53 protein-coding genes and 2 tRNA genes (2 of these 55 running past the window's edge) are annotated in these 54730 nt (G+C 67.8%); 24 read left to right on the top strand and 31 right to left on the bottom strand.

The window, feature by feature from the left end:
• On the top strand, positions 1 to 970 hold the 3' portion of the coding sequence (locus tag IEX50_RS03570; protein WP_157175624.1) for a S9 family peptidase. 965 nt of this gene lie to the left of the window's left edge; only the last 970 of its 1935 coding nucleotides appear in the window; its start codon lies beyond the left edge, outside the window; the stop codon is at positions 968 to 970.
• A 122-nt stretch (positions 971 to 1092) separates the two neighbouring features.
• Here the strand turns inward: IEX50_RS03570 and IEX50_RS03565 are convergent, their stop codons facing one another.
• From IEX50_RS03565 to IEX50_RS03550, 4 genes are all read right to left on the bottom strand, one after another.
• Complete coding sequence (locus tag IEX50_RS03565) at positions 1093 to 1797, bottom strand: proteasome-type protease (RefSeq protein ID WP_229673622.1); 705 nt, start codon at positions 1795 to 1797, stop codon at positions 1093 to 1095.
• 107 nt (positions 1798 to 1904) lie between these two features.
• Entirely contained in the window at positions 1905 to 2726 is an 822-nt protein-coding gene (locus tag IEX50_RS03560; protein ID WP_157175626.1) for a transglutaminase family protein, read from the bottom strand.
• A complete protein-coding gene (locus tag IEX50_RS03555; RefSeq protein ID WP_157175627.1) occupies positions 2726 to 3658 on the bottom strand; it encodes an alpha-E domain-containing protein in 933 nt (310 codons plus the stop codon). Before IEX50_RS03555 ends, IEX50_RS03560 begins: the two co-directional genes overlap by 1 nt.
• On the bottom strand, positions 3658 to 5184 hold the full coding sequence (locus tag IEX50_RS03550) for a circularly permuted type 2 ATP-grasp protein (protein WP_157175628.1): 1527 nt from the start codon (positions 5182 to 5184) through the stop codon (positions 3658 to 3660). Before IEX50_RS03550 ends, IEX50_RS03555 begins: the two co-directional genes overlap by 1 nt.
• 219 nt (positions 5185 to 5403) lie before the next feature.
• Here IEX50_RS03550 and secA point away from each other — a divergent pair, with 219 nt between their 5' ends.
• Both secA and IEX50_RS03540 read left to right on the top strand, forming a co-directional pair.
• On the top strand, positions 5404 to 8142 hold the full coding sequence (secA, locus tag IEX50_RS03545) for a preprotein translocase subunit SecA (protein WP_157175629.1): 2739 nt from the start codon (positions 5404 to 5406) through the stop codon (positions 8140 to 8142).
• Positions 8142 to 8519 carry a DUF305 domain-containing protein gene (locus tag IEX50_RS03540; RefSeq protein ID WP_157175630.1) on the top strand — a complete coding sequence of 126 codons (378 nt, stop codon included), beginning with the start codon at positions 8142 to 8144 and terminating at the stop codon, positions 8517 to 8519. Before secA ends, IEX50_RS03540 begins: the two co-directional genes overlap by 1 nt.
• Before the next feature lie 158 nt (positions 8520 to 8677).
• Here IEX50_RS03540 and IEX50_RS03535 read toward each other — a convergent pair whose 3' ends face one another.
• The 4 genes from IEX50_RS03535 to moaA all read right to left on the bottom strand — a co-directional run bounded on the left by IEX50_RS03535 (position 8678) and on the right by moaA (position 12103).
• A complete protein-coding gene (locus IEX50_RS03535) occupies positions 8678 to 10021 on the bottom strand; it encodes an alginate O-acetyltransferase AlgX-related protein (RefSeq protein WP_157175631.1) in 1344 nt (447 codons plus the stop codon).
• A 154-nt stretch (positions 10022 to 10175) separates the two neighbouring features.
• Positions 10176 to 10250 (bottom strand) — tRNA-Asn (locus tag IEX50_RS03530).
• Positions 10251 to 10328: 78 nt separating this feature from the next.
• A complete protein-coding gene (locus IEX50_RS03525) occupies positions 10329 to 11102 on the bottom strand; it encodes an NAD kinase (protein ID WP_157175632.1) in 774 nt (257 codons plus the stop codon).
• On the bottom strand, positions 11102 to 12103 hold the full coding sequence (moaA, locus tag IEX50_RS03520; protein ID WP_157175633.1) for a GTP 3',8-cyclase MoaA: 1002 nt from the start codon (positions 12101 to 12103) through the stop codon (positions 11102 to 11104). Before moaA ends, IEX50_RS03525 begins: the two co-directional genes overlap by 1 nt.
• Before the next feature lie 138 nt (positions 12104 to 12241).
• Between moaA and IEX50_RS03515 the strand changes: the two genes are divergently transcribed.
• The 3 genes from IEX50_RS03515 to IEX50_RS03505 all read left to right on the top strand — a co-directional run bounded on the left by IEX50_RS03515 (position 12242) and on the right by IEX50_RS03505 (position 15625).
• Positions 12242 to 14308, top strand: a complete 2067-nt coding sequence (locus tag IEX50_RS03515; protein ID WP_229673620.1) for a putative bifunctional diguanylate cyclase/phosphodiesterase — start codon at positions 12242 to 12244, stop codon at positions 14306 to 14308.
• A gap of 61 nt (positions 14309 to 14369) precedes the next feature.
• Entirely contained in the window at positions 14370 to 15146 is a 777-nt protein-coding gene (locus IEX50_RS03510) for a fatty acid desaturase (RefSeq protein WP_157175634.1), read from the top strand.
• On the top strand, positions 15143 to 15625 hold the full coding sequence (locus IEX50_RS03505) for a sterol desaturase family protein (protein WP_157175635.1): 483 nt from the start codon (positions 15143 to 15145) through the stop codon (positions 15623 to 15625). The genes IEX50_RS03510 and IEX50_RS03505 overlap by 4 nt, the downstream gene beginning before the upstream one ends.
• A 322-nt stretch (positions 15626 to 15947) precedes the next feature.
• Here IEX50_RS03505 and IEX50_RS03500 read toward each other — a convergent pair whose 3' ends face one another.
• The 6 genes from IEX50_RS03500 to miaA all read right to left on the bottom strand — a co-directional run bounded on the left by IEX50_RS03500 (position 15948) and on the right by miaA (position 23085).
• Positions 15948 to 17495: a 2-isopropylmalate synthase gene (locus IEX50_RS03500; protein WP_157175636.1), complete on the bottom strand. Its 1548-nt coding sequence runs from the start codon at positions 17493 to 17495 to the stop codon at positions 15948 to 15950.
• Positions 17496 to 17725: 230 nt separating this feature from the next.
• Positions 17726 to 18328: a YceI family protein gene (locus tag IEX50_RS03495; RefSeq protein ID WP_157175637.1), complete on the bottom strand. Its 603-nt coding sequence runs from the start codon at positions 18326 to 18328 to the stop codon at positions 17726 to 17728.
• 234 nt (positions 18329 to 18562) lie between these two features.
• Positions 18563 to 19582: a ketol-acid reductoisomerase gene (ilvC, locus tag IEX50_RS03490; protein WP_157175638.1), complete on the bottom strand. Its 1020-nt coding sequence runs from the start codon at positions 19580 to 19582 to the stop codon at positions 18563 to 18565.
• A 108-nt stretch (positions 19583 to 19690) separates the two neighbouring features.
• Positions 19691 to 20206 (bottom strand): acetolactate synthase small subunit, encoded by a 516-nt coding sequence (gene ilvN / locus IEX50_RS03485; protein ID WP_157175639.1) that lies wholly within the window; start codon positions 20204 to 20206, stop codon positions 19691 to 19693.
• 113 nt (positions 20207 to 20319) lie between these two features.
• The gene (locus IEX50_RS03480; RefSeq protein WP_157175640.1) at positions 20320 to 22071 is read right to left on the bottom strand and encodes an acetolactate synthase 3 large subunit; all 1752 of its coding nucleotides are present in this window, start codon (positions 22069 to 22071) and stop codon (positions 20320 to 20322) included.
• 48 nt (positions 22072 to 22119) lie between these two features.
• The gene (gene miaA / locus IEX50_RS03475) at positions 22120 to 23085 is read right to left on the bottom strand and encodes a tRNA (adenosine(37)-N6)-dimethylallyltransferase MiaA (RefSeq protein ID WP_229673619.1); all 966 of its coding nucleotides are present in this window, start codon (positions 23083 to 23085) and stop codon (positions 22120 to 22122) included.
• On the opposite strand from miaA, the gene serB reads away from it, so the two are divergent.
• Entirely contained in the window at positions 23078 to 23962 is an 885-nt protein-coding gene (gene serB / locus IEX50_RS03470) for a phosphoserine phosphatase SerB (RefSeq protein ID WP_157175641.1), read from the top strand. The genes miaA and serB overlap by 8 nt on opposite strands.
• 93 nt (positions 23963 to 24055) lie before the next feature.
• Here the strand turns inward: serB and IEX50_RS03465 are convergent, their stop codons facing one another.
• Genes IEX50_RS03465 through IEX50_RS03455 form a run of 3 tightly spaced genes read right to left on the bottom strand, consistent with a single transcriptional unit; the run spans position 24056 to position 25957 of the window.
• Positions 24056 to 24214: a DUF2256 domain-containing protein gene (locus IEX50_RS03465; protein WP_157175642.1), complete on the bottom strand. Its 159-nt coding sequence runs from the start codon at positions 24212 to 24214 to the stop codon at positions 24056 to 24058.
• Between the two features lies 1 nt (position 24215).
• Positions 24216 to 25310, bottom strand: coding sequence for a 3-dehydroquinate synthase (aroB, locus tag IEX50_RS03460; RefSeq protein ID WP_157175643.1), 1095 nt, complete (start codon positions 25308 to 25310; stop codon positions 24216 to 24218).
• A complete protein-coding gene (locus IEX50_RS03455) occupies positions 25307 to 25957 on the bottom strand; it encodes a shikimate kinase (protein WP_157175644.1) in 651 nt (216 codons plus the stop codon). Before IEX50_RS03455 ends, aroB begins: the two co-directional genes overlap by 4 nt.
• An 86-nt stretch (positions 25958 to 26043) precedes the next feature.
• On the opposite strand from IEX50_RS03455, the gene IEX50_RS03450 reads away from it, so the two are divergent.
• From IEX50_RS03450 to IEX50_RS03430, 5 genes are all read left to right on the top strand, one after another.
• Positions 26044 to 26181, top strand: a complete 138-nt coding sequence (locus IEX50_RS03450; RefSeq protein ID WP_184075177.1) for a hypothetical protein — start codon at positions 26044 to 26046, stop codon at positions 26179 to 26181.
• Positions 26162 to 28039, top strand: coding sequence for a hypothetical protein (locus IEX50_RS03445; RefSeq protein ID WP_157175645.1), 1878 nt, complete (start codon positions 26162 to 26164; stop codon positions 28037 to 28039). The genes IEX50_RS03450 and IEX50_RS03445 overlap by 20 nt, the downstream gene beginning before the upstream one ends.
• Before the next feature lie 4 nt (positions 28040 to 28043).
• Complete coding sequence (locus tag IEX50_RS03440) at positions 28044 to 28946, top strand: tyrosine-type recombinase/integrase (RefSeq protein ID WP_157175646.1); 903 nt, start codon at positions 28044 to 28046, stop codon at positions 28944 to 28946.
• An 11-nt stretch (positions 28947 to 28957) separates the two neighbouring features.
• Positions 28958 to 29899, top strand: a complete 942-nt coding sequence (locus tag IEX50_RS03435; protein ID WP_157175647.1) for an acetyl-CoA carboxylase carboxyltransferase subunit alpha — start codon at positions 28958 to 28960, stop codon at positions 29897 to 29899.
• A 139-nt stretch (positions 29900 to 30038) separates the two neighbouring features.
• Entirely contained in the window at positions 30039 to 31508 is a 1470-nt protein-coding gene (locus IEX50_RS03430; protein ID WP_157175648.1) for a M48 family metalloprotease, read from the top strand.
• Positions 31509 to 31575: 67 nt separating this feature from the next.
• On the opposite strand, the gene IEX50_RS03425 is transcribed toward IEX50_RS03430, so the two are convergent.
• Both IEX50_RS03425 and IEX50_RS03420 read right to left on the bottom strand, forming a co-directional pair.
• Positions 31576 to 31749 carry a Flp family type IVb pilin gene (locus IEX50_RS03425; protein ID WP_157175649.1) on the bottom strand — a complete coding sequence of 58 codons (174 nt, stop codon included), beginning with the start codon at positions 31747 to 31749 and terminating at the stop codon, positions 31576 to 31578.
• A 139-nt stretch (positions 31750 to 31888) separates the two neighbouring features.
• Entirely contained in the window at positions 31889 to 32056 is a 168-nt protein-coding gene (locus IEX50_RS03420) for a Flp family type IVb pilin (RefSeq protein WP_157175650.1), read from the bottom strand.
• A gap of 85 nt (positions 32057 to 32141) precedes the next feature.
• Between IEX50_RS03420 and IEX50_RS03415 the strand changes: the two genes are divergently transcribed.
• Positions 32142 to 32543 carry a (deoxy)nucleoside triphosphate pyrophosphohydrolase gene (locus tag IEX50_RS03415; protein WP_157175651.1) on the top strand — a complete coding sequence of 134 codons (402 nt, stop codon included), beginning with the start codon at positions 32142 to 32144 and terminating at the stop codon, positions 32541 to 32543.
• Between the two features lie 192 nt (positions 32544 to 32735).
• Here IEX50_RS03415 and hslU read toward each other — a convergent pair whose 3' ends face one another.
• From hslU to IEX50_RS03400, 3 genes are all read right to left on the bottom strand, one after another.
• Complete coding sequence (gene hslU, locus IEX50_RS03410) at positions 32736 to 34037, bottom strand: ATP-dependent protease ATPase subunit HslU (RefSeq protein ID WP_157175652.1); 1302 nt, start codon at positions 34035 to 34037, stop codon at positions 32736 to 32738.
• Positions 34038 to 34113: 76 nt separating this feature from the next.
• The gene (hslV, locus tag IEX50_RS03405; protein WP_157175653.1) at positions 34114 to 34674 is read right to left on the bottom strand and encodes an ATP-dependent protease subunit HslV; all 561 of its coding nucleotides are present in this window, start codon (positions 34672 to 34674) and stop codon (positions 34114 to 34116) included.
• Between the two features lie 152 nt (positions 34675 to 34826).
• Positions 34827 to 34903, bottom strand: a tRNA-Pro gene (locus tag IEX50_RS03400).
• A 184-nt stretch (positions 34904 to 35087) separates the two neighbouring features.
• Here IEX50_RS03400 and yajC point away from each other — a divergent pair.
• Genes yajC through IEX50_RS03380 form a run of 4 tightly spaced genes read left to right on the top strand, consistent with a single transcriptional unit; the run spans position 35088 to position 38408 of the window.
• A complete protein-coding gene (gene yajC, locus IEX50_RS03395) occupies positions 35088 to 35435 on the top strand; it encodes a preprotein translocase subunit YajC (protein WP_157175654.1) in 348 nt (115 codons plus the stop codon).
• 7 nt (positions 35436 to 35442) lie between these two features.
• Positions 35443 to 37038: a protein translocase subunit SecD gene (gene secD, locus IEX50_RS03390; protein ID WP_157175655.1), complete on the top strand. Its 1596-nt coding sequence runs from the start codon at positions 35443 to 35445 to the stop codon at positions 37036 to 37038.
• A 13-nt stretch (positions 37039 to 37051) separates the two neighbouring features.
• Positions 37052 to 38026, top strand: coding sequence for a protein translocase subunit SecF (gene secF, locus IEX50_RS03385; protein ID WP_157175656.1), 975 nt, complete (start codon positions 37052 to 37054; stop codon positions 38024 to 38026).
• Positions 38027 to 38030: 4 nt separating this feature from the next.
• A complete protein-coding gene (locus IEX50_RS03380) occupies positions 38031 to 38408 on the top strand; it encodes an Mth938-like domain-containing protein (protein WP_157175657.1) in 378 nt (125 codons plus the stop codon).
• Between the two features lie 111 nt (positions 38409 to 38519).
• Here the strand turns inward: IEX50_RS03380 and IEX50_RS03375 are convergent, their stop codons facing one another.
• Positions 38520 to 39698: a glycosyltransferase gene (locus IEX50_RS03375; protein WP_157175658.1), complete on the bottom strand. Its 1179-nt coding sequence runs from the start codon at positions 39696 to 39698 to the stop codon at positions 38520 to 38522.
• Positions 39699 to 39815: 117 nt separating this feature from the next.
• On the opposite strand from IEX50_RS03375, the gene IEX50_RS03370 reads away from it, so the two are divergent.
• Entirely contained in the window at positions 39816 to 40598 is a 783-nt protein-coding gene (locus IEX50_RS03370; protein ID WP_157175659.1) for an outer membrane protein assembly factor BamD, read from the top strand.
• 80 nt (positions 40599 to 40678) lie between these two features.
• Positions 40679 to 42337 carry a DNA repair protein RecN gene (gene recN / locus IEX50_RS03365; RefSeq protein WP_157175660.1) on the top strand — a complete coding sequence of 553 codons (1659 nt, stop codon included), beginning with the start codon at positions 40679 to 40681 and terminating at the stop codon, positions 42335 to 42337.
• 186 nt (positions 42338 to 42523) lie between these two features.
• On the opposite strand, the gene IEX50_RS03360 is transcribed toward recN, so the two are convergent.
• Entirely contained in the window at positions 42524 to 43180 is a 657-nt protein-coding gene (locus IEX50_RS03360) for an RBBP9/YdeN family alpha/beta hydrolase (protein WP_157175661.1), read from the bottom strand.
• 128 nt (positions 43181 to 43308) lie between these two features.
• Between IEX50_RS03360 and ligA the strand changes: the two genes are divergently transcribed.
• Positions 43309 to 45414 (top strand): NAD-dependent DNA ligase LigA, encoded by a 2106-nt coding sequence (gene ligA / locus IEX50_RS03355; RefSeq protein WP_157175662.1) that lies wholly within the window; start codon positions 43309 to 43311, stop codon positions 45412 to 45414.
• 55 nt (positions 45415 to 45469) lie between these two features.
• Entirely contained in the window at positions 45470 to 46333 is an 864-nt protein-coding gene (gene phhA / locus IEX50_RS03350; RefSeq protein WP_157175663.1) for a phenylalanine 4-monooxygenase, read from the top strand.
• A gap of 81 nt (positions 46334 to 46414) precedes the next feature.
• Here phhA and IEX50_RS03345 read toward each other — a convergent pair whose 3' ends face one another.
• The 3 genes from IEX50_RS03345 to rimO form a co-directional block, all read right to left on the bottom strand.
• Positions 46415 to 47428, bottom strand: coding sequence for a 50S ribosomal protein L11 methyltransferase (locus IEX50_RS03345; protein ID WP_157175664.1), 1014 nt, complete (start codon positions 47426 to 47428; stop codon positions 46415 to 46417).
• Positions 47418 to 48128, bottom strand: coding sequence for an SDR family NAD(P)-dependent oxidoreductase (locus IEX50_RS03340; protein ID WP_157175665.1), 711 nt, complete (start codon positions 48126 to 48128; stop codon positions 47418 to 47420). The genes IEX50_RS03345 and IEX50_RS03340 overlap by 11 nt, the downstream gene beginning before the upstream one ends.
• Positions 48129 to 48227: 99 nt before the next feature.
• On the bottom strand, positions 48228 to 49562 hold the full coding sequence (gene rimO / locus IEX50_RS03335; protein WP_157175666.1) for a 30S ribosomal protein S12 methylthiotransferase RimO: 1335 nt from the start codon (positions 49560 to 49562) through the stop codon (positions 48228 to 48230).
• Positions 49563 to 49781: 219 nt separating this feature from the next.
• Between rimO and IEX50_RS03330 the strand changes: the two genes are divergently transcribed.
• From IEX50_RS03330 to IEX50_RS03320, 3 genes are read left to right on the top strand one after another with little or no spacing between them, the layout of a single operon-like run.
• Positions 49782 to 50300, top strand: a complete 519-nt coding sequence (locus tag IEX50_RS03330; RefSeq protein WP_157175667.1) for a DUF2975 domain-containing protein — start codon at positions 49782 to 49784, stop codon at positions 50298 to 50300.
• A complete protein-coding gene (locus IEX50_RS03325) occupies positions 50300 to 50518 on the top strand; it encodes a helix-turn-helix domain-containing protein (RefSeq protein ID WP_157175668.1) in 219 nt (72 codons plus the stop codon). Before IEX50_RS03330 ends, IEX50_RS03325 begins: the two co-directional genes overlap by 1 nt.
• Positions 50515 to 51309, top strand: coding sequence for a hypothetical protein (locus IEX50_RS03320; RefSeq protein WP_157175669.1), 795 nt, complete (start codon positions 50515 to 50517; stop codon positions 51307 to 51309). Before IEX50_RS03325 ends, IEX50_RS03320 begins: the two co-directional genes overlap by 4 nt.
• 4 nt (positions 51310 to 51313) lie before the next feature.
• On the opposite strand, the gene IEX50_RS03315 is transcribed toward IEX50_RS03320, so the two are convergent.
• From IEX50_RS03315 to serS, 4 genes are all read right to left on the bottom strand, one after another.
• The gene (locus tag IEX50_RS03315; RefSeq protein WP_157175670.1) at positions 51314 to 52300 is read right to left on the bottom strand and encodes a potassium channel family protein; all 987 of its coding nucleotides are present in this window, start codon (positions 52298 to 52300) and stop codon (positions 51314 to 51316) included.
• A gap of 38 nt (positions 52301 to 52338) precedes the next feature.
• Positions 52339 to 53493 (bottom strand): M23 family metallopeptidase, encoded by a 1155-nt coding sequence (locus IEX50_RS03310; protein ID WP_157175671.1) that lies wholly within the window; start codon positions 53491 to 53493, stop codon positions 52339 to 52341.
• Between the two features lie 76 nt (positions 53494 to 53569).
• The gene (surE, locus tag IEX50_RS03305) at positions 53570 to 54331 is read right to left on the bottom strand and encodes a 5'/3'-nucleotidase SurE (protein ID WP_157175672.1); all 762 of its coding nucleotides are present in this window, start codon (positions 54329 to 54331) and stop codon (positions 53570 to 53572) included.
• Positions 54331 to 54730 carry the 3' portion of a serine--tRNA ligase gene (gene serS, locus IEX50_RS03300; protein WP_157175673.1) on the bottom strand. The gene runs 875 nt beyond the window's last position, so only the last 400 of its 1275 coding nucleotides appear in the window; its start codon lies beyond the right edge, outside the window — the gene reads right to left on this strand; it ends in the stop codon at positions 54331 to 54333. The genes surE and serS overlap by 1 nt, the downstream gene beginning before the upstream one ends.

Raw genomic sequence — 54730 nt, 5'->3', positions numbered from 1 at the left:
GACACTGCCGCGCGGGGTGCTGACGGGGCTGAGGTTCACGCCTGACGGACGACGGCTGGCGATCGGCCTGTCGACCGCGACGTCGGCGGGCGACGTCTGGGCGTGGGACGTGACGGCGGGGCAGCTGGTGCGCTGGACAGAGAGCGAGCTGGGCGGGCTCGACCCCGCGGCGCTGGCCGAGCCGACGCTCGTGCGGTTCAAGTCGTTCGACGGACTGTCGGTGCCGGCGTTCGTCTATCGGCCGAAGGGGATCGCGGCGGGGGTGCGGACGCCGGTGATCATCGATATCCACGGCGGGCCGGAGGCGCAGACGCGGCCGAACTGGAATTACGGGGCGCAGTACTTCGCGGACGTGCTGGGCGCGACCGTCATCCTGCCCAATGTCCGCGGGTCGGACGGCTATGGGACGAAGTATCTGAATCTCGACAACGGGCCGAAGCGCGAGGACAGCGTGAAGGATATCGGCGCGCTGCTCGACTGGATCGGGACGCAGCCGGGGTTGGATGCGAAGCGGGTCGCGGTCTACGGCCAGTCCTATGGCGGGTACATGTCGCTGGCGGTGTCGGAGCATTATGCCGACCGGCTGGTAGGGAGTGTCGAGCGGTACGGGATCAGCGACTTCAACTCGTTCATGGCCAATACCGAGGCGTATCGCCGCGACAACCGCCGGGCGGAATATGGCGATGAGCGCGATCCGACGATGAAGGCGGTGTTCGACCGGATCTCGCCGCTGCGCAACGTAGCCAAGATCCGCAAGCCGATGCTGGTGATGCAGGGCGCGAACGACCCGCGCGTGCCGCAGTCGGAGAGCGAACAGGTGGTGGCGGGGATCCGCGCGAACGGGGTGTCAGTGTCCTACGTGCTGTTCGCGGACGAGGGGCACGGGTTTTTGAAGAAGGGGAACAACGACCTGCGGCGCGCCGTGGAGACCGTGTTTCTGGGGAAGTTGTTTGGGGTTGGGGTGGAGTGATTGCTTAGCCCTCTCCCCTCGGGGAGAGGGTTGGGAGAGGGGGGCTACTCCTGTTTTAAGTGCTGCGTTTGTGGTGGCGTTGCTCCCCTCTCCCCGGAGGGGAGAGGGGGAAGAAGACGACGTCACCCCATCCGCATGAACGGCGGGTCGGGGATCGTGGCGCGGGCTTCGTTGAGCATCATGGACCAGCGGACGGAGAGGTTCTGGAAATAGGGGTCGTCGGCCTCGATGCGGCGGCGGATGACGGGGCGGGACGCGTTGGCCGGGATGACGACGATGTCGATTGGCAGGCCGACCGAGAGGTTGGAGCGGATCGTCGAGTCGAACGAGAGGAGGCCGACCTTGACCGCTTCCTCGAGTTCGGTGTCGTAGTTCATCGTGCGGTCGAGGATCGGCTTGCCGTATTTGCGTTCCCCGATCTGGAGGAACGGGCTTTCGGGCAGGCATTCGATGAAATTGCCCGCGTCGTAGACCAGGAACAGCCGGATCGGCCCGCCGCCGATGCGCCCGCCGACGAGCAGCGAGACGCCACCGTTGATCTCGGCCGCGCGCAGGCCGGCGCCGATTTCGGCATCGGCATGGGTGACCGCTTCGCCGACAAGCTGGACCGCGCGGAACATCGACGGCTGGTCCGCGATCATGCGGCGATGGTCGCCGGCCGCCTTGGGTTCCAGGCCCTCGGCAAGCTGGCCCAGCACATGCTGCGTCATCGAGAGGTTGCCGGCCGACAGGCACATGATCAGCCGGTCCGGGCCGTCCGCCAGCACGTGCATCTTGCGATAGGACGAGATGTTGTCGATGCCCGCGTTGGTGCGGGTGTCCGACATCATGATGAGCCCGTCGCGGACGTTGATACCGATACAATAGGTCATCGGACGCAGACTATGCCCCGGAAATGGCCGTGGGAAGCGGTCATGTTAAGATCGCCCGCCCGTCATCCCTGCGACTGGATCTGCGACAGCGCGACGCGCACGCCGACGTCGAGCGTCTCCATCCCGCCGCCGGTGCGGGCGCCGGACACGGGTGCGGCCTCCCGGTAATCCAGCCCGACCGCGACGCGGACATAGGCGTCGTCGGGGCAGATCGCGTTGGCGGGATCGAACCCGATCCAGCCGATGCCGTCGACATAGGCCTCCGCCCAGGCGTGTGCCGCGGGCTGGTCCGATGCGCCGTCGCGGCGGAACAGGTGGCCGGAGACATAGCGCGCCGGCAGCCCCAGCACGCGTGCGCCGGCGATGAAGACATGCGCCATGTCCTGGCAGACGCCGTGGCCGGCAGCGAAGGCGGTGGCGGCGGCGCGTTCGACGTCCATCGTGCCGGTGTCGAACCGCATCCGTTCGCCGATGCCGCGGTTGAGCGCATGGGCGCGGTCGAGCGGCGACGCGTCGGGCGCAAGATCGCGCGCGAAGCTGGCAAGCCCCTCGTCCAGTTCGGTGAGCGGCGTGGCGCGCAGGTAGACGAGCGGCGGGAGCGGCTCGTTCGCGGCCTGCACGATGCCGGCGGTGTCCTCGGTCAGGATCTCGCCCGCGACGGTCAGCGTGATCGTATCGACCGGCCCGTCGACATAGAGCATCGCGGTTTCGTTGCCGAACCCGTCGCGGCGGTAGCGGAGCCGCGCGTCGCGATCGATGTCGATATGCCAGTCAACGACATGCTGGCCGATGTGGCTGGACGGCGTCATGCGCAGCAACTGCATCAGCCGCGTCTGCGGCTGCGAGTAGGTGTAGGTGGTGCGGTGGAGGATGGAGAGGCGCATCAGGCGAACCGGAACTGCGTGCTGACCAGACGGTCGATGCGCGCGTTTTCAACGATGTAGCAGCCCAGCCATTCGTGCAGGCCGCCGGCGAAGATCGTACTGATCGTACTGTTGGCGAGCGTCGCCTGGCGGGTGCGGGCGGCGCGGTCGGCCTCGCCCTGCAACCCGCGCAGCTTGGCGAGCGCGGTGAGCAGCCCCACGACCTCGTCCGCCGAAGCGAGCAGCGAGCGCGGCATCTGGCGGCGCAGGATCAGCAGATCGGCGACGCGCCACGGCTTGGGCTGATCGCGGTAGAGCCAGCGATAAGCTGTGTTGGCGGACACGGTGTGGAGGATGGTCGTCCACTGGTCGCGATCGACCGCGCCGCCGACCTCTTCGCCCTCCGGCAGCAGGAGGTGGTATTTGACGTCGATCAGCCGCGCGGTGTTGTCCGCCCGTTCGATCGCGGCGCCCAGGCCAAGGAAAAAATAGGCCTCGTTGCGGAGCATGCGGTGGAGCGCGCCCTCGAACCCGCGGGCCTCCGCACGGAGCGTTTCGACCAAAGCGAGCGTGGCGTAGTTGCCGCCCGACGTCGCCTGACGGATGCCGAGCCAGGCGCGGTTGATCGCCTCCCACGCGTCGCGGCTGAGCGCGGTGCGGACCGACTTGGAATTGGAGCGCGCCGCATCGAGGCAGGAGCGGATCGAACCGGGGTTGGCGGGGTCGAGCGTCAGATAGCGGCTGACGTTCGCGGCGGTGCGGTCCGCGCCGGTGGCGTCGAAGCCCTGGTCTGCGGCGGCGACGGCAAGCGCGCTGTCCCACGCGGCCTCACCCGCCGGGCGGGAGGAGAGCGCGTCGAACCGGATCGTCGCCTCGAGCAGGCGCGAGGTGAACTCGGCGCGCTCGACATAGCGGCCGATCCAGTAGAGCGAGGCGGCGGTACGGGCGAGCATCAGCGCCGACCCATCGACTGCATGGGTTTCATTCCGCGTCCCATCGTCTGGCTCATCTTTCCGAGCGTCTGGTGCATCCCGTCCGGGTCGATCGTCTGGCGGCTGGGGGCGAGGATCAGGCTGTCCTTCGTGCCGCCGCCCTGGCTGCTGTTGACGACGAGCGAGCCTTCCTTGAGCGCCACGCGGGTGAGGCCGCCGGGAACGATGCTGACGCCGTCCGCGCCGGTCAGGCAGAAGGGGCGGAAGTCGACATGGCGTGGGGCGATACCGTCCTTGACCAGCGTCGGGACCGTCGAGAGCGCCAGCGTCGGCTGCGCGATGTAGCGGTGCGGTTCGGCGATCAGCGCGGCGCGGAACGCCTCGATCTCCGCGCTGCTGGCGGTCGGGCCGACGAGCATGCCGTAGCCGCCCGATCCGTCGACCAGCTTCACCACCAGGTCGGCGAGGTTGTCGAGCGTATATTGCAGCGCCTGCGGTTCGCGGCAGCGATAGGTTTCGACGTTGGGCAGTTTCGCCTCGCCGCCCGAATAGTAGCGGACGATGTCGGGCATGTAGCTGTAGATCGCCTTGTCGTCGGCAATGCCGGTGCCGGGCGCGTTCACGAGAGTGACGTTGCCGGCGAGATAGGCGGCGAGCAGGCCGGGGACGCCGAGCATCGAATCCGGGCGGAAGAACAGCGGATCGAGATAGTCGTCGTCGATCCGGCGGTAGATGACGTCGACGCGGACGCGGCCGTCGATGGTGCGCATCCAGACGATGTCGTCGTCGACCTCGAGATCCGCCGCCTCGACCAGTTCGATGCCCATCGAATCGGCGAGGAAGCTGTGTTCGTAGAAGGCGGAGTTGAAGTGGCCCGGGGTCAGAAGCACGCAGACCGGGTGATCGGAGCGCGGCGACACGGACTCGAGAGTTTCCCGAAGACGATCGGGGTAGGTATCGACCGGCAGCACGTCATAGGTCTGGAACAGTTCGGGGCAGAGCCGGAGCATCGCCTCGCGGTTTTCCAGCATGTAGGAGACGCCGGACGGGGTGCGGGCGTTATCCTCCAGCACGAAGAAGTCGGTCGGGCCGGTGCGGACCAGATCGATGCCGCAGATATGCGCATAGATGCCGTGCGGCGGGCGCGCCCCCATCAGCAGCGGGCGGAATTGCGCGTTGGCAAGCACGAGTTCGGCCGGGACGACGCCGTCCTTCAGGATGCGTTGCGCGCCGTAGAGGTCGTCGAGGAACGCGTTGATCGCCTCGACCCGCTGGACCAGGCCGGTCGACAGCTGTTCCCATTCGGGCGCGGTGAACACGCGCGGCACGATATCGAACGGGATGATCCGTTCGCCGGCTTCCTCCTGCCCATAGACCGCGAAGGTGATGCCGAGCTGTCGGAACGCCGCCTCGGCCGCGGCCTGGCGCCGGTCGAACTCGACCGTGTCGGTATCGCGGATCCAGTCGGCGAGATGCTTGAATTCCGGCCGGCCTTCGCGGCTGCCGGATGCGCCCCAGATTTCGTCGTAAGCACCGGACCTAGGCATGAACCTCCTGGCGTCCGCCATCTGGTGAGCGAACGCGGTTAAGACTGCATGGGATCGGCGCATCGCACAAGGGGGCAGGGCCGGGGGGCGGGGGGACGCGCCGCGGGGCCGGGTCGCCCCGTCGATTGACGCGATCCCCTCCGCCACCTATCTCGCCCCTGATATCATCGCGGGATGGCTGCACGCCGCGACCCCGCGCATTCTTTCCAAGGAACGTCCATGTTCGGCGGCATTGCCAAGGCCATTTTCGGTTCGTCCAACGACCGATACGTCAAATCCCTGCAGCCGACGGTCGACAAGATCGGATCGTTCGAGCCGGCGATGCAGGCGCTGGACGACGAGGGCCTGCGCAACCAGACGGTGCTGTTCCGCGAGCGGCTGGCCGCGGGCGAGACGCTGGACCAGATCCTGCCCGAAGCGTTCGCGACGGTGCGGGAGGCCGCGCGGCGTGTGCTGGGGCAGCGCCATTACGATGTGCAGCTGGTCGGCGGCATCGTGCTCCACCGCGGCGAGATCGCGGAGATGCGGACCGGCGAGGGCAAGACGCAGATGGCGACGCTGGCCGTCTACCTGAACGCGTTGCCGGGCGAGGGCGTCCACGTCGTCACGGTCAACGACTATCTGGCGGCGCGCGACAGCAGCTGGATGGCGGAGATTTACAGCTTCCTGGGGCTGACCACCGGCGTGATCGTGCCGAACCTGTCGGACCAGCAGCGCCGCGACGCCTATGCGTGCGACATCACATACGGCACGAACAACGAGTTCGGGTTCGATTATCTGCGTGACAACATGAAGTATGACCGCGGCATGATGGTGCAGCGGCCGTTCAAGTTCGGCGTGGTCGACGAGGTCGATTCGGTGCTGATCGACGAGGCGCGGACGCCGCTGATCATCTCCGGTCCGACCGACGACAAGTCCGAGCTGTATATGCAGGTCGACGCGATCGTGAAGCAGATCGCGCCGGACGATTACGAGCTGGACGAGAAGCAGAAGTCGGTGATCCTGACCGAGGACGGCACCGAGCGGATGGAGCGGATGCTGGAGGCGGCGGGGCTGCTGGCCGGCGACAATCTGTATGATTTCGAAAATACGCAGGTCGTCCACCACCTGAACCAGGCGATGCGCGCCAACGTCGTGTTCAAGCGCGACGTCGATTATCTGGTGAAGGACGGCAAGGTCGTCATCATCGACGAATTCACCGGGCGCATGATGGACGGGCGGCGCTGGTCCGACGGGCTGCATCAGGCGGTGGAGGCCAAAGAGGGCGTCGAGATCGAGCCAGAGAACCAGACGCTGGCATCAATCACGTTCCAGAATTATTTCCGGATGTACCCGAAGCTGGGCGGCATGACCGGCACGGCGGCGACCGAGGCGGCCGAATTCTACCAGATCTACAAGATGAACGTCGTCACCATCCCGACGAACGTGCCGGTCCTGCGGATCGACGAGGAAGACGAGTTCTACAAGAATATCGGCGACAAGTTCGCCGCGATTGCCAAGACGATCCGCGAGAAGGCGGAGGGTGGCCAGCCGATCCTGGTCGGCACCGTGTCGATTGAGAAATCGGAGATGCTGTCCGAATTCCTGACGCGCGACGGGGTGAAGCACGAGGTGCTAAACGCAAGGTTCCACGAGCGTGAGGCGCATATCGTGGCGCAGGCGGGGCGGCTGCGTGCCGTCACCATCGCGACGAACATGGCCGGGCGCGGGACCGACATCAAGCTGGGCGGCAACCTGGAATTCCGGATGCTGGACGAGCATCCCGACCTGGTCGAGGGGACGCCGGAATATGCGGAAGTCGCCGAGCGGATCGCCAAGGAGATCGAGGCGGAGAAGGCCGCGGTGCTGGCCGCGGGCGGGCTGTTCGTGCTGGGGACCGAGCGGCATGAGAGCCGGCGGATCGACAACCAGCTGCGTGGTCGTTCGGGGCGCCAGGGCGATCCGGGGCTGAGCCGCTTCTACCTGTCGCTGGACGACGATCTGCTGCGCATCTTCGGGCCGCAGACGATGTTCGCGAAGATGCTCAACAAGAATCTGGAGGATGGCGAGGCGATCGTCAGCCCCTGGATCAGCAAGGCGATCCAGACCGCGCAGGGCAAGGTCGAGGCGCGCAACTACGACGTGCGCAAGCAGGTCGTGGAATATGACGACGTCATGAACGATCAGCGCAAGGTGGTGTACGAGCAGCGCTCCGACATCATGGATGCCGAGACGGTGGACGACATCGTCGCCGACATGCGGGCCGAGACGGTCAACGCGCTGGTCGCCGACGCATGCCCGCCGAACAGCTACCCCGAGCAATGGGATGCGGAGTCGCTCCGCACGCGTGCGCAGGACATGCTGGGCGTCGACGTGCCGATCGCGGAGTGGTTCGCCGAGGAGGGCATCGAGCCCGACATGGTGACCGAGCGGTTGCAGGCCGCTACCGACGCGGCGATGGCGGAGAAGGTCGCCTCCATGCCGGTCGAGAACTGGCGCGGCGTCGAGAAGAGCGTGATGCTGCAGTCGCTCGACCATCACTGGAAGGAGCATCTGTCGACGCTCGACGCGTTGCGCCAGGTCATTCACCTGCGCGCCTATGCTCAGAAGACGCCGATCAACGAGTATAAGCAGGAAGCGTTCGCGCTGTTCGAGAAGATGCTGGTCGAGATCCGCGAGGACGTGACCAAGGTGCTGGGTAATGCGCGGTTCGACCAGGCCCCCGAACTGCCGGAGATGCCCGATTTCCTGACGAGCCATTTCGACCCGCTGACCGGCATGGACGACACGTTCGACATGGACGCGGGGGCGAAGGGGTACATTACGACGACGCTGCCGCCGATGCAGAGCATGCAGCCGGATATGGTCGAGGAACTGGGCGACGATCCGTCCGAGTGGGAAGGTCGCGTCAGCCGTAACGCGCCGTGCCCGTGCGGGTCGGGGCGCAAGTACAAGCATTGCCACGGGGCCTTTGCCTGATGCGCGTGCGGGCGGGTGTTCTGGTCGCGGCGTGCCTGAGCGTCGCGGCGTGCGGCAAGGGCGATGCGCCCAAGTCGACGCCGCATGCGGACGGGATGGCGATGGACGCCGCACCGGGCGACAGCGCGGCGACGCGGGGTTACCGGGAATCGATGGCGGGGATGATGAAGGCGTCGCCGGCGTATAGTGGCGATGCGGACGTCGACTTCAACCGCCAGATGCTGGTCCACCATCAAGCTGCTGTCGCGATGGCTGAGGTCGAACTGGCCCACGGGCGCGACCCGGAATCGCTGGCGCTGGCCCGCGCGGTGATCAAGGCACAGCGGGCGGAGATCGAAGCCATCACGGCCTGGCTGGCGAAGCATCCGGTCAGGTAACCGAATGTCCGCATCCGGGGGAACTGGAGCGTTAGTGCACTCACCGCGAGGACAATCTCGGCTGAGGCCAATCTGAGGCCACGCCGCGGATGAGGATGACCGCGAGCGAGAAGTGGGCGGTAAGGTCGGTTTCGGGTCGTAGTGTCGTTGAACGTCAATCAGCGCGACGGGACCCTGTCCAGGAACCGCTCGATTGTCTGGCCGATAACAACGTCAGGACGGATCCGATCAATATAGGCATCGTCAAATGCCGGATCCCAGATGAAATGGAATTCGGAGAAGATGCGAGCCGCCCACCATGTTAGCGCCTGAGGCAAGTCGCCGGCCTCGAACTGGGAATTACCGAAGCATACGACCTTTAACGGAGACAGGGCGGCGGCATTCCGAAACAAGTAATGTCGGCCGATGTGGCGGCCGTCGTCGGGGAGGTGGATGGTTGTCCGCGCGGGCATGATCGTTCCTGGAATTTCGAGCGGTTCATCTACCGTCTCCCAGATTTCCGGGTTGAATTTTCCGCCGAGATCGCCTTCGCGGACTGCCAGTTTCGTAAGGGTCGGAATCGGGATAGTGACATTGACTGCAGTTGCTATCGCCTGAGCGACATGCTGAGCTCCGAAAGGTCCGAGATGCGTGTCATTGCGGCGATAAGTGCGTTTCGTCTGTTCCGCATTGAGTAGAAGACCAAAGGTGGACAGATAGGCGGGATCGGCGTTGCGCTCAATCGCTTCAAGCAGCGGTGTGGCGCCTGCCAGGGGCGGTTCCATTAGATGGCCTTGGATCGATTGCTTCTCCGGCACGATCAATTGCAAATACTGTGCGCCGAGATCGGCCATGCGTCGACGCCGCGCGGCGAACAGGTCGTTCCAACGACGGCCAATCAGATTGGCGCGAGCAAGATCATTTTCGCTTCGGTTGTATAGCGTAGCGACCGCATTGCTACCACCGGCGAGGAAGAGCGCACCGTCGCGCCCGACGAGCGTTCCGCCGTCCGGGGACATTGCACCGATTTCGAAGAAGATCGGTGCAAGGCAGGATAGATCGGCGGGCGGCGGCGACCAGGGACGGATCGGCGGCACGTCGGAAAGCGGGTCCAAAGCAGCGATTTCCCGTCCGAGAGCCGGAGGCATCGGCTTCGAAAGCGACGACAGGATGGAGTATGCTTGATGAATTTTCAACTGGTCAGCCGCGGTATGAAAGATCGGCAAGACGGTCGTCGTCGTACCGTCGTCGACGACGACTGCCGCGCGAGAGTCGAACTCGACATCTGCGTGTACGCCGTCCCCAATGTTGATCTCAAAACCGGTCGGCTGCTCGGTTAGATGCCGGAGGTCTTCTCGCACCGTAGCCGGATGACCCACAGCCAGAACGGCATTATCGCTTACTAGCCGGACGATGAGACGCCGGTTGTCGGTAAGCGAAGGCGAATATGCCCAACCAAGATAGGTTCGACCGTTAAGGATCAGATCCAGACTACCGACAACGCTCTTGTCGTTCGCGCCCATGTCATCACCGCCCCAGCCTGGTCCTTACGGACTATAGCCGTAGGCAAAACTGATGCTAGCAGATCATATGATACGTCAACTTCCACGCGAACGGAATTCGACGAAAACATGCCGAATAACGACGAAAGTGTCGGAATGCCGCTCCACGCAGCGATGGCTCCCCGGGCCGGATTCGAACCAGCGACCATTCGATTAACAGTCGAACGCTCTACCACTGAGCTACCGGGGAACAGCCCGTTTCGTTCGGGCGAGGCGCGCCTATGCTACACCGGACGGACGCTGGCAACCCCTGTTTCAGGCAGCGGCGTCAGAAGGCGAACTGTTCCATGGTGATACGGTCGTCGAGCGCATGTTCCGGGTCGAACAGGAGGGTGAGCGGATTGGTGCGGTCGATCGCGATGTCGACGGTCGCGACGTCGCGCACCTCGCGCTGATCGGCGACGGCGGAGACGGGGCGCTTGACCGGATCGAGCACGCGGAACGAGATGCGGGTGCGTTCGGGCAGAATCGCGCCGCGCCAGCGCCGCGGGCGGAACGGGCTGATCGGCGTCAGCGCGAGCTGCATGGAGTCGAGCGGCAGGATCGGGCCCTGCGCGGACAGGTTGTAGGCCGTGGAGCCTGCCGGGGTGGCCACAAGGATGCCGTCGCAGATCAGTTCGGGGAGGACAGTGCGGCCGTTGACGATGACCTCCAGCTTGGCGGTCTCACGCGTTTCGCGGAGAAGCGAGACTTCGTTGATCGCGGGGCTGGTGAAGCTCTGGCCGTCGATGGTTGTCGCGTCCATGCGGAGCGGGTTGACGGTGAACGGCTTGGTCCGGCCGATGCGGCCGAGCAGATCCTCCGCGCTCCATTCGTTCATGAGGAAGCCGACCGTGCCGAGGTTCATGCCGAACACCGGCAGAATGCGGTGGCGGTCGAGCATCAGGTGGAGCGTCTGGAGCAGGAAGCCGTCGCCGCCGAGCGCGACGATCGTGTCGGCCTCCTCGACCGGGACCCAGTCGTGACGGCGGCGCAGCTCGCGCTCCGCGTCCTGGGCCGCCTCGGTCGGCGATGCGGCGAGGGCGAGCCGGCGGTCGGGCATCAGCCGCCGGTGACGCTCATGTGTCGCGACGTCGCGGGTGCGGCCTCGCGATCGGCGATTTCGAATGCGTGGCGAAGCGGCTTCAGGCGCATCGCGCGATCGAGCAGCTCGTCGAGCGCGGCGCGGCCGCCGGTGCGGAGCGCGCCGCGCAGGTCGACCTTGTCTTCATGGCCGAGGCACATGAACAGGCTGCCCGATGCGGTCACGCGGACGCGGTTGCAGGTGGAACAGAAATTGTGGGTGAGCGGGGTGATGAGGCCGAGCTTCGCGCCGAGTTCCTCAACGATCGTGTAGCGCGCCGGTCCGCCGCTCGTCTCCGCGATGTCGCGCAGCGTGTAACGTTCGGCGAGGTCGGCGCGGACGCGGTCGAGCGGGAGGTAGCGATCGACGCGGTCCTCGTCGATCGAGCCGAGCGGCATCGTTTCGATCAGGGTCAGGTGGTGCCCCTCCGCGCCGCACCAGCGCAGCATGGGTTCGATTTCCTGGTCGTTGAAGCCGTTGAGCGCGACCATGTTGATCTTGACCTTCAACCCGGCCGCCTTGGCCGCGGCGATCCCGTCGAGCACGACCGCGACATCGCCCCAGCGGGTGACGTGGCGGAACTTGTCCGGATCGCGCGTGTCGAGGCTGACGTTCACGCGTCGGACGCCGGCGGCGACGAGGCCGCCGGCCTGTTTCGCCAGTTGCGTGCCGTTCGTGGTGAGCGTGAGTTCGTCGAGCCCGTGGCCGATGTGACGGCCGATCATGCGTGCCAGTTCGGGCACGCCGCGGCGGATGAGTGGTTCGCCGCCGGTCAGCCGGATCTTGCGCACGCCACGCGCGATGAACGCGTCAGAGAGCTGGGCGATTTCCTCGAGCGTCAGGACCTGCGAGCGCGGCAGGAACGTCATCGCTTCGGACATGCAGTAGCGGCAACGCAGGTCGCACCGATCCGTAACCGATATCCGCAGGTAGGTGATCGTCCGGCCGAAACCGTCGATCAACGGGGATGCATCAGGCATATCGCTCACGATCTGAACTTAAGCGCAGGGGGGACCGGGAACAAGCGGCGATCCCGAGACGGATGTCTCATTCGCACGTGCCGTATAACAACCGATTTTCCGGGACGTTCCGACTGCGTTGTGGCTATCATGACCGTGATGGGAACCGAAACCGCGACGAGGGCCGTGCGCCTGCCCGACGACATGCCCGGCACGGCCGCGAATTTTGCGCCCCCGGCCTTCATATTGTCGTTCGCGAACCGCGACGACCTGGCCGATGCCGTGATGCGCAGCGGGTGGCGGCCGATTGCGGCGAGGCGTGCGGACGGCGCGCCGGCGCGGTTCCTGGCCAGCGGCGCTAGCATCGCGGTGGTCGACGGGCGGCTGGATTTTCCGGAATCGATCGAGGCGATGCGGTCGCTGAACGGGCCCGCGCAGACGAACCATGCCGCCTTGCTGGCGCTGGTCCCCGATGCCGCGGCCGTGACGCTGGAGGCGGCGTATGACGCCGGGGCGACGCATGTGCTGGCCCCGCCGTTCGACCAGGATGTGCTGGGCATCCACCTGCGCTTCGCGGCGCGGCATGCGGACCGGCTGGCCGGATCGCGGCTGGCGGCGCACGCGGTGGAGGCGCCGCACGACAGCTGGCGCTGGCATCCGGGGGCGGGATATGGCGGGGGAACGGTGATCGTCGCGCCGGGGCCGAACCTGGCGTCCGATACGAGCCCACGCGCGATGCTGCGCCGGCTGGACGCGCCCGGGCGGCGGGCGGCGATCGAGGCGTTGCGGCGGATCCGGGCGACCGGGCGGCCGACGGCGTTCGCGCATGATGCGGCGGACGGACGGCGGCTGGTGCATCATCTGACCATCGCGGACGGGACCGACGTGGTGTTCGGGCAGATCGAGGAACTGACCAGCGGGCCGCGGGCGGAACCGCGCGGCGATGCGCTGACCGGGCTGGCGGACGGCACGGGCGCGCGAGCGTGGATCGCGGGACGGCTGGCGGATGCGGCGGAGCCGGGCTGCGTCGTGATGATCGTCGGGATCAACCGGTTCGACATGCTGAACGCGGCGTTCGGGCGGAGCGTGGGCGACAGCCTGTTGCAGGGCGTGGCGCGGCGGATCGAGCGGCTGGCGGCGAACGATCGGGCGGGTCAGCGGATGATCGCGCGGCTCGCGTCGTCCGAGTTCCTGGTGGGGATGGCGGCGCCAGCCGGGCCGGACGATGCGCGGTTCCTGGCGGGACAAATCGCAGAGTCGATTGCGCGACCGTTCGCGGCGGGCGAGCATGTCGTGACGCTGGGGTGCAGGATCGGGATCGCCGCATCGGCAGCGGGCGACCGTGCGTCGGCGGACCTGCTGCGCCGTGCCTCGGCTGCCCTGGCGGAGGCGATGGCGGCGGACGGCGACGCGATCCGCATGCTGGAGAGCGCAGGCGAGGCGGTGGCGGAGCGCGATGCGCGGCTGGAGATCGACCTGCGCCGTGCGCTGGCCCGCGACGAGATCGATATCCTGTTCCAGCCGCAGGTCGACATCACCAGCAATGCGGTGACCGGTGTCGAGGCGCTGGCGCGGTGGCATCACCCGGTGCTCGGCGAACTGGGTGCGGCGACGCTGTTCTCGGTGGCGGAGCGGTCCGATTATCTTGCCGCGCTGTCCGGGCATGTGCAGCGCAAGGCGCTGGCGATGGCGGCGGCCTGGCCGGAGCTGCTGGCCAAGCTGCGGCTGGCGGTGAACGTGACCGCGGCGGACATGGTGCGGCCGGATTTCGCGGCGACGTTGCTCGCGGCGGCGGACGAGGCGGGCTTCGCGCGATCGCGGCTGACGGTGGAGGTGACCGAGAGCGGGCTGATCGAGGATCTGCGCGCGGCGGCGGGGCTGCTGGCGGAACTGCGCGCCGGGGGCGTGCGGGTGGCGATCGACGATTTCGGGACGGGCTATTCCAGTCTTGCCTATCTGAAGTCGTTGCCGCTCGATTACCTCAAGATCGACCGGCGGATGAGCCAGGACATTACCGGCACGACGCGCGACCGGGTGGTGGTGCAGAGTGTGATCGGGATGGCCAAGTCGCTCGGCCTGTCTGTGATCGCCGAAGGGGTGGAGACCGCGAGGCAGTTGGAGTTGCTCGCCGCGCAGGGGTGCAACAGTTATCAGGGGTTCCTGTGTGCGCCGCCGCTCGACATGGCCGCGCTGACCCGGCTGGTGACGCGTTGGCAGAGGCGTTGATCTCGGAGGTGGGACAAGACGGCCCTTTGTAAAGCGCCGCGAACGCTCTACATTCCGCTATATGGCGCTTTCTCGAACAGTCCCGCATCAGGCGCAGATCGGCCTTGGTCTGACCGCGGCGATCGTGGGCGGCTGGACTGCGGTGCATGTCTGGTCGGTGTTCTTCTTCCGGATCGACGGCGCGAATTGGCCGATCGTGCCGTTCGTGATGCTGCTGCAATGCTGGTTGTCGGTGGGGATGTTCATTGCGGCGCATGATGCGATGCACGGGTCGCTGGCGCCCGGGCATAAGCGGACCAATGCGGTCGTAGGTGGCGGCGTGCTGGCGCTCTATGCGGGGTTCGGTTGGCGGCGAATGCGCGCCGCGCATATGGACCATCACAAGCACAGCGGGACCGAGGGTGACCCGGATTTCGATGCGGCACACCCGTCCGCGTTCTGGGCGTGGTACGGGACGTTCCTGCGGCGCTATTTCGGTTGGAAGTCGATGCTGTATGTCGTGACGGTGGTGACGGTGTATGCGGTCGTGTTCCGAGTGCCGCCGGCGAACATCCTGCTGTTCTACGGGATTCCGGCGATCGGGTCTTCGCTACAGCTATTTTACTTCGGGACGTACCGGCCGCATCGTCATGACGAGGAGGGGTTCGCGGACGATCATTTCGCGCGGACGAGCGGGTTCGGGCCGCTGCTGTCGCTGATGACCTGCTTCCATTTCGGCTATCATCACGAGCATCACTTGAGTCCGCATGTGCCGTGGTGGCGACTGCCGACGCGCTATCGTGCGGGGCTGGCGGCCGACAGGGCTTTGGGCGACGTTGCAACGGGGTTGCGGGCATGAACTGGTACGAGAAGCTGGGCATCGTCGTGGCGATGGTCGTGTTCATGGAAGTGTTCGCCTGGGCCACGCATAAATATGTGATGCACGGGTTCGGCTGGGGCTGGCACGCATCGCACCATGAGGAAACGCACGGGTGGTTCGAGAAGAACGACCTGTATGCGATCAGCTTCGCGTTCATCGTGATGGGGCTGTTTACGGCGGGCGCGATCTGGTCGGCGCCGTTGTGGTGGGCGGCGATGGGGATCACCGTTTACGGCGGGATCTATGCGTTCGTGCACGACATGCTGGTGCACCAGCGCGGGGGTTTCCGCTGGGTGCCACGCAAGGGGTATTTCAAGCGGCTGCATCAGGCGCACAAGCTGCATCATGCGGTAAGGGGGAAGAAGGGGACCGTGTCGCATGGGTTCCTGATCGCGGAAGATCCTGCGCGGTTGAAGGCGAAGATCAAGGCGCGGGCGCGGGATAAGACTTCGGCTTGAGCTTGGGTTGGGCGCGGGTCGTTGGACCGTTGCCAAGAAGGACTGAGGCTGACGCCGCTGAACTTTCAGTCCGTGGTCTTTACGCGACCTTTGCCGCAGTAGGTTAGGCTCATGCCTCCACCCCGTTTGGTTCGAGCTTGTCGATAACTTCGCGCCGAGTTCTCGACAGGCTCGAACCAAACGGGGTTGGCTGGGATGGGATATTGCCGCCACGCTTTGCGGCTGTGGCGGCTTCTCGACAAGCTCGAAGCGAACGGGTTGGGGTGGAGGTTCGCTACTGGGGCTGCTCGCCCACGGACCTCGCCATGGCGTGTGTCGCGACCTACCCCGCCGCGACTGCGTCCACGGGCGCGCGGCCGCGTTTCACGATCAGCTTGTTCAGCGCGTTCGCGTAGGCGCGGGCGGAGGCGACGAGGGTGTCGTGGTGGGCGCCGCGGCCGCGGGTGGTGCGGCCGTCTTCGGACAGGAGCACCGAGACCTCGGCCTGCGCGTCGGTGCCGCCGGTGACAGCGTGGACTTCGTAACGTTCGAGGACCGCGCCGGCGTGAGGCACGAGCGCGCGGACCGCGTTGAACAGTGCGTCGACAGGGCCGTTGCCGCGCGTGGCTGCGGTGTGTTCGACGCCGTCGACCAGCAGGGTCAAGATCGCGCGGGCGGGGCCGGTGCCGCAGTGGATCTCGACCTCGCGCACTTGGATGCCGTCATGGCCGCGCAGGACCTCGTCGTCGACCAGTGCCAGGATATCCTCGTCGAACACGGACTTCTTCGCATCGGCGAGCGCCTTGAACCGGTCGAACGCGTCCTGGAACGCGTTGTCGCCCAGTTCGTAGCCCATCTCCTCCAGCTTCTGGCGGAAGGCGGCGCGGCCGGAGTGCTTGCCCATGACGAGGTTGCTGTGCGTCAGGCCGACCGATTCGGGGGTCATGATCTCGTAGGTCGAGGCGTCCTTGATCATGCCGTCCTGATGGATGCCGCTTTCGTGCGCGAAGGCGTTGGCGCCGACGATCGCCTTGTTCGGCTGGACCTGGAACCCGGTGATGCCGGAGACGAGGCGCGAGGCGCGGGTGATCTCCGTCGCGACGATGCCGGTGCGGAACGGCAGCACGTCGGCGCGGACCTTCATGGCCATCGCGATCTCTTCGATTGCGGCGTTGCCAGCCCGTTCGCCGATGCCGTTGATCGTCGATTCGACCTGCCGCGCGCCGGCCGCGACCGCCGCCAGCGTGTTGGCGACGCCGAGGCCAAGATCGTTGTGGCAGTGCGTCGAGAAGATCGCGCGGTCGGCATTCGGGACGCGTGCGATCATGTCGCGGAACATCGCGCCATAGGTTTCGGGCGTGGCGTAGCCTACCGTGTCGGGCAGGTTGATCGTCGTCGCGCCCTCGCGGATCGCGGTTTCGATGCAGCGCGCTAGGAAGTCCGGTTCGGACCGCGTCGCGTCCTCCGCTGACCATTCGACATCGTCGCACAGCTTGCGCGCCAGCCGGACGCTGCGCTCGACGGCCTCCAGCACCTCGTCCGACGACTTGTTCAGCTTCACCCGCATGTGGAGCGGGGAGGTGGCGATAAAGGTGTGGATGCGCGGGCGCTTGGCGTGGCGTACGGCATCCCACGCGCGTTCGATGTCCTTGGCGCCGGCGCGCGCCAGACTGGCGACAATGGCGCGGGTGCAGTGTTTGGCCACCGCACTGGTCGCGTCGAAATCGCCCTGGCTGGCGATCGCGAAGCCGGCTTCGATGATGTCGACGCCCATAGCCTCGAGTTGGGCTGCGACCTGCAGCTTTTCCTCAATGTTCATGGAACAGCCGGGTGATTGCTCGCCGTCGCGCAGGGTGGTGTCGAAGATCAGGATCTGGGTCTGGTCGGTCACGGGTCCGCTCCTTAAAGTCTGGCGGAGATTAGCCTTGGGGTGAAAGTCCCTCAGGCGCCGTGGCTCTGGTGGCCCGTATGGGGGCCGAGCGACATCGCACGCCTAAGGGCGTGTAAGTCGTGCGAGCAAGGGGCGGACCGCGAACATGTATCGTCAATAACGGAGGTTCGTTGCCAAAGTCCAGCCGCCGCGACGCGGAAAGTTGCGTCGCGGTGGCCGAGGGCAGACGCTTACTTCTTTTCGAAGGCGACGGTGATGCGCAGGTCGACCGCGTCGGCGACGCCCGGAACGTAGGTGGTGATGCCGAACTGGCTGCGCTGGATCTGCGTCGTGGCTTCGAACCCGACGGTCTGCGCCTTGCTCATCGGATTGGCGCCGGTGCCGATGAAGCGCGCGTCGAGCGTGACCGGGCGGGTGACGCCGTGGAGCGTCAGGTTGCCGGTGATCTTGGCGCGCGTGCCCTGCGGCACGACCGAGGTCGACTCGAAATGCGCGGTCGGGAACTTGGCGGTGTCGAAGAAGTCGGCGGTCTTGAGATGCTCGTTCAGCTTGGCGCTGGTGGTGACGACCTCCGCGACGGGCACGTCGATGACGACCTTTGCCGCCTTCGACGCCTTCGGATCGAGCGTCAGCGTACCGGTGATGTTGCCGAACAGGCCATTGTAAACGTTGAAGCCGAAGTGGTTGATCGCGAACGCGACCTGGCTGTGGTTCGGATCGGTGGCGTAGCTACCGGCCTGGACGGCGGCGGCGTTGGGCTGGCCCGGGACCTGCGCCAGGGCAGGAGTCGAGGCGGCGAGGGCGAGGGCGAGCGGGGCGATGAACGTGCGCATGGTCGGGTCTCCTGTTTGGTCGCGACAGGAGGTGTGGCTCGCGCGCGGTTTAGTCAAATGCGAAGCTGGAAAGGGTGGGTTTCCGCTTTTGGTTGAGGCTGCCACCATCGTCATCCCGGCGGAGGCCGGGATCTCCCTTGGGCTGGCGGTGAGTTCTTCACCGAAGGGAGATCCCGGCTTTCGCCGGGATGACGGTTTGGAGTGGGGGCGGGGTTTGTTTCCGCCCCCGGATCGTCAGTTCTTGGCCTTGTCGACCAGCGCGTTCTTGCCGATCCAGGGCATCATCGCGCGCAGTTCGGAGCCGACCTTTTCGATCGGGTGGGCGGCGGCGAGCTTGCGGCTGGCCTTGAGTTCGGGCTGACCGGCGCGGTTGTCGAGGACGAAGCGGCTGACGAAGCGGCCGGACTGAATGTCCTCCAGCACGCGCTTCATCTCGGCCTTCGTTTCCGACGTGATGATGCGCGGGCCGGTGTGGATGTCGCCATATTCGGCGGTGTTGCTGATCGAATAGCGCATGTTGGCGATGCCGCCCTCATACATCAGGTCGACGATCAGCTTCACTTCGTGGAGGCATTCGAAATAGGCCATTTCGGGCGCGTAGCCCGCCTCGGTCAGCGTTTCGAACCCGGCCTGGATCAGGTGGGTCAGGCCGCCGCAGAGCACGGCCTGTTCGCCGAACAGATCGGTTTCGCACTCTTCCTTGAACGTCGTTTCGATGACGCCCGAACGGCCGCCGCCGACCGCGGAGGCATAGGACAAGGCGACGTCATGCGCGTTGCCCGACGCGTCCTGGTGGATCGCGATGAGGCAGGGGACGCCGCCGCCGCGCTGATACTCCGAACGGACGGTGTGGCCGGGGCCCTTGGGCGCGATCATGAACACGTCGATGTCGGCGCGCGGTTCGATCAGGCCGAAATGGACGTTGAGGCCGTGCGCGAAGGCGAGTGCCGAGCCGGGCTTCATGTTCGCGTGCAGATCGTCGGCGTAGAGCGCGGCCTGGAGCTCGTCGGGGGCGAGGACCATGACGATGTCGGCCCAGGCGGCGGCTTCGGCGTTGGTCAGCACCTTGAAGCCAGCGTCGGTCACCTTGGACGCGGTCGCCGAACCGGGGCGGAGTGCGATCGCGACTTCGGACACGCCGCTGTCGCGCAGGTTCTGGGCGTGGGCGTGGCCCTGGCTGCCGTAGCCGACGATCGCAACCTTCTTGCCCTTGATGAGACCGATGTCGGCATCGCTGTCATAGTAAACGCGCATGGTGGTTTCCTTTCTGAATTCGTGTCGGTGCGGCGGCGGGCGGGATCTGCCGAGGACGAGGTCTTGCTTCGTCTGAGGGACATCCCAGGGTTCGCCGGATGAAACTGGTTAGACGGCTTCGCGCCCTCGGGTGATCGCGACGACGCCGGTGCGGGCGACTTCGACGAGGCCGACTTCGCGCATCAGTTCGGTGAACTTGTCGATCTTCTCCGGGGCGCCGGTGACTTCGAACACGAAGCTGCCGATCGTCGCATCGACGACGCGGGCGCGGTAGACTTCGGCCAGCCGCATCGCTTCGATCCGGTGATCGCCGACGCCGGCGACCTTCACCAGCGCCAGTTCGCGCGTGACGTGCGGGCCCCATGCGGTGAGGTCGGTCACGCGGTGGACGGGCACGAGCCGGTCGAGCTGGGCGATGATCTGTTCGATCACAGCGGGCGGCCCGGATGTGACGACGGTGATGCGGCTGATCGCGGCATCCTCCGTCACGTCGGCCACGGTCAGGCTTTCGATATTGTAGCCGCGCGCGGAGAACATGCCGGCGATGCGCGCCAGGATGCCAGCCTCGTTATCGACGATGACCGACAACGTGTGTCGTTCGCCGGTCTGGGGGGGGATCTGCATTCTATCACTTCCGTCCATGTCGGGCGCAGTCGAGACATGCTCTTCTGCGTCGAGCGAAGTCGAGATGTCGGGACGTCTCGACTTCGCTTGGTATCAGCACTTGCTGGGAAAAATCAGACCAGCGCGCGGGCTGCGTCGTCCATTTCGCCGGAGACTTCTTCCGCCTGCATCAGCATTTCGGTGTGGGCGGCACCGCTCGGGATCATCGGGAAGCAGTTGGTCATCTTCGACACGCGGCAGTCGACCATGACCGGGCCCTTGACCGCTAGCATCTGCGCGATGCCGTCGTCGAGCTCGTCGGGCTTCTCGATGCGCAGACCGGTCCAGCCATAAGCCTCGGCCAGCTTGACGAAGTCGGGCAGCGCCTCCGAATAGCTGTGCGAATGGCGGCCGGCATAGGTCAGGTCCTGCCACTGGCGGACCATGCCCATATATTCGTTGTTGAGGATGAAGACCTTCACCGGCAACTCGTACTGCAGCGCGGTCGCCATCTCCTGGATGTTCATCTGGATCGAGGCTTCGCCGGCGATGTCGATCACCAGCGCGTCGGGGAAGCCGATCTGCGCGCCGATCGCGGCGGGCAGGCCGTAGCCCATCGTGCCGAGACCGCCGGAGGTCAGCCACCTGTTCGGCCGTTCGAAATCGAAATGCTGCGCGGCCCACATCTGATGCTGGCCGACCTCGGTCGAAATGATCGGCGACAGGTGATGCGTCGCCGCCCACAGCCGCTTGATCGCGTGCTGCGGCATGATCTCCGCCACCGACGGCGGATAGGCGAGCGACTGCTTGGCGCGCCAGCCGTCGATGCGGGCGAACCACGGGGTCAGGTCCTGCCGCTCGTGCCCGCGAGCCTTCCACAGGGCGACCATGTCGGCCATCGCGACGCCGACATCGCCGACGATGCCCAAGTCGACGCGGACATTCTTGTTGATCGAGGAGCGGTCGATATCGACGTGGATCTTCTTCGACTTCGGGCTGAACGCGTCGAGCCGGCCGGTGACGCGGTCGTCGAACCGCGCGCCGAGGCAGAGGATCAGGTCCGCATCGTGCATCGAATGATTGGCCTCGTACGTGCCGTGCATGCCGAGCATGCCCAGGAACGCGGGGTGGCTGGCGGGGAAGCAGCCGAGGCCCATCAGTGTCGAGGTGACGGGTGCGCCGCACAGCGCCTGCAGCTGCTGGAGCATCAGGCTGGCGGTCGGGCCGGCGTTGATGATGCCGCCGCCGGTGTAGAGGATCGGGCGTTCGGCCGCGGCGAGCATTTCGACCGCCGCCTCGATTAGGCGGGCGTCGGGGTTCACCTGCGGCTTGTAGCTGCGATGCGCGACGGGCGCGTCGGGGCGGGTGTAGCCGGCGGTCGCGACCTGGACGTCCTTGGGCAGATCGATCACCACCGGGCCGGGGCGGCCGCTGGTGGCGATGTGGAACGCCTCGTGCACGACCTCGCCGATGCGGGCGGGGTCCTTCACCAGGTAATTATGTTTCGTGCAGTGACGGGTGATGCCGACCGTGTCGCATTCCTGGAACGCGTCGGTACCGATCAGCGCGGTCGGCACCTGGCCGGTGATGACCACCATCGGGATCGAATCCATCAGCGCGTCGGCGATGCCGGTGACCGCATTGGTGGCGCCGGGGCCGGAGGTGACGAGCACCACGCCGGGCTTGCCGGTGGCGCGGGCATAACCCTCCGCCGCGTGCGCCGCGCCGCCTTCCTGGCGGACCAGGATGTGGCGGATCTTGTCCTGCCGGAACAGCGCGTCGTAGATCGGGAGCACGGCGCCGCCCGGATAGCCGAACACGACCTCGACCCCGAGGTCGGTCAGTGCCTGGATCAGGATATCGGCGCCGGAGCGTTCGGCCGTCATGATTGCGTGTCCCGTTAGAATGTGTTGCGGCGCGGTAGGCGATAGATACTAATGCGTCAACAGCTTTTCACGTAATTTAGTTACAAGGTGATCGTGGTCGGTCCCGGTCTCGCGCGGCCATTCGGCCGGCGGCTGGTGGTTGAACCAGGTATATTGCCGCTTGGCGTAGCGCCGGGTTGCGGCGGTCGCGGCGGCGATCATTTCCGACCGGGTGATCTCCATGTCGAGGAAATCGGCGATGTCGCGGACGCCGATCGCACGCATGACGGGGAGTTCGGAATCGAGCTTGCGGGTGCGCAATGCCTCGACCTCCTGCACCGCGCCGGCGTTGAGCATGGCCTCGAACCGCGCGTCGCAGCGTGCGTAGAGCAGGTCGCGCGGGGGGAGCAGGATCATGGGCACGATCTCGACCCGGTCGCCGATGCCGCCGGTCTTGGTGGTCTGCCACTCCGCCAGCGTGCGGCCGGTGGAGCGCACGACCTCCAGCGCGCGCCAGATGCGGGCGGCGTCGTTGGCGTTCAGACGGACGGAGGCCTCCGGATCCTCGCGGCGGAGGGCGGCGGTCGCCTCGCCGGGGGAGAGCGCGCGGACGCGGTCGCGGATCGCGGGGTCGATATCGGGGACTGGGGCGATGCCGTCGAGCAATGTGCGGATGTAGAGGCCGGTGCCGCCGACGACGATCGGCACGCGCCCTTCGGCCAGGACTTCTTCGATCGCGTTTGCCGCGTCGTCTGCCCAGTCGGCGGCGGAGGCAGGGTCGGCCCCGTCGCGCGTGCCGAACAGGTGATGGGGGACCCGCGCCTCGTCCGCCGGGGTGGGGCGGGCGGACAGGATGCGGAGGTCGGCATAATATTGCGAGGCGTCGGCGTTGATCAGCGTGCCGCCGACCGCCTCGGCCAGGTCGAGCGCGAGTGCGGACTTGCCGCTGGCGGTGGGCCCTGCAATGAGCGCGACCTTGGGACGGACGCCGGCAGCGGTGGACGGATTTGCGGAAGGGTCTGGAATCATGGTCATCGCGACGCTGATAGCATCGGATCGGCTGGATGCGCGCACGATCGAACAGGCGTGCGATGCGATTGCGGGCGTGGGCGGCGTTCCGGGCGCGGTGGCGTGGATCGAACCGGGGGTCGCGGCGGACATAACGGTGATGCGCGCGGACGGCGTCGCGGCGCGTGCGGCCTTGGAGGGACTGTTCCCGGGTGTCGATGTGGTGGTGCAGCGGCCTGAGGGTCGGCGGAAGCGGATGATCATCGCGGACATGGATTCGACGATGATCACAGTCGAATGCATCGACGAGCTGGCCGACTATGCCGGGATCAAGGCGGAGGTCGCCGCGGTGACCGAGCGGGCGATGCGCGGCGAACTGGATTTCGAGGCCGCGCTCGATGCGCGGGTGGCATTGCTGCGCGGGCTGGACGTGGGGGTGATCGACCGCTGCTATGCCGAGCGGGTGCGGGTGATGCCGGGCGCGCGGGCGTTGGTGCGCACCATGAAGGCGGCGGGTGCGCGGGCGGTGCTGGTGTCGGGCGGGTTCACGGTGTTCGCGGACCGCGTCGCGGCGGAGATCGGATTCGATCTGGCGGTGTCCAACGTGCTGGAGATCGAGGGCGGCGTGCTCGCGGGGACGGTGCGGCGGCCGATCGTCGGTGCGGCGACGAAGCGGGCTTTGCTGCTGTCCGAGGCCGCGGCGGCGGGGCTTGAGCTGGGTGAGGTGCTGGCGGTCGGGGACGGGGCGAACGATATTCCGATGATCGAGGCGGCTGGGTTGGGGGTGGCCTATCATGCCAAGCCGAAGACTGCGGCTGCGGCGGGCGCGCGGATCGAGAGTGGGGATTTGAGTGCGTTGTTGTACGCGCAGGGCATCCCGCGGGCGGAGTGGGTTTTGGGGTGAGGCTTCGAAGCGTTGCGCGTTCCTCGGCACAGGCCGGGGCCTAGGTGCAGCCGTCTCATCTAGGCCCCGGCCTGCGCCGGGGAACTGACGGGGTCAGGTCGCGCTCTTCGCGGCGCCCTTCTTGCGGCAGGCGTCGGAGCAGAACTTCACGTTGTCCCAGTCGCGTTCCCACTTCTTGCGCCAGGTGAAGGGGCGGCCGCAGGCGAGGCAGTCCTTGGTGGGGAGGTTGGATTTGTGGACGCCATTGGGCATGTCAGCCGCGCTCCTCGTCCAGGAAGCGGGCGACGTCCGATAGGTCGACGTCCGCGGCAAGGAAGGTACGGCCGATGCCGCGGGTGAGGATGAAGGGGAGCTTGCCCGCCGCCATCTTCTTGTCGTGCGCCATGTGGTCGACGAGCGCCGCGCCGGATGCCGTGACACTGGCGTCGCTGAGCCCGGCGGGGAGGCCGACGCGGCGGAGGTGGTCCGTGACGCGCGCCGCGTCCGCCGCGGGGCAGAGGCCGGTGCGGACCGAGTAGCGGTAGGCAAGCGCCATGCCGGCGGCGACGGCCTCGCCGTGGAGCAGGCGGTCGGAGAAGCCGGTGTCCGCCTCCAGCGCGTGGCCGAAGGTGTGGCCGAGGTTGAGGAGCGCGCGGACGCCGGCGGTTTCGCGTTCGTCGGCGGCCACGATCCGCGCCTTGGCCGCGACGCTGTGCGCGATCGCATGGGTGCGGGCGGCGGGGTCCCCGGCGAGCAGGTCGGCGACATGTGCGTCGCACCAGGCGAAGAAGTCGGGATCGTCGATCAGGCCGTATTTGACGACCTCGGCATAGCCCGCGCGTGTCTGACGGGCGTCGAGCGAATCGAGGACGGTCGGGTCGATCAGGACGTGCGCCGGCTGATGGAATGCGCCGACCAGGTTCTTGCCGGCGGGCGTGTTGATCGCGGTCTTGCCGCCGACCGAGCTGTCGACCTGCGCCAGCAGCGAGGTCGGTATCTGGACGAAGCCGCAGCCGCGCTTGACGATGGCGGCGGCGAACCCAACGAGATCGCCGATCACGCCGCCGCCGAACGCGACGATATGGTCGCTGCGTTCGACCCCCGCGGCGAGCAGGCGGTCGCAGAGCAGCGCCAGTCCCTGCCAGCTCTTGGTCGCCTCGCCGGCCGGCAGCACGACAGTCTCGGCGGGGCGGCCGAGACCGGCGAGCAGGCGGGGGAGTTGAGCCGTGGCGACATTCTCGTCCGTCACGACGATGATCGGGCGGGTGCCGAGCCACTGAGCGAGGCGGGGGCCGGCGGTGTCGAGTGCGTCGTCGGCAATCGCGACGTCGTAGCTGCGGTCGCCGAGTGCGACGGATATGGTGGTCATCTGCGCATGGCCTTTAGGATGGCGGTGACGGTGGCTTCGTGCGGCAACGGTTCGCTGCGGACATGGACCGGGGCGAGCGCGTAGATCGGGTTGCGGACCGCCGCCAGCTCGCCCAGCACGGTGCGCGGGTCGGCACCGGTGAGCAGCGGGCGGGTGCCCTGGCGACGCGAGACGCGTTCGGCCAGCACGTCGAGATCGGCATCGAGCCAGACGGCGGTCGCGCGCGCCAGGATGAGCGCGCGCGTCTCCTCGTCCATGAACGCGCCGCCGCCGGTGGCGAGCACGACGCGCCGGCCCTGGAGCAGCCGGCGGATCACGCGGCGTTCGCCGTCGCGGAAGTGCGCCTCGCCGAACCGCGCGAAGATTTCCGGGATCGACATGCCGGAGGCGCGTTCGATCTCCCGATCCGTATCGACGAAGCCGAGCCGCAGCCGTGCGGCGAGCCGGCGGCCGATCGTGGTCTTGCCGACGCCCATCAGGCCGACGAGCACGATGGTGGGTTCGCGCGCGTTCTCGACGCGCGGCGGCAGGATGAGGTCGGGGCGCGGGGCGGCGCGATCGTTCGGGCGATCGACCGGGCGTTCGGTCGTTCGGCTGGCCGCCCGGCGGGGCGGACGCCGCCTTTTCGGCTGGGGGCTTTCGGACATGACGGCGGGGCTATACACAAGCACGCGACCGCCGGCAAAAAAGGCCGGAGCCGGGGTATTTTTGATCATTCGGGACGATCTCTGTCATGTCGCGTAGCCTTATTCTCCTCATCGTGGGCCTGCTGGTCGTCGTCGGCATCGCCGTCGCGCTGGGATCGATGGACACCAAAATCGCGCCGAAGACGGTCGAAAAGGACATGCTGAATGAAGCAGCGGCGCAATAGCGCCCTGCTGGTCGGCGCGGCGCTGCTCAGCGTCGGGATCGCGATCGGCCCGACGCTCAGCCCCGCCGGCGGGCAGTCCGCGCCTGAGTCGATCCTGCCGCCCGGGTTCGGCGATACGCCCGCGCCGACGCCGCCGGCGGAGCGTCCAGCGCCGCGTCCGCGGCCGACCCCGGCTGCGCCCGGAACGCCGCTGACGCTGTCGCCGGCGGACCTGAACTTGGCACCGACCCCTGCGGCTGCGCCGGCGGCGGGCACGACGACGGTCGCGCCGGACGAGGGGACGGGCGACGCGATCGAGGAGGTCGACCCCGATGCGCCGCCGGAAGAGACGTTCGACGTGCCGGAGACGGCGCGCCGGCCGGTCGACGGGATCGGGCCGCTTGGAACCGGGCCGGAGGGGCTTGGCGCCGGCGAGTTCGGGCGCGCGGACGGGCGGTTCCTGTCCACGCTGATGCGCCGCATGAACGCGCCGATCGCATCGCGGTGGGGGCATATGCTGCTGCGCCGCGCGCTGCTGACCGCGACCGAGACGCCGGCGCGGCTGAACGGGGCGGACTGGGTGGCGGAGCGGGCGTGGCTGCTACTGCGGATGGGCGAGGCGGATGCGGCGCGGATGCTGGTCGACAGTATCGATGTCGACCAGTTTACGCCCAAGCTGCTCGCGGTCGCTGCGCAAGTGGCGCTGGCCAATGCGGACCCGGCGGCGCTGTGTCCGTTGCAGCCGATCGCGGCCACGATGAGCAAGGAGCCGATCTGGCCGATGGCGCGCGCGATGTGCGCGGGGCTGTCGGGCGAGCCGTCGCTGGCCAGCGCGCTGATCGATCAGGCGCGGCGCGGGGGCAAGGCGCGCGGGATCGACGTGCTGCTGGCCGAAAAGGTCGTCGGGGCCGGTAATAACGGCCGCCGATCGATCACGATCGAGTGGGAGGGCGTCGACGCGCTCACCGCGTGGCGGTTCGGCGTGGCGAGCGCGCTGGCCGTCCCGATCCCGGACGGGCTCTATAATTCGGTCGGGCCGCATGTTCGCGCCTGGGCCGCGCGCGCGCCGATGCTGGCACCGGAAGCACGCGTCGCGGCGGCGCGGACGGCGGCGCGGCTGGGCGTGTTTTCCAGCGCGACGCTTGTCGATCTTTATGGTGCCGTCGCGGATCGGACCGATGTCGAGGATCTGGACGGCACCGACGCCGGACGGTTGCGCACCGCCTATATCGGCGACCGCGCGGCGCGGCTGGGAGCGCTCAGCCTGTTGTGGGGCAATAGTGCGATCGGGGACGATGCCTATGCCGCGGACATCCTGACCGCGCGGGCGGCGGCCGGCATCGCACCGGGCGAGACGCCCGAGGCGCAGACGCGGCGGCTGATCTCCGCGATGTTCTCGGCCGGGCTCGACATCCAGGCGAATCGGTGGGCGACGGTCGTGGCGGACGAGAGCGGGCTGGATGCCGATGCGGCGTGGGCGATGCTGGCGGTGGGCGCGCCGCAGCCGGAGGTGGACCTGAGCGCCGCGCGGATCGAGGCATTCGTGGAGAGCGGCGGCGGGGGTGGGCCGACCAAGTCGCGGCTGCTGATCGCGGCGCTGGCCGGGCTTGGCCGGATGCCGGCGGACGAGCGTGACCGGCTGGGCACCGCGGCGGGGATCGACTTTCGCGCACAGGACAGTTTCACGCGCGTGCTGGACGCCGCGGCGGCGCGGGGCGAGGCCGGGACGGTCGCGATCCTGGCCGCGACGGGCATGCAGACGCCGAACTGGCAGGGTGTGCCGCCAGCGCATTTCTACCGCATTCTGACCGCGCTGAACCGCGTCGGGCTGGACGGCGAGGCGCGGATGATGGCGGCCGAGGCGATGGCTCGGTTGTGATAGCATGACGGACCGCGCGGTGTCCGACGCGGCGGCGATCGACCGGTTCCTGGAAATGATGGCGGCCGAGGCCGGCGCGGCGCGCAACACGATCCTGGCGTACCGGACCGATCTGGACGGCGCGTCGACGCTGCTCGGGCGGGCGCTGGTGCGGGCGGATGCGGGCGATCTGGGCCGGCTGGGCGAGGCGTGGCTGCCGCTGGCGCGGACCAGCGTGGCACGCAAGGCGGCGGCGTTGCGGCGCTTCTACCGGTTCCTGGTGGACGACGGCATCCGCGCGGACGATCCGTCCGATGCGCTGCCGCGGCCTGTGGGGGCCCGGGGTTTGCCGAAGGTGCTGGCGCGCGGCGATGTCGAGGCGTTGTTCCGGGAGGTCGCGCGGCGGATCGAGGATGGCGAGTGCGCGGCGCTGCGGCTGTCGGCGATGCTGGAGCTGCTCTACGGATCGGGCCTGCGCGCGACGGAGCTGGTGTCGTTGCCGTTGCACGCGGTGCGGCCGGACCAGCCTTACCTGATCCTGTCGGGCAAGGGCGGGGCGGAGCGGTTGGTGCCGATTTCGGACCGGGCGCGCGCGGCGGTGGCGGCGTGGCGCGCGACGTTGCCGGGTGGCATGTACCTGTTCCCGTCGCGGACCGGGCATGTCAGCCGGGTGCGGCTGTTCCAGCTGGTGCGCGAAGTCGGTGCGGCGGTGGGGATCGCGCCGGACCGGATCAGCCCGCATGTCCTGCGCCATGCGTTCGCGACGCACCTGCTGGAAGGCGGGGCGGACCTGCGCGCGTTGCAGGCGATGCTGGGCCATGCGGACATCAGCACGACGCAGATCTATACGCATGTCGACGGCGCGCGGCTGGTCGCGCTGGTCAATGCGCGGCATCCGCTCGTTGACGCGACCCGCCGCGGCGCTTAACCGCGCGACCTATGGTTGCTTTCCTCGATTTCGAAAAACCCATCGCCGAATTGCAGGCGAAGATCGTCGAACTGCGCGAAAGCGCGGTGGCCGGGACGATCGACATTGCGCCGGAGATCGCCAAGCTGGAGGCGAAGTCTGATGCGTTGCTGCAGCAGACCTATGCCAAGCTGACGCCGTGGCAGAAGACGCAGGTCGCGCGCCATGCGGAGCGGCCGCACTTCAAGGATTATGTCGCGGGCTTCGTCGAGGACTATATGCCGCTCTGCGGCGACCGCGCGTTTGCCGACGACAAGGCGATCATCGGCGGGTTCGGGCGGATTGGCGGGCGGCGCGCGATGGTGATCGGCCACGAGAAGGGCGACGACACGACGAGCCGGCTGCGGCACAATTTCGGGATGGCCAAGCCGGAGGGGTATCGCAAGGCGATCCGCCTGATGGAACTGGCCGACCGGTTCGGCCTGCCGGTTGTCACCCTGGTTGATACGTCCGGCGCGTTTCCGGGCATCCAGGCGGAGGAGCGTGGGCAGGCCGAGGCGATCGCCCGGTCGACCGAGGCGTGCCTGGCGCTGGGCGTGCCGATGGTGACCGCGGTGGTGGGCGAGGGCGGATCCGGCGGGGCGATCGCGCTGGCCGCCGCCAACCGCGTGCTGATGTTCGAACATGCGGTCTATTCGGTGATCTCGCCCGAGGGCTGCGCGTCGATCCTGTGGCGGACGTCGGACCGCGCGCCCGATGCGGCGGAGGCGATGAAGATCACCGCGAACGACCTGCTGCGCCTCGGCGTGATCGACCGGATCGTGCCCGAACCGATGGGCGGCGCGCACCGCGACCGGCCGAAGGCGATCGCCGCGCTGGCCGGAGCGATCGGCGAGGAGCTCGACACGTTGGCCCCATTGCGGCCGGACCAGCTGCGCACGGAACGGCGCGAGAAGTTTTTGCGGATCGGTTGAACTGGAAGAAGCTCCTCTTCGTAACGGGGTGAGGGCACCAGCTCCTCGATTGCAGCACTGCAATATTGGAGATGTCGGCCACACCCCAACCCCTCCTCTGAAGGAGGGGGCCGAGAAGAATGAAGAGGGAGCGTTTGTCATGAAGCCGATTTTCGCCGTGGCGACGTTCGCCGCGTTGATCGCGACCGCCGGATACGGGGTCAGCCAGACGAGCAGCATTTCGGCGAGCGACAAGGCGACGGGGGCGAAGGCGAACCCGCAGCTTCTGGCCGAATATGGCGGGACCTATGCGGGGCCGCAGGCGGCGTATGTGACGCGCGTCGGGCGGCGGATCGCGGTGCAGTCGGGCCTGTCCAACTCGCAAGCGGATTTCAACATCGCGCTGCTCAATTCGCCCGTGAACAACGCGTTCGCGATCCCCGGCGGCTATGTCTACGTCACGCGTCAGCTGACCGGGCTGATGAACGACGAGGCGGAGCTGGCGTCGGTGCTGGGGCACGAGGTGGGCCATGTCGCGGCGCGGCATGCGCAGAAGCGGGAGTCGAAGAGCCGGCGCAATTCAATCCTGGGCGCGATCGGTCAGGTGCTGGTCGGTGCCGTCGCGGGTGATTCCGGGTTCGGCGATATCCTGTCGCGCGGCGTGGGCACGGGCGCGCAGCTGCTGACGCTGCGCTACAGCCGGTCGCAAGAGATCGAGGCGGACGATCTGGGCATCCGTTATCTGGTCGGGGCGGGGTACGACCCCTATGCCGCGTCCACCATGCTGGCGTCGTTGCAGGCGCAGACGAACCTGGATGCGGCAACGCAGGGCGGCGAGAACCGCGGCGTGCCGGCATGGGCGAGCACCCATCCCGACCCCGGCGCGCGTGTTGACAATGCCCGGAAGGTCGCGGCGCGGCTGGCGGGCGGGAAGCCCGAGGGGACGGGGGCGCGCGGGCGCGATGCGTTCCTGACGGCGATCAACGGGACGCTGTACGGCGACGATCCGGCGCAGGGCGTGGTGGAAGGCACGCGCTTCGTCCATCCGGCGCTGCGCATCGCGTTCACCGCGCCGCAGGGCTTCGCCGTTTCGAACGGGACGCAGGCGGTGACGGTGAGCGGCACCGGCGGCAAGGCGCAGTTTGCGGGCGGTGCGATGGGGGCGGGCGGACTGCCGGCCTATGTCGATACGGTGCTGCGCGGGGTGGGGGCGCAATCCGGGGCGCCGCGCGATGCGGTGCGCGCGACGACGATCAACGGGTTCGCCAGCAGCGTGTTTTCGACGACCGCACAGACGCAGAGCGGGTCGGTGGATGTCTCGGTCGTGGCGTATCAGGCGACCCCGACGTCGGCCTATCATTTCGTGACCATCACCCCGGCGGGGCAGGGGCTCGGGCCGTTTTCCTCGATGGTGCAGTCGATGACGCGGCTGACCGCGGCGCAGGCGGCGGCGGTGAAGGCGCGGCGGATCCGCGTGGTCACGGTGGCGGCGGGCGACACGATCGACACGCTGGCGCGGCGGATGGCCTATTCCGATCGGCAGCGCGAGCGGTTCCTGGTGCTGAACGCGCTTGAGGCGCAGGATCGCCTGACGCCGGGCAGCAAGGTCAAGCTGGTCGTCTACGGATAGCGGACACGAAAAAGGCGGCGGGATCGCTCCCGCCGCCTTTCGCGTCGTAACGATCAAAGACCGATTATTACTGGGTTTTGATCTTCACGTTGTCGGAGACGTTCGTGAACGTGTCGTTCAGGTTCGAGCCCAGGCTGCTCATCGCGGTGATGGCGGCGACGGCGATCAGCGCGGCGATCAGGCCGTATTCGATTGCGGTGGCGCCCTTGGAGTTCTTGAGAAGCTTGCGGATCATGATCATCGAGCGTTCCTTTCGTAGCAGTTTGAAAACTATGCCGTTTGCCCGCTGTCCCCCCGGTGTGCGGGTCAGCTAGCGACTCTCTAGCTGCGGGCGGTTGCGAAATGCTTAAGGACGTAATGGATTTTTCGGAGGGCGGGGATCAGCGCTTCAGGACCTCGGTGGTCACATAGTCCCACATCGTTGTGGTATTGCCCGCAAGCGCACCGATCGCGCCAATGACGATCAACATGACGAGCGCCAGGATCAGGCCATATTCAACCGCGGTGGCGCCGCGCCGGTCCCGCCATATCGTCCAGACGATTCGCATAATTGCCCCTCTTCGGCCGCCCGGGGGCGGTACCGCGCCAGAGTAACGCGGCCGGGTTAACAGTCCTTGCAAGGGTATCGAACACATGACGACGACAATGCAGGTGGCGGCGGCGGCGCTGATCGATCGCGACGGCCGCGTGCTGGTGCAGCAACGCCCGCCGGGTCGCGCGATGGCGGGCCTGTGGGAATTTCCGGGCGGCAAGATTGAACCGGGCGAGACGCCGGAGCAGGCGCTGATCCGCGAACTGCGCGAGGAACTGGCGATCGACGTGACGGCGGCGTGCCTGGCGCCGGCGTGTTTCGCCAGTGCGCCGCTGGGGGACCGGCATCTGTTGCTGCTGCTGTTCGTGTGTCGGAAGTGGTCTGGTGTGCCGGTGCCGCTGGAGGCGACCGCGTTGCAGTGGTTGCGGCCGGTGGCGCTGCACCGATTGGCGATGCCGCCGGCGGATCGGCCGTTGATCGGGTTGCTGGAGGCTTTGGTTTAGGGTTGCTGCCCAGACCCGTTTGGTTCGAGCTTGTCGAGAACTCAGTGCCAAGTTCTCGACAGGCTCGAACCAAACGGGGTGGGGGGCGACATTAACAGACGACGTTCCAGAGACGAGGTTGGCTTCACGGCTTCGCTCGACGGGTCCCTCGACTTCGCTCGGGATTGACGGTTCTTCTAGCTTCTGCCTGACTTACAGCACGTACTTGCTCAGGTCCGTGTCCCGCGCAACTTCCGCGAGCTGCGCTTCGACGTAGGCAGCGTCGACCACAACACTTTGTCCGATCCGGTTTTCGGCGTCGAAGCTGACCTCTTCGAGCAGCTTTTCCATGACCGTCGACAGGCGGCGGGCACCGATGTTCTCGATCTGGCCGTTCACTTCCGCGGCGATGCGGGCGATCGCGGCGATGCCGTCTTCGGTGAAGCTGACCTCGACGCCTTCGGTCGCGATCAGCGCGCGATATTGCTCGGTGAGCGAGGCGCGGGTCGAGGAGAGGATGCGGACGAAATCGGCCTCGGTCAGCGCCTTCAGTTCGACGCGGATCGGCAGGCGGCCCTGCAGCTCGGGCAGCAGGTCGGACGGCTTGGCAACGTGGAACGCGCCGCTGGCGATGAACAGGATGTGGTCGGTTTTCATCGGGCCGTATTTGGTGGCGACCGTCGTGCCCTCGATCAGCGGCAGCAGGTCGCGCTGGACGCCTTCGCGGCTGACGGAGCCGCCGCGGACGTCGCTGACCGCGATCTTGTCGATCTCGTCGAGGAAGACGATGCCGTTTTCCTGCGCGTCGTGCAGTGCGACGCGGCTGACCTCGTCCTGGTCGAGGCGCTTGTCGGCCTCCTCCTCGACCAGCTTGGTCCAGGCGTCGGCGACGGGCAGCTTGCGGCGCTTCAGCTTGGCACCGCCGAACGCCTTGCCCATCATGTCGGACAGGTTGATCATGCCCATCTGGCCGGGCATGCCGGGGATCTCCATCTGCGGGCCAGCGCTGTCCTCCAGCTCCAGTTCGATCTCCTTCTCGTTCAGATGACCGTCGCGGAAACGCTGCGTGAAGGAGGCGCGGGTGGCCTCGCTGGCGTCCTTGCCGACGAGTGCGTCGATCAGGCGGGCGAGGGCGGCTTCCTCGGCCTTGTCCTTGACCGCGAGGCGGCGGCGCTCCTTTTCGAGGCGCACGGCCTCCTCGACCAGGTCGCGGGCGATCTGTTCGACGTCGCGGCCGACATAGCCGACCTCGGTGAACTTGGTCGCCTCGACCTTTACGAACGGCGCGTCGGCGAGCTTGGCGAGGCGGCGGCTGATCTCGGTCTTGCCGCAGCCGGTGGGGCCGATCATCAGGATGTTCTTGGGCGTGACCTCGTCACGCAGGTCCGCGCCGAGCCGCTGGCGGCGCCAGCGGTTGCGGAGTGCGACCGCGACGGCGCGCTTGGCGGCGTCCTGACCCACGATGTGGGCGTCGAGTGCGGCCACAATGGCCTTCGGGGTGAGCGCGTCGTTCATTTCGATCTCCCCCCTCCCGCAGTAGGGAGGGGCAGGGGTGGTGGCGAGCGGGCCGGCATAAGGCGCGATGGCGGCGTCAGGCTGGCTGCGCGTCCTCGATGCTCTCGATGGTGAGGTTGCCGTTGGTGAAGACGCAGACCTCGGCGGCGATCGCCATGGCCTTGCGGGCGATCTTTTCGGCATCCTGTTCGTAGTCGATCAGCGCGCGGGCGGCGGCGAGCGCGAAGTTCCCGCCCGACCCGATCGCGGCGACGCCCATCTCGGGTTCCAGCACGTCGCCATTGCCGGTCAGGATCAGCGTCACGTCCTTGTCCGCGACGATCATCATCGCCTCGAGGTTGCGCAGGAACTTGTCGGTGCGCCAGTCCTTGGCGAGTTCGACCGCGGAGCGCAGCAGCTTGCCGTGATGCTGTTCCAGCTTGCGCTCCAGCCGTTCGAACAGCGTGAAGGCGTCCGCGGTGGCGCCGGCGAAACCGGCTATGACGGAGCCGTCGCCCAGCCGGCGGACCTTGCGGGCATTGGGTTTCATGACGGTGTTGCCCATCGAAACCTGTCCGTCGCCCGCCACGATCACCTTGCCGTCGCGGCGGACCGACAGGATCGTCGTTCCATGCCAGCCGATTTTGTCTTCGTGCATATCATCCGTCCGTTGTGTCGGCCGGATATGGGAAGGGTGAGGCCGACCGCAATGCGGACGTGTTGTCCACCGCGACGTGGCGCTGATGGACGGGGTGTGCTTCGGGATCGACCGCCATGCGGTGCCGGTCTTGCCGGTGCGGGGGAGAGTTCTGGTCGGGGCGACAGGATTCGAACCTGCGACCCTTAGACCCCCAGTCTAATGCGCTACCGGGCTGCGCCACGCCCCGACCTAGGCGGCGGGCATTAGGCGGGATGCGGGGGCGATGCAAGCACGATGCGCGGGGGCGGGGCACGACCAAGGTGGAAAGCCGCGCGGCATTGCGTGATCCGCCGCGAACATGATAGGCGCGCGCTTTCCCAAAGCGGGCGGCCGACCGGTCGCGCCCGCTGACCATGCCGGAACCCAGCTCCATGTTCGCATCCCCCGCATACGCCCAGGCAGCCGGCGCACCCGCAGCGGGTGGTGGTGGCCTGTCGGCCATCCTGCTCCAGGCGGCGCCGCTGCTGTTCATCTTCGTCATCTTCTACTTTTTGCTGATCCGTCCGCAGCAGACCCGGATGAAGGCGCATCGCGCACTGGTCGAAGGCGTGCGGCGCAACGACACGGTCGTCACCGCAGGCGGCCTGATCGGCAAGGTGACCAAGGTGGACGAAGCCGAGGTCGAGGTGGAGATCGCGCCGAACACGCGCGTCCGGGTGATCAAGGCCACGCTGACCGAGGTCCGCCAGGCCCCCGGTTCCAAGCCTGCCAACGACTGACCGACAGATGCTCGATTTCCCGCGCTGGAAGATCTGGTCGATCCTCCTGATCCTGGCCCTCGGCGTCGCGTTGGCGATCCCGAGCCTGATCGGCGAGGCCAATTCGCGCCGCGTCGGCTTGGGCGGCATGCCGCGCATCAACCTCGGGCTCGATCTGTCGGGCGGCAGTCACCTGTTGCTCGAAGCCGATACGACCGACGTGGTTCGCCAGCGGCTGGGCCTGAAGGAGGAGGAAGTGCGCAGCGAGATGCGGCGCGCGTCCCCCCGGATCGCGATCGGCGACATCTCGACGCAGGGCGGCAAGCTGGAATTCATGGTGCGCGACGTGGCGCAGCTCGACGCGGCTGTTGACCGGGTGCGCGGGCTGACCAATGCGGTCGGCGTGACCGGACAGCGCGACTGGGACGTGACGGTCGTCGATTCGACGCGGGTCGTGATGACGCCGACCGCGGCGGGCATCAAGGATGCGGTCGACAAGGCGATGGACACCGCGACCGACGTGGTGCGCCGCCGGATCGATTCGCTCGGCACGCGCGAACCTTCGATCGTGCGCGAAGGCGACGACCGGATCGTGGTGCAGGTGCCCGGTCTGCAGGATCCCGCCGCGTTGAAGGCATTGCTCGGCAAGACCGCCAAGCTGGAATTCAAGCTGGTCGACATCACCGCCAATCCGGTGGACGTCGCGCAGGGCCGCGCACCGGCGGGCAGCCAGGTGCTGCCCTATCCGGGTAGCCCGGGCGGGTTCATCGCAGTGCAGCGCCGCGCGATCATCACGGGCGACCAGCTGACCGATGCGCGCCAGGAATTCGACCAGACCGACAATCAGGCGGTCGTGGCGATCACGTTCAACGGCGACGGCGGCCGGCGTTTCGCCCGCGTGACGCAGGACAATGTCGGCAAGCCGTTCGCGATCATTCTGGACAACAGCGTGCTGTCCGCGCCGAACATCGAAACCGCCATCCTCGGCGGGCAGGCGCGGATCTCGGGCAGCTTCACGACCGAAACCGCGAACGCGCTGGCGATCTCGCTCCGTTCGGGTTCGCTGCCGGTGGACCTGAAGGTGATCGAGGAGCGGACCGTCGGGCCGCAGCTTGGCGCCGATTCGATCCGCGCGGGCATCATCGCATCGACGATCGCCGCGCTGGCGGTCATCATCTTCATGTTCGTGACCTATGGCCGGTTCGGGTTCTACGCGAACATCGCGGTGACGCTGAACATCTTCGTCATCCTGGGCGTCATGGCGTTGCTGAACGCGACGCTGACGCTGCCCGGGATCGCCGGGTTCGTGCTGACGATCGGCACCGCGGTCGACGCCAACGTGCTGATTAACGAGCGCATCCGTGAGGAACGGCGTCGTGGACGCAACGTCGCGCAGGCGGTCGAACTGGGGTACAAGGAAGCGAGCCGCACGATCTTCGAGGCGAACGTCACCCATGCGATCTCGGGGCTCATCATGCTGCTGCTCGGGTCGGGGCAGGTGAAGGGGTTCGCCGTCGTGCTGCTGCTCGGCATCGCGACGTCGGTGTTCACCGCGGTTACCTTCACCCGCATGCTCGTCGCGTTGTGGATCCGCCGCAACCGTCCGTGCGACATCAATATCTGATCGGGGCGTTGCCATGCGTTTGCTGAAACTCGTCCCCGACAACACCAATATCGGTTTCGTGCGCCTGCGTTACTGGGCGTTCGGGCTGACCGCTGCGCTGACGCTTGCCGCCTGCGCGCTGGTCGGGATCAAGGGGCTGAACCTGGGCGTCGATTTCGTCGGCGGCCTGATGATCGAGGCCAAGTTCGTCCAGCCGCCGGAAATGGACAAGGTGCGTGAATCGATCGATTCGCTGGGTGTCGGCGATGCCGCGCTTCAACAGTTCGGCGCGCCGAACGTCGTGTCGATCCGCCTGCCCCCGCCGCCGAGCGCTGACCCGGCCGCGAACAACGCGGTGGTGGCCAAGGTTAAGGCGGCGTTGCTGCGCGATTACCCGGGCATGGTGTTCACGCGCTACGACACGGTGTCGGGCAAGGTTTCGAACGAGCTGATCCGCAACGGCGTGCTGGCGGTCGTGCTGGCGGTGTTCGGGATCGCGCTGTTCGGTGCGTTCCGGTTCGAATGGCAGTTCGGTGCGGCGACGTTCGTGTCGATCGCGCACGACGTGTTGATGACGCTGGGCTTCTTCGCGCTGACGCAGATGGAGTTCGACCTGAACATCGTCGCGGCGGTGCTGACCATCATCGGCTATTCTATCAACGACAAGATCGTGATCGACGACCGCATCCGCGAGAATATGCGCAAGTATCGCAAGATGGACATGAAGGCGCTGATCGACCTGTCGGTGAACGAGACCCTGCCGCGGACCGTGATGACGTCGCTGACGATCATGCTGGCACTCGGCGCGCTGCTGATCTGGGGCGGGCAGGTGCTGCGCGGCTTCTCCGCGGCGATGCTGCTGGGGATCGTGGTCGGGACCTATTCGTCGATCTACGTCTCGTCCTCGCTTCTGATCACGCTGGGGGTGGGCAACCGCAACCGCGAGGATGATGTCGCCAAGCCGACCGGCCGCAACGCGAATGCCGAGCGGGTCGGGCCGCGGAGCTGACGCGATGCGGATGGAGCGCGACCCCGAGGCGACCGGCCCGCTGATCCGCGGCTTCTCCGGCCGGGGATACCGGGTGGACGACCGCGTGCATGACGGCGGGATGCTGCTGACCCCCGAGCGGGCGGTGGACTGGGTCGCGCCGGCGGTGGACCAGTTGACGATGGCGGACATGGCCGAGGCGCTGGCGCTGACGCCGCTGCCGGAGTTCATTTTGCTCGGCACCGGCGATACGTTGCAGCGGCCGCCGGTGGACCTCATCCTGGCGCTCGAGGCGCTGGGTGTAGGGATGGAGCCGATGGACAGCCGGGCGGCGGCGCGGGCCTGGGGGTTGCTGCGGGCGGAGCAGCGCTGGATTGCGGCTTTGCTGTATCCGCTGAACTGACGTCCTTTGCTTCCCCGTTTAGTTCGAGCCTGTCGAGAACCCTGCGCGGAGTTCTCGACAGGCTCGAACCAAACGGGCTGGGGGGCTTCGGGTAGATACGGGCGCAGCGTTTTAGGCGGTGTTCCCTTCGTGGGCATTCACCAGTCCGCGAAGATGCGCTTCGAGTTGTGTGGCGTTGCGCTCCCAGGAGAAGGGCTGGGCCGCTGCCCGCGTGTCTTCCCGCCGGGGTGGATCGGCGAGCAACGCGCGGATGGCGTCGGCGAAGGCGGCGGGTTCGCGAGCGACGAGGCGGCCGGCGGCGGGGCGGTCGATGACTTCGCGGGCGCCGCCGACGTCGGTGGTGACGACCGGGACTCCGCAGGCGAGCGATTCGACCCAGACGTTGGCGAGCCCTTCGGACGCGGTGGGCAGGACGAACAGGTCGGCGGCCGCGAACAAAGCAGGCAGGCTGGCGTGGGCGACGTTGCCGAGGAAGCGGACGCGCTCGGCGACGCCGGATTGCGCGGCGGCGCGTTCCAAGGCGGCGCGGTCGGGCCCTTCGCCGGCGAGCAGGAGGGTCGCGCCGGGGACCCAGGCGAGTGCGCCGATCGCGATTGCCTGCCCCTTGCGCGGGATGAGATGGCCGATCGAGAGCAGCACCAGGCCGGACAGGCCGAGTGCCGACTTTGCCGCGGCGCGGTCGGCGATGGTGAAGCGGTCCTGATCGACGCCGGTGTGGTGGACGGCGATCCGGTCGGCGGGCATGCCGGCGGCGATCATGTCGGCGCGGAGCGGGCCGCTGACCGCGAGCAGCCCGGCAGCGGCGCGACCGGCGGCGGCGACCTGGGTGCCGCAGCCGCGGCGGGTGCCCCAGTAGTGGATGTCGGCACCGCGGGCCTTGATCGAGACGGGTACGCCGAGGGACGCACCGAGCCGGACCGCGGCGGGACCGTCGGGCCAGAAAAATTCCGCGTCGATGATGTCGAAGGGGAACTCGGCGTACAGCCGCCGGAGGAGGGGGAGCAACCGCGTGGCGAGAAGCGTGGGGGCCAGAGCCGCGCCCGGGCCGGGGATGACCGGAAAGCGGGGACGGAGGATGTCGAGGCCGCCGCGGACCTCGCGCGTCGGCAGGGTGCGCAACGCGGCGTAGCGCGCGTGACGCGACAGCAGGGGCGGGATGCCGATCGGCGCGACGACGCGGACCGAGACGCCGGGGCGGGCGGCCAGGCCCTGCGTCTGGCGTTCGACGAAGCGGCCGAACGCCGGGCGGGTGTCGTCGGGGAACAGCGTGGAGAGGGTCAGGACGCGCATGATCCGACCGGTATGGCAGACGCATCCTACCAAAGCGAAAAGGCTGCGCGGCGAGCGGAAATGCGCGACCACGATGCCCTCTTTGCGGGGCGCGTCGGCTAAGCTACAGAAGAAGTCATGCGTTTCATGTCCCGCCCGCTCGCCATCGGTCTTGTCGCCGGTCTCTCCCTTGCCGTTACCGGCTGCGCATCGGGGGGGAAGGGCAAGGCGGACACCAGTTACGTCGCGCGCGACGTCGACACGCTGTACAACGCGGCGAAGATCCGGCTGGACCGGAAGCAATACAAGCAGGCCGCGATCCTGTTCGATGAGGTCGAGCGGCAACATCCCTATTCCGCCTGGGCGCGGCGAGCGCAGCTGATGAGCGCGTTCAGCTACTATTTGGCACGCAGCTATCCCGAATCGATCCAGTCGTCGCAGCGTTTCCTGTCGATCCATCCGGGTAACAAGGATGCGCCCTATGCGCTGTACCTGATCGCGATCGATTATTACGAGCAGATCCAGGACATCACGCGCGACCAGAAGATCACCAGCCAGGCGCTCGATGCGCTGGGCGAGCTGATCCGGCGTTATCCCGACACGCAATATGCGGCCGATGCGCGCTTGAAGATCGATCTGGTGCGCGACCATCTGGCGGGCAAGGAGATGGAGATCGGCCGGCTGTACCAGCGGCGTGCTGACTGGCTGGCGTCGGTGATCCGGTTCCGCAAGGTGATCGTCGATTACGACACGACCAGCCATGTGCCCGAGGCGCTGGAGCGATTGACCGAGAGCTATCTGGCGCTGGGCGTGCCGGAGGAGGCGCGCAAGTCCGCCGCCGTGCTGGGGGCCAACTACCCCGGTTCGGAATGGTATGAGCGCGCGTACAAGCTGATCCAGACCAAGACGCCGAAGGTCTGATCGGTCGCGCGGGGCCTGACGGCGGCACCGCGCGCGCGATGGGTTCAAATCGGGAACATTCGGCGCTACATGGGAGCGGCATGCTGTCGTCCCTCTCCATTCGTGACGTCGTCCTGATCGAGGCGCTGGACCTGGACTTCGAGTCCGGGCTGGGTGCGCTGACGGGTGAGACGGGCGCGGGCAAGTCGATCCTGCTCGATTCGCTTGGGCTGGCGCTGGGCAAGCGCGCCGAAAGCGGGCTGGTGCGGCAAGGCGCGACGCAGTCGGTGGTCACCGCGACGTTCGAGGTGCTGGCGTCGCACCCGGCGATGGTGGTGTTGGCGGAGAACGGGTTCGAGGCGGAGGCGGGCGAACCGCTGATGATCCGGCGGATCGTGAAGGCGGACGGCGGGAGCCGGGCGAGCATCAACGATCAGCCGGCTTCGGCGGGGCTGCTGCGCGAGATCGGCGCGATGCTGGTCGAGATTCACGGGCAGCATGACGACCGCGGGCTGCTGAACCCCAAGGGGCATCGCGATCTGCTCGACATGTTCGGGCGGGTCGATTCGCGGCCGCTGGGGGCGGCGTATCGCCGGTGGCGCGCGGCGGAGGAGACGCTGGCGTCCGCGCGGGCCGAGTTGGAGACGGCGGAGCGTGACCGCGAGTGGCTGGAGCATGCGGTCGGCGAGTTGACCAAGTTCGGCGCGGAGCCGGGCGAGGAAGAGGCGCTCGCCGAGGAGCGCGGCGCGATGCAGAAGGGCGCGCGGCTGGCGGACGACCTGGCGGCGGTGAACGATCATCTCGACGGGTCGCAGGGCGCGATCGCGAATCTCCGGCAGGCATCGCGGCGGCTCGACCGGTTGGCGCCCGAACATCCGATGCTGGCCGATGCGCTGGCGGCGATGGACCGCGCGGTGATCGAGGCATCGGAGGCGGAGGATCATCTGAACGCCGCGCTGGGCGACATGGCGTTCGACCCGAACCGGCTGGAACTGGTCGAGACGCGGCTGTTCGAGTTGCGTGCGCTGGCGCGAAAGCACCGCACGACGCCCGATGCGTTGGCGGAGTTGACCGTCGAGCTGGAGGGGCGGTTCGCGCGCATGGAGGCGGGCGGTGCCGGGATCGCGACGCTAGAGGCGGAGACGCTGGCGGCGCGGACGGCCTATGCCGATGCGGCGGCGACGCTGAGCGCGATGCGCGAACTGGCGGCGGCGCGGCTCGATGCGGCGGTGGCGGGCGAGTTGGCGCCGCTGAAGCTCGATGCGGCGCGGTTCCGGACGGTGGTGGAGCCGCTGGCCGAGGGCAGCTGGGGTCCGGCGGGGCGTGACCGGGTGGAGTTCGAGATCTCGACCAATCCGGGTGCGCCGTTCGCGCCGCTGGTGAAGATCGCTTCGGGCGGGGAGCTGTCGCGCTTCATCCTGGCGCTGAAGGTCGCGCTGGCGGAGGAAGGTGGCGCGGGCACGATGATCTTCGACGAGATCGATCGCGGGGTCGGGGGTGCCGTGGCGTCCGCGATTGGCGAGCGGCTGGGGCGGTTGTCGCGGAAGGCGCAGCTGCTGGTGGTGACGCATAGTCCGCAGGTCGCGGCGCGGGCGGACCGGCACTGGCTGATCGCCAAGCGGCACGACGGGATCGTGACGCGGACTGGTGTTACTGCGCTCGATGCCGGGGAGCGGCGTGAGGAGATTGCGCGGATGTTGTCGGGGGCCGAGGTGACCGAGGAAGCTCGGGCTCAGGCTGCACGGCTGTTGGAGCGGTAAGGGTTAGGCTTCGGCGATCGTTCTAGGAAAAAGCGACAGGCTTACGCTTCCCTCGCCACGGACGTTTCCCCGCGGAGGCGGGGGTCCAGGTCGGACACATGACCGACGTTGGTTTCCGAGACTTAGCTGGATCCCCGCGTCCGCGGGGATGCTCGAAAGTTGTCTGCGGTTAGAGCGGTCCGTTCGTCAATGCCGATACGCCTGCCACTCCCCCGCCGCTAGCGCGGCCATCACGTCGGCGGGGCCGCCGGCGTGGGGGGCGGGGTTTGTGGCGACGCCGGTGAGTCGGTCGAGGAGGTCCTGGCCTTCGGTCCACCAGCCGAGGCCGCTGGCGGCGTTCAGGTGGCCGAGCGGGCCGGCGTCGACGAAGTGGCTGCCCCAGTCGCGCGCCATGTCGAAGCTGCGCTGGGTGCAGGCATAGGGGTCGTCGGTGCTGGCGACGACAATCGAGGGGAAGGGGAGCAGGACGCGCGGGGAGGGGCCGAAGTCGCGCAGTTCGTCGCGGACGTCGTGGCGGTCGACGTCGGGCGGCGCCACGAGCAGCGCGCCGGCGACGGGCCAGCCCCAGGTCTGGCCGGCGAGTGCGGCCCACCAGGCGACCGCGAGGCAGCCGAGCGAATGGGCGGCGAGGATGACGGGCGCGCGGGCGGTGCGGATCGACTGATCGAGTCGCGTGACCCAGGCGTTGCGGCGTGGGCTCGACAGGCTGCCCAGATCGGCGCGGATCGTATCGGTGCGGCCCTGTTCCCAGAGCGTCTGCCAATGGGCGGGGCCGGAGCCGTTAAGGCCCGGGACTGTCAGGATCGTCGGGGTACGGCGGCCGAGCGTCGAGGTCTGTGCCATGCATCGTCTCCTTCCCGTCCAGACATATCTCTACCCGAATGGAAGACAATAGGCCTGCGCCAGGTTGTGGAAAAAGCGGTCCGGTCCGATGGGTTGCCGGGGCGGGGCGCGATCCGGTAGCGAGGGGCATGACCGACGCCGCCACCGATCCCGCAACCGAACTGGCCGAACTGGCCGCCGAGATCGCGCGGCACGACCGCCTGTATCACGACCAGGACACGCCCGAGATCGACGACGCCACCTACGATGCGCTGGTCCGGCGCAACCGTGCGCTGGAGGCGGCGCATCCGGAGCTGGTACGCGGCGACAGCCCGTCGTTGCGGGTCGGTGCCGTGCCGAGCGGGCGGCTGGGCAAGGTGGCGCATGCCAAGGCGATGATGAGCCTGGAGAATGCGTTCTCCGCCGACGAGGTGCGCGAGTTCGTGGCGCGGGTGCGACGGTTCCTGGCGCTGGACGGCGATGCGCCGGTCACGCTGACCGCGGAGCCAAAGATCGACGGGCTGTCCTGTTCGCTCCGGTACGAGAGCGGGCGGCTGGTGCAGGCGCTGACCCGAGGGGATGGGGCGGTGGGCGAGGACGTGACCGGCAATGTCCGGACGATCGGCGATATCCCGGAGCAGTTGTCGGGCGAGGTGCCCGCGGTGTTCGAGGTGCGCGGCGAGGTCTATATGGCGAAGGCCGATTTCGCGGCATTGAATGCGCGGCAGGTGGAGGCCGGCGGCAAGCTGTTCGCCAATCCGCGCAATGCGGCGGCGGGGTCGCTCCGGCAGCTGGATGCGGGCGTGACGCGGGTGCGGCCACTGCGGTTCCTGGCGCATGGCTGGGGTGAGGTGTCGGACCTGCCGTTCGAGACACAGGCCGCGGTGATGCGGGCGATCGCGGCGTGGGGGCTGCCGGTGTCGGACATGCTGCGCGAGATGGCGGGAGCGGATGCGGCGCTCGATCATTATGCGGCGATCGAGCGGCAGCGGGCGGACCTGCCCTATGATATCGATGGTGTTGTCTACAAGGTCGACCGGCTCGACTGGCAGCGGCGGCTGGGGCAGGTGGCGCGGGCGCCGCGCTGGGCGATCGCGCACAAGTTTCCGGCGGAACGCGCGCAGACGACGCTGAACGCGATCGATATCCAGGTCGGGCGGACGGGCAAGCTGACCCCGGTCGCGCGGCTGGAGCCGGTGACGGTCGGCGGCGTGGTGGTGACCAACGCGACGCTGCACAATGCCGACGAGATCGTGCGGCTGGGCGTGCAGCCCGGCGACCGGGTGGTGATCCAGCGTGCGGGCGACGTGATCCCGCAGGTGGTGGAGGGCTTGTATGCCGGGCCGGAGCGGGCGGCGTGGCCGTTCCCGCTGACGTGCCCCGAATGCGGATCGGCGGCGGAGCGCGAGCCGGAGGAGGTCGATTATCGCTGCACCGGCGGGCTGATCTGCCCGGCGCAGCGCGTCGAGCGGCTGATCCATTTCGCGTCGCGCCATGCGTTCGACATTCGCGGGCTCGGGCTGGTGCGGGTCGAGCAGTTCTTCCACGACGGGCTGGTGCAGTCGCCGGCCGATATTTTCCGGTTGCGCGAGCGGCGCGACGTGCTGATCGCGCGGGACCGGCTGGCGGACCTGTCGGTCGATAATCTGCTGGAGGCGATCGAGGCGAAGCGGGCGGTGCCGCTCGACCGGTTCCTGTTCGCGCTCGGCATCCGTCATGTGGGCGCGGTGACGGCGGCGGACCTGGCGCGGCGGTACCGGTCCGCCCGCGCGCTAGGGGCGATGATCCATGCGGCGATCCGGTTGCGGCGTTCGATGGCGGCGGTGATCGGCGAGACGGAGCGCAAGTTCGCGATCCGGCGGGAAAAGGCGCTGGTCGCGGTGGTCGATACGAACGGGGTGGGGCCGGAGGTGGCCGATGCGCTGATCGCGTTCTTTGCCGAACCGCATAACCGGACGGTGGTGTTCGACCTGTTGCGCCAGGTCGCGCCGACCGATGTGGTGCACGAGACGCGGGCGTCGCGCGTATCGGGCAAGACGGTGGTGTTCACCGGCAAGCTTGAGACGCTGTCGCGCGACGAGGCGAAGGCGCAGGCCGAAGCGCTTGGCGCGAAGGTGGCGGCGAGCGTGTCGAAGAAGACCGACCTGGTGGTGCTGGGCGCGGACGCCGGGTCGAAAGCGAAGAAGGCGGCGGAGCTGGGGATCGAAACGGTGGACGAGGCGGGGTGGGCGGTGATCGTGGCGGAAGCTGGCTGACGACAGTCCCAGTCACCACGCTGGCCTTCCGCGCGGGGCGTGATAGGTTGTGACAATGGATACCATCACCGCCGCGCCGCCATCGCCCGACTGGACCATTTCGCAGGACTGGTCGCATTATACGGCCGAGGAACATGCGACGTGGGACACGCTGTTCGAGCGGCAGTCGAAGCTGTTGCCGGGGCGGGCAAGTACCGCGTTTCTGAAAGGGTTGGACGTGCTGAAGCTGTCCAAGCCGGGCATTCCGGACTTCGACGAACTGTCCGAGCGGCTGATGGCGGCGACCGGGTGGCAGGTCGTGGCGGTGCCGGGGCTGGTGCCGGATGCGGTGTTCTTCGACCATCTGGCGAACCGGCGGTTCGTGGCGGGGAATTTCATCCGGCGGCCGGACCAGTTGGATTATCTGCAGGAACCGGACGTGTTCCACGACGTGTTCGGGCATGTGCCGATGCTGGCCGACCCGGTGTTCGCGGACTTCATCCAGCTGTACGGCCAGGGCGGGCAGCGTGCGATGGAGCATGGCGCGCTCGACAAGCTGGCGCGGCTGTACTGGTACACGGTCGAGTTCGGGCTGGTGCGCGAAGATGGCGAGCTGCGGATCTATGGGTCGGGGATCGTGTCGAGCGCGGGGGAGAGCCGGTTCGCGCTGGACAGCGACAGCCCGAACCGGATCGGGTTCGACCTGAAGCGCGTGATGCGGACGAAGTACCGGATCGACGATTACCAGCAGAGCTATTTCGTGATTCCGAGCTTCGAGGTGCTGTTGAAGGCGGCGGTCGAGACGGATTTCGTGCCGCTTTATGCGGAGATCGCGGCTGAGGCCGAGTTGGAGCCGGCTGAGGTGCTGTCTCAGGATGTGGTTTATGGGTGGGGTACGCAGGAATACGCGTTGAGCAAGGCGGCTGCTGTACCTGCGTAAGAGTTGTTCCCCGGCGTAGGCCGGGGCCTAGGTGGAGCAGTTTCACCTAGGCCCCAGCCTGCGCTGGGGAACTGACGGTTGTTACGCCCCGTCGGTGCTCCAGTCGCCTAGACCCGTGTCGCGGCGTTCCGGCAGGCTGCGCACGCGGGCCGAGGTGCGGCGCACGAGGCGGAGCGTCGGCCAGTCGTTGGTGTCGATCCGTTCGGCGAGGCGGAGGCCCTGGCGGCGGTAGGCGGCGATGACGCGGTCGGCTTGCGTGTTGAGCAGGCCCGCGAGGATGAGCGAGCCGCCGGGCTGCAACGCGGCGGACAGCGTCGGGGCGAGCGCGATGAGCGGGCCGGCGAGGATGTTGGCGATCAGCAGATCATAGGGCGCGCGGCGGACAAGCATCGCGTCGGCGAGGCCGGGGGCGGCGACGAGCGCGACCTGCCCGCGGGCGGTGCCGACCGGGATGGCGTTCAGCGCGGCGTTCTCCGCAGTGACCTCGATCGAGATCGGGTCGATGTCGGACGCGACCACTGCGGCGCGCGGCCAGCAGGCGCGGGCGGCGAAGGCGAGCAGGCCGGTGCCCGTCCCGACATCGGCGATCGCGTGGAAACGGTGGCCGCGCGCCTTCAGCCCGTCGATCATGTGCAGGCAGCCGGTGGTGGTTTCGTGATGCCCGGTGCCGAAAGCGCGGCCAGCCTCGATATGGAACGCGGTGGCGCCAGACGGCACCTCGCCCGCGTGGGCTGCGGTGTGGACGAAGAAGCGCCCGGCGCGGATCGGTTCGAGGAAGGCCTGGCTGAGCGTGACCCAGTCGGCGTCCTCGATGCGGTTCAATTCGTAGTCGACGTCGTCGGCGCTCGGCACCAGTGCGCGGACCATGGCGATGGCTTCAGGCGAGGGCTCGCCCTCGAAATAGGCCTCCAGCAGCCAGTCGTCCTCGCGCGTCGGGTCGGGCTCGCTGGTCATCAGCGTGGGGGGCGGGTCGAGATCCGCCAGCGTGCCGATGTCCTCGGCGACGGCCTCCGCCTCCGCCTTGGTGCAGGGCAGGACGAGCTTCCAGCTGTCGGAGGACTGCGATGCGGTCCAGTCGGGCAGGTCAGCGGACATAGCTGGCTCCGTTGATGTCGAGCACCGCGCCGGTCATCGAGGGCGGCGCGTCGAGTGCCAGGAAGCGGACGGTGGTCGCGACCTCCTCCGGCGTGGCGACGCGGCCGAGCGGGATGTCGGCGAGCAGCGCATCGCCGCCGCGGCTGGCGAGATAGTCGTCGGCCATGCCGGTCATGGTGAAGCCGGGGCAGACCGCGAAGGCGAGTACGCCGGCGCGCGCATGGCCGCGGGCAATCGATTTGGTCATCGCGACCATGCCGCCCTTCGACGCGGCATAATGCCAGTGGGCCGGGCTGTCGCCGCGATAGGCGGCGCGGCTGGCGACGTTGACGATCCGGCCGCCCTCCGCCCGCATGCCGAAATGCAGCACGGCACGGCGGCAGAGTTCGGCCGATGCGGCGAGGTTCACCTGCATCGTGCGGTTCCACGCATCCGACCATTCGGCGTCGGGCAGGTCGACGGGCGCGGCCTCGAAGATGCCGGCGTTGTTGATCAGGATGTCGATCCGCCCGTTCAGCCGGTCGAGCGCCATGTTCCAGAGCGCGGTCGGGCCGGCGGCGGTCGACAGGTCGGCAGCGATCCGGTCGTGGCCGGGGGTGGTGGCGTGGCCGACGATGGTGACGTCGTCGTTCGCGAATGCGGCGACGATGGCGGCACCGATCCCGCGGCTGGTGCCGGTGGCGAGAATGTTGAGTGTCATGGGCGGAGCCCTAGGCGATGGCGGGGAGTGCTTCTAGTCTTCTACCGCGGCTACGGCATTATTCGCGTCATCCCGGATCGGGTCCGGGACGACGGGGGATCAATCGAGCGGCACGCCGAACAGGTCGTGGTCGTCGGCGTCTTCGATTTCGACGCGGACGATGTCGCCTTGCGTCAGGTGGCTGGCGTCGCGGAGGTGGACTTCGCCGTCGATTTCGGGGGCGTCGGCCTTGGAGCGACCGGTGGCGCCGCCGTCTTCCGCGTCGACCGCGTCGATGATCACGTCGAGCGTGCGGCCGATCTTGCGCTGGAGTTTCGCCGCGGAGATCAGCGCAGTGTGTTCCATGATGCGGGCGAAGCGTTCTTCCTTGACCTCCTCCGGTACCGCGCCGGGCAGGTCGTTGGCGAGCGCGCCGGCGACGGGTTCGAAGCGGAACGCGCCGACGCGGTCAAGCTGCGCCTCGGTCAGCCAGTCGAGCAGATACTGGAACTCCGCCTCGGTCTCACCCGGAAAGCCCACGACGAACGAGGAGCGGACCGCGATGTCGGGGCAGATGCTCCGCCAGTTGGCCAGCCGTTCGAGGACCTTTGCTTCGTTGGCGGGGCGCTTCATCGCCTTCAACACGTTCGGCGCGGCATGCTGGAACGGAATGTCGAGATAGGGGAGCACGAGCCCGTCGGCCATCAGCGGGATGACGCGGTCGACATGCGGATAGGGGTAGACATAGTGGAGCCGGACCCAGGCGCCGAGCTTGCCGAGTTCGCGGGCGAGATCGGTCATGTGCGCGCGGACGGGCGCGCCCTTCCACGGCCATTCGGCGTGGCGCAGGTCGAGGCCGTAGGCCGACGTATCCTGGCTGATCACCAGCAGTTCGCGCGTGCCGGCGGCGACGAGCTTCTCCGCCTCGCGCAGGATCGCGTCGGGGCGACGGCTGACGAGGTCGCCGCGGATCGCGGGGATGATGCAGAAGGAACAGAGGTGGTTGCAGCCCTCCGAGATCTTCAGATAGCTGTAGTGCCGCGGGGTGAGCTTCAGGTCGCGTTCGGGCACGAGGTTGAGGAACGCAGACGGCGGCATCGGGGCGGCGTCGTAGACCGCGCCGACGACCTGCTCGTAGGCCTGCGCACCGGTGATCGCGAGGATGCCGGGGAAGCGCGCGCGGATCGTTTCCGCCTCGCGACCCATGCAGCCGGTCACGATGACGCGGCCGTTTTCGGCCATCGCCTCGCCGATCGCGTCGAGCGATTCTTCCTTTGCCGAATCGAGGAAGCCGCAGGTGTTGACCAGCACGACGTCCGCGCCGGCATAGTCGGGCGACATGGCATAGCCGTCGGCGCGCAGCTTGGTGAGGATGCGCTCGCTGTCGACGAGGTTTTTCGGACAGCCGAGCGAGACCATGCCGATCTTCGGCGGGGAGGGGAGGATAGTTGCCATGGGAGCGCGGCAGATAGTCGATGTAGCGGGAATTTACGAGGGGTGGCGGGGATAGGGCAGTGCGTGACCTGACGGCTTATCGATCGGACTGCGGATTGCGACCGGCATAGCGCACCCCGTGACGTTCCACGCCCACCTCTGCCAGCGTGCGAGGACATATTGACAATCGATATGTTGTGCCTCGATAAACGATATGTAGAGCAAGCGTCGGAGGTTGGAATGCGGGATGGGTTCGTGGATGGCGTGGCGTTGCTGGTGCGGATCCTGCGGGTCGGCAATTATGCGTATCTCGTTCTGATGGTCGGTTTCCTTCTGGCGACCATCATGTTCGCCGGGGCGTTCGAAACCCATATCGAGCACAAATATCATGGCGTGATCGAGGCCGGGACTGTTCTGCTGTTCCTGCGTTTCGTGGCGATGATGGGAATGGCGGCGGTGTTGCCCGTCGCGAGGCTCTTCGGGGCTGTGTCGGGCATCCTTGGTTCGGTGCGGGCGGGCGATCCGTTCCAGGTCGAGAATGCGGCGCGGCTGAACGCGATCGGCTGGGCGCTGCTGGCGCTGCAGCTGCTGGATGTCGTGCTGTGCGTCGTGCTGTGGTGGGCGCGGCGCGCGGGGATCGAGGTGATGGACTGGACGCCGTCGCTGACCGGCTGCCTCGGCGTGCTGCTGGCGTTCGTGCTGGCGCGGGTGTTCGTGGCGGGGGCGGCGATGCGCGACGAGCTGGCGGGGACGGTCTGATGCCGGTCCGTGTCGCGCTGGACGACATGCTGCACGATCGGCGGATGACGCTGACCGAACTCAGCGAGCGGGTGGACATCACGCTTGCCAATCTTTCGATCCTCAAGACCGGCAAGGCGAAGGCGATCCGTTTTTCCACGTTGGAAGCGATCTGTCGTGTGCTCGACTGCCAGCCTGGCGATCTTCTGTCGGTGACTTTCGAAGGGGACGAGACATGAATGCCTTTACGACACCTTATTCGCGCGCCTGGCGGTTCGCGCTGGCCTGCCCCCTGCTGTTCGCGGTGCCCGCAGTGGCGGAGGTGGCGCAGCATGTCGTCGAATATGGCGCCGGCTTCTACCTGTCGATCGCGGCGATGAAGGCGGCGGAGCACGACACGGGGCGGATGGTGCTCGGCCACCTCAAGGTGATTGCGCTGTACCTGACCGGATATTGGGCGACGCGGTTCTGGGCTTATGGCGACGACGCGCGGGCCGCCTGGCGGGTCGATGCCCGCGTGGCTGGCCTGTACCTGCCGGTGCTGGCGTGGGAGCTGCTGTGGTTGGTGGTGATCCAGGACGGTCCGGTCATCAGCGCGGCGCTGAACCTGCCCGAACGGCTGGTCGTGCTGATCGTGGCGATCCTCATGCCGGCGACGTTATTGTTCAACGTGTGCCTGGCCGCCTGGAAGGCGACGACGGCGGTCGGCGATGGGCGGATCGGGTTCATGCGGTCGATCGAACTGACGCCCGGAAGCTTCTGGTGGTCGCTGGGGCTGACGCTGGTGACCGTCCTGCCGGTCATGGTGCTGCATTATGTGCTGGCGTTCGCCGCGCTCGGGCGCAGTCCCGTGGTGACGGGGGGTGTTCTGCTGGCCGACAGCCTGCTCGTTGCGTTCATGGCGCCGTTGCTGGTGGCGGTGAACTACGCAATCGCCGAGCGGGTGCTGGGGCGGGCCGGGCTGGCGATCGAGCCGGAGGGCGGAAGCAATGCGGCATCGGTGGGGCCGGTGTCGGGCGGTCTCGCCTGATCGGTCAGCGCCGCTTCACGACCTCGACCAGGATATCGTCCGCCTGCAACGCGGCGGTGGCGGGGTCGCCGAAGCAGATCGCCTCGCCGCCGCGATAGATGCGCAGGCCGATGCCGGTGGTGATCGCGGTGAGCGGCTGGCCGACCTCGTCCGCGGTGACGGCGCGTTCCTTCAAGGCGACCTGGCCGTCATGCGCGGCAAGGTCGGTCATGTAGTCGGCGATGTGCGGGCCGCGGGTTGAGCCGGCGAGGAGAAGCCCGGCGAAGCTGGCGGGGTTGATCACGACGTTGGCGCCGGCCTGATGCGCCAATGGTTCGTTGTCGTCGGAGCGGATGATGACGCTGATCGGCACGTCCTGGGCCAGCCGGCGGGCGGTGAGGACGATGAGGATGGCGGTATCGTCGCGACCGGCGGCGACGATGACGCTCTCCGCGCGGGCGATGCGTGCGGCCTCCAGCACCGCATTGCGGGTCGCGTCGCCCTCCAGCGTGGTGGCGCCCATCTCGATCGCGCAGGCGAGCGCGGATTCGCTTTCATCGACCACGACGATGCGGGCCGGGTCGAGCCCGCGCGCGATGAGTTCGCGGACCGCCTCCATCCCCGAGTCGCTGAAGCCCGCGACGACCACATGGTCGTGCAGCGTGCGCTGGATGCCCCGCATTCGATATCGCTCCCATGTGCGTTTCAGGACGAAGTCATACGCCGTGCCGAGAAAGATAAGCCAGACGAACAATCGGATCGGCGTGACGACGAACGTGTCGAACAGCCGGGCATTGTCGCTGACCGGCACGATATCGCCGAATCCGACCGTGGTGACGGTGACCGTTGTGAAATACAGCACGTCGATGAAGCTGATCCGCCCGTCGACATTGTCGCGCAGGCCCTCCCGCCCGTACCAATGCCCGGCGAGCGCGATGCCGATCAGCACGAGCGCCAGCGTGACGCGGAACAGCAGCGACACCCAGGGGGGCAATCGCGGGCGTTGCCGCATGGCCAGGCTTTCGACCGGGCGGGGGGCGGCGCGCGGGATCAACTGCGCCGCGGAAGCTGGCTGAGCGGGTTCACCGGGCGGCGACCTTGACGGATTTCGAAATGGAGCTGCGGTTCGCGAGCGGAGCCGGTTTCGCCGGCGCGCGCGATGATCTGGCCGCGCTTGACCGCCTGTCCGCGGGTGACGAGCAGCTGTTCGGCATGACCGTATGTGGTGATCCAGCCGCCGCCATGCTTGATCAGGATGAGGCCGCCATAGACCGCGATGTCGGACCCGACATAGGCGACGACGCCGTCCGCGGACGCCATGATCGGGGTGCCTGTGCGGGCGCCGATGTTGATCCCCTCGTTGATGCGGCCCTGACCCTGTGGCCCGAAGCGGGTCAGGATCGGGCCGGTCAGCGGCCAGTCGAACCGGCCGGTGAAGCGGGTGGGGGAGCGGACGGGGACGTTGGCCGGGACCGCGGTGCGCGCCGTGCGGACCGGGGCGGCGGGGCGGGCATTGGCGGCAAGCGCGGGTTCTGCCCCGGTGATCAAATCGTCGATATCGAGCCGGAACGCGGCGGCGCGCTGTTCGAGCGTCATCGCGCGGACCTCCGTCTTGCTGGGGATCAGCAGGCGCTGGTCGAGGCGCAGGATGTAGGGCGCGGTCAGGTCGTTCAGCGCGATCACGCGGTCCCACGCGGTGCCGTAGGCGCGGGCGATGGCGATGCCGGTCTCGCCCGTGCGGACGCGGTGGTAGCGGCCGCCGGGGATGGTGAGCGTCTGGCCTTCGCGGACGACATAGGGCGGCGTGAGCTGGTTGGCATGCGCGATGGCGTCTGCGCCCGCGCCGGTTCGCTCCGCGATCCGGCCGAGTGAGTCGCCGGACTGGACGGTGTAGCGTGTCTCGGTGATCTCGACCGCGTCGGGGACGACCTTGCGCATGACCCAGGCGGGCTTGGGCTCGGCGACCTGCGGTGGGGTGGAGGCGTCCTGGTCTTCGCGGTCCGGGCGGCGGTCGCGGTCGCCGTCCCGGTCCCGGTCCCGGTCACGATCTCGGCGGGGGCGGTCCGGGCGGTCTTCGCGGGACGTGTCGTCGGTCGATGGGCCGGCGGTGGGCGGCGTGTCGTACATGCCCGGCGGGTCGGCACGGCCGGACGGGATGCAGGCGACGAGTGTCAGAGCCAGCGGCAGGGGTGCGAGACGGCGCATGCGGCAGTCCTAACCGAAGTGGGTCAGGGCGCAACTCTTTGGGGTTGGGTGGCTGTCCATTCCACCGAGCAGACTGTCAGTAGAGGTTGCGCAGCGCCTCGATCGAGGGGCCGTGGGTGAGGTCGAGGTGGAGCGGGGTGACCGCGATGTAGCCGTCGTCGATCGCCTCGAGGTCGGTCGCGTGGGCGGGGGTGTGGACCGTGGGGCCGAGGCCGAACCAGTAATAGGGGAAGCCGCGCGGGTCGGTGCCGCGGACCAGGGTGCCGCGGCCATAGTCGCGCACGCCCTGCGACACGACGCGGACGCCCTTGACCGCATCGGCGGGGAGGGCGGGGAAGTTCACGTTGATCAGGGTGTTCGGCACGAACGGGCGGTCGATGAGCGGGCGCAGGACGCGTTCGCCCCATTCGATCGCGGCGTCGAACGGCACGCTGTCGCCCATCGCGTCGCGGGCATAGACCTGGCTCAGCGCGATCGAGCGGACGCCGGCGAGCGCACCCTCCATCGCGGCGGACACGGTGCCGGAATAGGTGACGTCCTCGCCCAGGTTCGCGCCGCGGTTGACGCCGGACAGGATCAGGTCGGGCTTGCCGTCCGGCGACAGTTCGAGCAGCGCGATCATCACGCTGTCGGTCGGCGTGCCGGTTACCGAATAGCGCCGGTCGCCATGCTTGCGGATCCGCACCGGGCGGGTGAGCGTCAGCGAGTGGCCGGCGCCGGACTGCTCCTCCGACGGGGCGACGACGGTGATGTCGTCCGAGAAACGCCGCGCGATGGTTTCGAGGACCTTCAGTCCGCGCGCGTCGATGCCGTCGTCGTTGGTGAGCAGGATGCGCATCAGGCGGGATCGAGCCGGTCGAGCTTCGCATAGGGGCGCAGCACGTCGGGGACGATGACCGATCCGTCGGGCTGCTGGTAATTCTCCAGCACCGCGACGAGTGTGCGGCCGACTGCGAGGCCCGAGCCGTTGAGCGTATGGACAAACCGCGTGCCCTTCGCGTCGCCCGTCGGGCGGTAGCGTGCGGCCATGCGGCGTGCCTGGAAATCGCCGCACCAGGAACAGCTGGAGATTTCGCGGTAACGGTTCTGGCCGGGCAGCCAGACCTCCAGATCGTATGTACGCGCGGCGGAGAAGCCCATGTCACCCGTGCAGAGCAGCATCCGGCGGTAGGGGAGTTCGAGCGCCTCGAGGATCGATTCGGCGGCCTCCGTCATGCGTTCCAGTTCGGCCGCGCCG

The sequence above is a fragment of the Sphingomonas prati genome (assembly GCF_014643515.1).
Taxonomy (GTDB): domain Bacteria; phylum Pseudomonadota; class Alphaproteobacteria; order Sphingomonadales; family Sphingomonadaceae; genus Sphingomonas_R; species Sphingomonas_R prati.
Note: the sequence above shows the minus strand (reverse complement) of the source record. Positions and strands in the feature narration are given on the sequence as shown.

What these genes read in the sequence shown, in the direction of transcription:
- IEX50_RS03555 (WP_157175627.1), bottom strand. Translation starts at nt 3,658, where the DNA reads ATGCTCGCCCGTACCGCCGCCTCGCTCTACTGGATCGGCCGCTATGTC.
- IEX50_RS03550 (WP_157175628.1), bottom strand. Translation starts at nt 5,184, where the DNA reads ATGCCTAGGTCCGGTGCTTACGACGAAATCTGGGGCGCATCCGGCAGC.
- hslV (WP_157175653.1), bottom strand. Translation starts at nt 34,674, where the DNA reads ATGCACGAAGACAAAATCGGCTGGCATGGAACGACGATCCTGTCGGTC.
- IEX50_RS03325 (WP_157175668.1), top strand. Translation starts at nt 50,300, where the DNA reads ATGCCGGTCCGTGTCGCGCTGGACGACATGCTGCACGATCGGCGGATG.
- IEX50_RS03430 (WP_157175648.1), top strand. Translation starts at nt 30,039, where the DNA reads ATGAAGCCGATTTTCGCCGTGGCGACGTTCGCCGCGTTGATCGCGACC.
- IEX50_RS03540 (WP_157175630.1), top strand. Translation starts at nt 8,142, where the DNA reads ATGCGCGTGCGGGCGGGTGTTCTGGTCGCGGCGTGCCTGAGCGTCGCG.
- IEX50_RS03320 (WP_157175669.1), top strand. Translation starts at nt 50,515, where the DNA reads ATGAATGCCTTTACGACACCTTATTCGCGCGCCTGGCGGTTCGCGCTG.
- IEX50_RS03495 (WP_157175637.1), bottom strand. Translation starts at nt 18,328, where the DNA reads ATGCGCACGTTCATCGCCCCGCTCGCCCTCGCCCTCGCCGCCTCGACT.
- IEX50_RS03465 (WP_157175642.1), bottom strand. Translation starts at nt 24,214, where the DNA reads ATGCCCAATGGCGTCCACAAATCCAACCTCCCCACCAAGGACTGCCTC.
- IEX50_RS03565 (WP_229673622.1), bottom strand. Translation starts at nt 1,797, where the DNA reads ATGTCGGACACCCGCACCAACGCGGGCATCGACAACATCTCGTCCTAT.
- IEX50_RS03425 (WP_157175649.1), bottom strand. Translation starts at nt 31,749, where the DNA reads ATGATCATGATCCGCAAGCTTCTCAAGAACTCCAAGGGCGCCACCGCA.
- IEX50_RS03345 (WP_157175664.1), bottom strand. Translation starts at nt 47,428, where the DNA reads ATGTCCGCTGACCTGCCCGACTGGACCGCATCGCAGTCCTCCGACAGC.
- IEX50_RS03315 (WP_157175670.1), bottom strand. Translation starts at nt 52,300, where the DNA reads ATGCGGCAACGCCCGCGATTGCCCCCCTGGGTGTCGCTGCTGTTCCGC.
- IEX50_RS03515 (WP_229673620.1), top strand. Translation starts at nt 12,242, where the DNA reads ATGGGAACCGAAACCGCGACGAGGGCCGTGCGCCTGCCCGACGACATG.
- IEX50_RS03440 (WP_157175646.1), top strand. Translation starts at nt 28,044, where the DNA reads ATGACGGACCGCGCGGTGTCCGACGCGGCGGCGATCGACCGGTTCCTG.
- IEX50_RS03450 (WP_184075177.1), top strand. Translation starts at nt 26,044, where the DNA reads ATGTCGCGTAGCCTTATTCTCCTCATCGTGGGCCTGCTGGTCGTCGTC.
- IEX50_RS03445 (WP_157175645.1), top strand. Translation starts at nt 26,162, where the DNA reads ATGAAGCAGCGGCGCAATAGCGCCCTGCTGGTCGGCGCGGCGCTGCTC.
- ilvN (WP_157175639.1), bottom strand. Translation starts at nt 20,206, where the DNA reads ATGCAGATCCCCCCCCAGACCGGCGAACGACACACGTTGTCGGTCATC.
- IEX50_RS03370 (WP_157175659.1), top strand. Translation starts at nt 39,816, where the DNA reads ATGCGTTTCATGTCCCGCCCGCTCGCCATCGGTCTTGTCGCCGGTCTC.
- IEX50_RS03535 (WP_157175631.1), bottom strand. Translation starts at nt 10,021, where the DNA reads ATGGGCGCGAACGACAAGAGCGTTGTCGGTAGTCTGGATCTGATCCTT.
- serB (WP_157175641.1), top strand. Translation starts at nt 23,078, where the DNA reads ATGGTCATCGCGACGCTGATAGCATCGGATCGGCTGGATGCGCGCACG.
- hslU (WP_157175652.1), bottom strand. Translation starts at nt 34,037, where the DNA reads ATGAACGACGCGCTCACCCCGAAGGCCATTGTGGCCGCACTCGACGCC.
- IEX50_RS03310 (WP_157175671.1), bottom strand. Translation starts at nt 53,493, where the DNA reads ATGCGCCGTCTCGCACCCCTGCCGCTGGCTCTGACACTCGTCGCCTGC.
- IEX50_RS03375 (WP_157175658.1), bottom strand. Translation starts at nt 39,698, where the DNA reads ATGCGCGTCCTGACCCTCTCCACGCTGTTCCCCGACGACACCCGCCCG.
- phhA (WP_157175663.1), top strand. Translation starts at nt 45,470, where the DNA reads ATGGATACCATCACCGCCGCGCCGCCATCGCCCGACTGGACCATTTCG.
- secA (WP_157175629.1), top strand. Translation starts at nt 5,404, where the DNA reads ATGTTCGGCGGCATTGCCAAGGCCATTTTCGGTTCGTCCAACGACCGA.
- IEX50_RS03480 (WP_157175640.1), bottom strand. Translation starts at nt 22,071, where the DNA reads ATGACGGCCGAACGCTCCGGCGCCGATATCCTGATCCAGGCACTGACC.
- rimO (WP_157175666.1), bottom strand. Translation starts at nt 49,562, where the DNA reads ATGGCAACTATCCTCCCCTCCCCGCCGAAGATCGGCATGGTCTCGCTC.
- IEX50_RS03415 (WP_157175651.1), top strand. Translation starts at nt 32,142, where the DNA reads ATGACGACGACAATGCAGGTGGCGGCGGCGGCGCTGATCGATCGCGAC.
- yajC (WP_157175654.1), top strand. Translation starts at nt 35,088, where the DNA reads ATGTTCGCATCCCCCGCATACGCCCAGGCAGCCGGCGCACCCGCAGCG.
- IEX50_RS03380 (WP_157175657.1), top strand. Translation starts at nt 38,031, where the DNA reads ATGCGGATGGAGCGCGACCCCGAGGCGACCGGCCCGCTGATCCGCGGC.
- miaA (WP_229673619.1), bottom strand. Translation starts at nt 23,085, where the DNA reads ATGACCATGATTCCAGACCCTTCCGCAAATCCGTCCACCGCTGCCGGC.
- ilvC (WP_157175638.1), bottom strand. Translation starts at nt 19,582, where the DNA reads ATGCGCGTTTACTATGACAGCGATGCCGACATCGGTCTCATCAAGGGC.
- recN (WP_157175660.1), top strand. Translation starts at nt 40,679, where the DNA reads ATGCTGTCGTCCCTCTCCATTCGTGACGTCGTCCTGATCGAGGCGCTG.
- IEX50_RS03560 (WP_157175626.1), bottom strand. Translation starts at nt 2,726, where the DNA reads ATGCGCCTCTCCATCCTCCACCGCACCACCTACACCTACTCGCAGCCG.
- IEX50_RS03435 (WP_157175647.1), top strand. Translation starts at nt 28,958, where the DNA reads ATGGTTGCTTTCCTCGATTTCGAAAAACCCATCGCCGAATTGCAGGCG.
- IEX50_RS03330 (WP_157175667.1), top strand. Translation starts at nt 49,782, where the DNA reads ATGCGGGATGGGTTCGTGGATGGCGTGGCGTTGCTGGTGCGGATCCTG.
- IEX50_RS03455 (WP_157175644.1), bottom strand. Translation starts at nt 25,957, where the DNA reads ATGTCCGAAAGCCCCCAGCCGAAAAGGCGGCGTCCGCCCCGCCGGGCG.
- IEX50_RS03525 (WP_157175632.1), bottom strand. Translation starts at nt 11,102, where the DNA reads ATGCCCGACCGCCGGCTCGCCCTCGCCGCATCGCCGACCGAGGCGGCC.
- IEX50_RS03360 (WP_157175661.1), bottom strand. Translation starts at nt 43,180, where the DNA reads ATGGCACAGACCTCGACGCTCGGCCGCCGTACCCCGACGATCCTGACA.
- aroB (WP_157175643.1), bottom strand. Translation starts at nt 25,310, where the DNA reads ATGACCACCATATCCGTCGCACTCGGCGACCGCAGCTACGACGTCGCG.
- surE (WP_157175672.1), bottom strand. Translation starts at nt 54,331, where the DNA reads ATGCGCATCCTGCTCACCAACGACGACGGCATCGACGCGCGCGGACTG.
- IEX50_RS03340 (WP_157175665.1), bottom strand. Translation starts at nt 48,128, where the DNA reads ATGACACTCAACATTCTCGCCACCGGCACCAGCCGCGGGATCGGTGCC.
- ligA (WP_157175662.1), top strand. Translation starts at nt 43,309, where the DNA reads ATGACCGACGCCGCCACCGATCCCGCAACCGAACTGGCCGAACTGGCC.
- secD (WP_157175655.1), top strand. Translation starts at nt 35,443, where the DNA reads ATGCTCGATTTCCCGCGCTGGAAGATCTGGTCGATCCTCCTGATCCTG.
- IEX50_RS03420 (WP_157175650.1), bottom strand. Translation starts at nt 32,056, where the DNA reads ATGCGAATCGTCTGGACGATATGGCGGGACCGGCGCGGCGCCACCGCG.
- IEX50_RS03510 (WP_157175634.1), top strand. Translation starts at nt 14,370, where the DNA reads ATGGCGCTTTCTCGAACAGTCCCGCATCAGGCGCAGATCGGCCTTGGT.
- IEX50_RS03505 (WP_157175635.1), top strand. Translation starts at nt 15,143, where the DNA reads ATGAACTGGTACGAGAAGCTGGGCATCGTCGTGGCGATGGTCGTGTTC.
- moaA (WP_157175633.1), bottom strand. Translation starts at nt 12,103, where the DNA reads ATGCCTGATGCATCCCCGTTGATCGACGGTTTCGGCCGGACGATCACC.
- secF (WP_157175656.1), top strand. Translation starts at nt 37,052, where the DNA reads ATGCGTTTGCTGAAACTCGTCCCCGACAACACCAATATCGGTTTCGTG.